Raw genomic sequence first — 55,331 nt, forward strand, 5'->3', positions numbered from 1 at the left:
TATGGACTCGCGGGGCAGGAGCTTTATCGGTCATCTGACAACACCTCCACATCATCGAGGGCTCTCTTGCGGACGGTCATCTTCTCCTGATCTGTCCGAACATCGTAGTGCTCGTACAGCACCTCAAGCGTCACATCCATCCGTTCGCTGACAATCTCCGGCGTCGTCCCGGTGTTGAGGAAATGCGTTATCGAGCCCCGACGGATCGCGTGCGGACCACACGACGACGGACAGCGACTCGGATACCCATCGTGACCGAGCGCGTCGCAGTCGTCGAGGTCCCGATCGTGGGGACAGCCACCGTACTGGCAGGGCTGGGTCGCCCGGTTGACCCAGACGTAGATCGTGTCTCCAGTCGGTCGACCCTGCTCCGAGGTGAACAGCGGTCGGCGGCCGTGGTCGTCGATGACGTCCTTCCGATCGGGATTTTCGACGTAATCCGCGATCACCTGGAAGACCTCAGGACCGAGGTAGACCCAACGGTTCCCGCCGTCACCGTTCTTCAGGTTGGTTCCGGTGTCCGGACGGTTCTCGACGACGATCGCGTTGTCGTCAGGACGGAGGTCGTCGACATCGATCGACCGAGCTGCGGATCGGCGCATCCCGGTGACCCAGAGGAGGAGCATCAGCGCGTGATCCCGGCTCGCGTAGTGGTATCGCTCGAGCGAAGCGATGATCGACTGAGCACGTTCGGCCGAGAGGTGATCATCACGGGACTCGGCACCGTCAGGGAGATCGGGCGAATGGACCTTCTCGCGGAGCCCGTCCTCGACTGCCTCCATATCGGCCCACCACTCGAGCGCAGCTCGAACCGTACTCAACTGTTTTTGTAGCGTGATCGGGGCGATATCTCCCTGCCGCCACGCGACGAAATCCGCGAGGTCACGACCGTCGAGGTCGTTCAGATTCTCGATCTCTCGCTCGTCGCACCAGTCGAGAAAGTGGTTCAACCGGGTTCGGGCGTTGTTGAGCGTCGACGGCCGAACCGACGGCTCCCGGTATCTGAGGAACCGCTCGACACCTTCGTGCGGTTCGAGCGGTTGGAGGTCGTCACTCATAGGTACCCCTCCGGGGCCTCGAGGATGGGGTGGTCCGGGTGCGCCTCGGAGAAGTGATCGAGGTAGCCGGCCACTTGGCGGGCGTACCAAGTGAACCCGTCCGGTGGGTCCGGGTCGATCGAAGCATCGCAGACCGGGCAGGTGGTGAGATCGTCGTGCTGGTCGTCGTCTTCATCTTCCCACATCGCGAGCTGCTGAGCGATCCGGCTCGCGTGCCCGGAGCCGTCAGTCATCGCGCACCCCCGTCGAGATCCTCGTCGTAGGGTCCGGTCGGTGTGACGAGCTGGACCTGGTGACGAATCAGAAGCGCGTCGGTCTTCTTATCGCGCAGTCTGTAGAACGCACCGTCGACATCGTTTCGGCGAGCGCAGAGCTGACACCAGAAATGGTGATTCGTCGGTTCCCACGTCCGATGACCGAGAGGGCAGACGTACCGCCAGCGATCGCGCTCGTTCTCGATGCGAACGAGTTCCTTTGAGGGCATCATCTCACGCCGAAGACCCGGTATATAAAAGGACGAATCCTTGTGCGGGGAGTGTAAGTGAAACTGAAGCGACTGCGGTTCGCTGGTTGCCGCGCGATCAAGTCCGTCGTGGAGGGATTCAATACCCCCGACCGTGTGTGCTAACATGGCTTTCGTGCCTAGATCACGGAAGCCCGTGCGAACCCGAGGGCCTATCTCGGGGTTCGCTTTTGGCTGAGATGTCGTTTCAGACCCGTAACTTCCGTTGAGTCTATTCTATTCGGGCTAGTATTTAGTTATTACTCAACAATCAATTATTGAGTGGGTCTTAACCTCGAACTCCTGATAATTATAGGCGTGGTCATAGTACGGGAATGTATGGCCGGACGACCAGAGGACACGACAGATAAGGAAATCATTGAATTTTTCAGGAATTCAGGGGATCTCGTGTTCTCGACAGGGGAAATCGCCGAAGCACTCTCTTACAGTCAACCAGGGATGTTCAAGCGGTTGACTAAGCTCGAAGAGGAGGGCAAAGTCGAATCGAAGAAACTGGGTGGGACAAAAGCGTGGTGGCTTGTAGAACGCGGAAAAAATGAATAAGCCAGCTCGATCTATGTTTAAATACTAACGGCTAATAATTATCATTCGAAATCATGTCTGAGCAAGAAGACGTTCAAACTGTAGCCGAGATAGAGAATATGATTGAGAACATGATCATGGATCTCTTACTTGATCGGGGAGGATATGATATTGGGAGAGATCTCAAGGATAGAACTATTGTTGAGACAATATCTTATCTTCAAGTAGCCAAAATGAGTGTGGAATTAAAAGATGAAATTGAGGAATTAGAGGAAATGTCCTCAAATGAGATGGAGAACATAATTGAGAATGCGTCTTCAGAAGCAGGTGTTGATGAACAGACATTTCGAGAAGGAATAGACACAGAAGGAATTAGTAATATCCACAGAAGAGTGAATATAATTTCAAGTCTTTCTGGAAATATGGTTTCGTTTGTCATGTTTTCTCAATTATTAATCGAGCAATTTTCAATTGAGATATTAGAAGAACAGATAATTACTGAAGATTTTCAGGGAACAAATGGAACAGAAGATCTTCTGTCAAGAAGACTCACACAGAAAGAAAGAGAAGAGTTGATGATGAGGACTGGGATTATTGACACCGGAACCAAAGGAAATATGGAAAAGATCAGGAGAATAAGAAATAATCTCGCTCATAGTATGAACGACTCCGTTGTTTTAAATGGAATTAATGATTATGAGGATAACATAAATTTAATCATGGATATAACTTCTGAACTTCAAGAGCACCGCTTGAGTGAAAATTCGAGCGAACTTATAATTAAACCCGACAGCTAGTATCTGCGCGACCCCCCACAAGGAGGGGTCGCGCAGGCGGCAATGTGGCATGGAAACCACCACAAGAGAAGGGTGGGTCGATGGGCGGGTCCAACCAAGGGAGTAGTGCGCTGGATCAGGTGACCAGCTAACCAAAGTAACGAACGCAGCCTACAGCAACATTCTCACTCGGCCGGACCACGATATTGTACGTACTGTATCAGGATTAGATTCAATTCTATTCAAAGTACTCAATAGACACCCATTTTAAGAGATCCCGAGAATTTCACGGATCGGACCATATCTCTTGCGAACAATATCCACTAGCGAGAGGAGAGAAGAGATACTGAACACCGCAAGAAAAGCGAATCCACAAATGAGCAGTATATCACTTACCGGTGTGATACTCTGAGAATCCGATACGTTGGCCGACCAACCGTCTAAGAGTCCAAAAATTAGAGAAGTAACAGCAATTAGTAGACCAACCATTGCGGCGGTGACTGTATTCATAATTTGATATTTGTCTGAAACACGACCTAGTTCTGAATAATTGTCAAGCAATGTAGTGCGCCTAGCGATACGATAGGCAATTACAGTTGTCATCATAGATCCAAGCCAGAATAAAACACCAGTAACTGTGTATGGCGAACTAAGAATATATACGATTATATTTGCTCCAGATTGTCGAAACACAAGCGACAATATTGTTAAATAAACAACGATAAGAAAAAGGGATGTTCTAAATAGAGACAGAGAGTCGTCGGCGATCGCTCCTAGCGGTTCAGTATCAACCGGATCTCCATCCGAATTTTCATCAGACATAATATGATTAAATTCATCTCCTTTGATATATTCTGGGGTGATGTGGCTTTTAGATTTATATGACTAAGAGTTGCTATTTTTGAGAAGATCAAGGAGGCCCTCCCATTCGATGTCTTTACTGAATAAATCCGGCTCGAGGTTCCAATCCCACGGGGCCGCGTCGTTCGGGTCGGGCTCGACCGCTGCCGGTTCGAGGTTTTCGACGGTCCCGCCGAACAGTTGATCCGTCGGCTTGTCAGCGTCAGCCGGCCAGTCGGCGAAGAAATCCACTTCCTTCTTAGAGTGTTTGAAGTACGCCGTCGTGAACAGTCTTTTCAGCTCCGGATGGCAGTCCTTCCCCGTGTGGAAGACCGTTCCGAAGACGTCGACGTTGACCTTTGCCATCCGCTTCGCGAGCGGGGAGAACTGCGCCGCGACCTCGTAGGACTTCGTTCGAGCATCGAAGTGCGTCGAGCCCTCGTCGATAAAGACGAACTTCGGCCGGTCACGATGCTCGATACACGCCACGGCGAGGTCGTGCGCGCTCGTGACCACGAGATCCGTCCGGGCCCACGTCCGCGAGTTCGAGATCACTAGGAGATCGTCGACGGTCGCGGAACGGAGCTCGGCCAGTAGTGCCATGAGGTTCGTCTTCCCCGTGTTCGGGTTCCCCGCGCCGCCGATGAACGCCGTCGCGTCGTTGTTCGTCATCAGATCGTCGAGCCGGAGTGGGAGTCGAAGCGCGGAGGCATCGAGATCCTGCTCGGTGATCCCGACCAGATGCGAGAGGAGTTGCGAGTTGCCCGAGTGAATCGCTCGCGACGCCTGTCGGGACTGCTGAGTCCGATCGACGAGTGACAGGAGTTCAGACCCGCCGTCGATATCGGGCTCGAGGTCGTCGAGGAATACCGATGCGGGTATGTCGTCCGGGTCGAGCACGCCAGCACCGGAAGCGAGGTCGCGATCCGTGTCGATGTTTCCGGACAGTTGTTCGGCGAGCTTCGCCGCCGTCAGCATCGCTTCGTCCACGTCGGTCATGCCGACACCTCAGCAGTTTCGGTGTGGCCGTTCCGCTCGGTCGCCGGTTCCGGTTCGGAGAAGTCGAATCCCGATTTGTGTTCGAGATTGTCGATATCGAGATCGTCGACGAGATCCTCGAGGTCGGCGTCGGCGTCGTCGACGAGACCGAACTCCTCGAGTTCCTGGTCGATGGCGCGGCCGATCCCGTCGCCCGAGTCGGGCAGCGAGCCGTCCTCGAACACCTCGATCACGCGCTCGACCGTGTTCCGGGTCGCCCGCCGGACGACCGTGAACGCGGAGGTCTCGAGGATGAATCCTCGTTGCGCGTCGGTTTGGAGCTGGCCGCGGCACTCGTGGACGGCACGAAGTGCGCGAGCGAGGTCGCGATCGTCGAGCGTTCCGCGCCACGTCCCGACTACGGTCATGTCCTCGAGGTCGACCTGTTTCCCGACGTAGAGGTTTGGTGAGAGTTGCGTCAGCTCGTACGTCGTGTTGATGAAATCGTCATCGTCGAGCACCTGGAGTTCGCGGAAGTCCTCGAGCGGCAGCCGGAAGATGCCACCCTCGAGCACGCGGGCGTCGAGGTCGATCAGGTAGACCCACGACGGATTGTAGAGCCACGACGTGACCTTTTGCCCGACGAAGAAGCCGAGCGGTGACAGAGCGAGCGCGGCCAGCACGAAGACGTACCAGAAGCGCGGGAGCGTCACGTCGAACCCGAAGTAGACGACGACCGCAGCGATCAGGAACGACCCGGCGACGAGTTCGGGGACGTAGCCGCGTAGGAACGCGACGATCTTCCGATGGCGAGGCTCCTCGGGCCGGGTTTGGGGTTCGTGTCTCATGCTAACCTCTCGGGTTCTTCAGTTCGTCCGTAGACGACCTTCGCGACGATCCAGACCGTGACGACGGCGACACCGAATCCGCCGCCGAGTCCGGCGGCTTGTGCGTCTGACGCGGTGTAGGGGCCGGCGACTATCGTCGAGGAAGTTTTGACTTCCTTCTGATAGAGCACCTGTCCGGCGGCGATGGTGACGCCCTCGCTGCCGCCGTCGACGGTGACGCGGAACCGGATAGTGTTCCGACCGGCGTCGAGCGAGATACGTCGCTGATTCAGGACGCCCGAGCCTTTGCGGAACGCCTCGGTGACGACGATGGTTTGCGGGCCTTCGGTGTACACGTCGATCACCACGTCCGAGCCGTTGAGGTCGGCGTCGCAGATGGCTGTGTACTCGTTGATCGTCTCAGTACAGCCGGGCGCGATCTCCGTCGAGTTGTTCACAGCAGTCGTGTTGTCCTGTGCCGCAGCGGGAGCGACGGCTATCGAGCCGACGGCTACGAGCGCGAGCAGGACGAAAAATGTGGACCGCATGGTTCAGTTGTTCAGGAGTCCGAAGGCCCCGAGTCCAGCCGCACCGAGCGCGATGGCCTTCTCGGTCGTACTGAACGCCGACCACGAGAGACCACCGCCGCCGCCGGTGGCCGTGTCGTGGACGTTTTCGGTGGCCTCCTTGTTTGCCTCGTAATTCTCCTTGAACGTCTGTTCGACTTCCTCGGGAGTTGTGTCCGAGGTCGCGAGCGACCGATCCTTGAACGAGACAGCATCGGCACCCTCAGCAGAGATGATCGTGAACTCATCAGTGAGTTCGACGATCTCCGCGCCGGGGCCGGTCGACGTGTCGCCGTCGTTGGTCGTGTTGGTAGTGTTTGTTGTGTTACCCGAGACGGAGTCGACACCATCGGGCAGATTGACAGCGGCGAAGATAGAGCCGGGCAGGTTCTCCGCGAAGTGAGTCTGACCGACGACAAGCGTGTTGCCTTGGTGAGCCGTCCACGACAGACGACCGACGAACTCCTGTGAACCGCCGTCCTTAGTCGGGAGTTCGATCGTCACGACCTGTTCACTCAGTGGGTATCCCATGCCGCGGAGCGCCATCGCCGCCTCTTGATAGTCTTTCGCGCTCGAGGCCGTGTCCGTCAGGTGTTTCGGACCCATCATCTGATCCAGTTGAATATCACCGTCTTGGGCGGCGGAGAAGTACGTCGAGACAATCGACGATACCTCAGACATCATGTTTGTGTGCTGAGTATCGAGATCACTCAGTAGGTTGGCCCACCGGTTCGATTTGAGCATGAAGACGACAGGATCGCCTTCAGGGACAGTTACGTCACCTTCAGTTACAGAGGAGTAGTCAGCAGGGTCCGGCTTGGCGACAACTACCGCGGAGTCTTGGCCGGTGTCGAAGGGAGTGATATTCGGCGTATGATCGGAAGGAGTCACAGTAGGGACCGTAATCAAACTACCGTCGTACAGTTCGTGATCCACATCCGTGGCAGGCATGGTTGCAGACCGAGTCCAGTCGACACTACTCATCTCGTTGGTGTCGACGTTGTAGGTGATGGCACGCTCGTGGTCGTAGGCCCAGTTGCCTGTTTCCTCAGTAAACAGCGTGGTGACCGTATACGCACGGTGATACCGAACCATGTAGGATTGAAGAATCGACTTTTCAACAGTAGCGTAGGCGTCGTTTATGGCAGCCTCAGCAGCGGCGGTCGCATCCGACTCGGTCCCGCCGTCGACGCCCTGTTCATAAACCCGAAAGATGGCTTCCTCGCGAGCCTTGTTGTCGACGAGTTGGATGTCGCGATCGAGGGAGTTGATGGTCTGCTCGAGCATCAGGTTGTCCTCACGAGCGCGAGTGTACTCGTCGACATGAGTTTGCCACTCGAGCGAGTCAGCTACCTCAGATTCGTCAGGGCCACCGATAGTAGCACCATAGGCAACAGTACCGACGGCCCCGATAACAACACCCGCAGCGATAGCAGTTGTCACAGCGAGCGCGTCGGCTTCGCCAACCGGCGAGCCGAGATATTTCGTGCCGACGCCCGCGGTGGCGGTCGCACCGAGACCTTTCAGGAAGGTACGGCGGCTCCGGCTATTGCCATGCTGCCGAGCAGGACCATCAGGACCCACATCGCCAGCAGTAGTAGTGCTCCTCGAGGCGTCACCGCTAATCGTTGTGTCATGTTTTGAACTCATAATGTTGAGTACGGAGGTTGTTTACCGGACGGCAACGCCCCACGCCGCGACCGTGATGAGGAACGCGGCGATAGGGCCGAAGTTGCTCGTCGTGTTCACGAGGTCCGCGATCTGCGGGACGTACTGATAGCCCGCGATCAGGAGCGGACCCGCGGCGATCATGACCTGCTCCCACTGCTCGTAGTGAGCGAAGGACTTGGTTTCAGACGAGGCGAACGCGACGACGTACGCACCGAGCGAGACGAACGTCGCGTGTTGAGCCGTCAGCGTGTACGACAGCCACGTCAGGCTGATCTCCGAGATACCGCCGAACTGATAGAGTCCGGCACCGACGAAGGCGACGGACAGCAGCGCGGGGATGGTGTTCAGCTGGGCGTAGTCGGACACCATGTCGCCCATCGAGTTCGAGTACGACGACGCCATCAGCTACCACCCGGGAACGCGACCGTCGTCGGGTTGTACTCGTGCGTCGAGCCGTCCTCGCGTTCGAGGGTTACCTCGTCGGTCTTCATCGCGACCCAGATCGGTTCTCCGACTTCGATCCGGTCCTGCGCAGCTGCGCGCTTGACCTCATCTTTCGCGAAGTACCGAACGACCCCACGATTCTCGTCCTTGATCTTCAGACGGTACCACGGGCCGTACTCTCCTTCTCCTTCGGTGAAGTCGAGGACGAGTCCCTCGAGCACGTCACCGGGACCGAGTTCCACGGTCGGCACGTCGCTGTCGGGATCGTTGCTTTCGAACCGTTCGTAACCGTCCGGCGGAGTTGGGTTTTCAGTCGACATCTCCAACTGTTAGTCGATAGGTAAATAGCATATAAACACGAGTAGCGCGGGGTGAAAGTATACGTACAGCACGCTGATCAGAGATTTTAGTTTTCATTTAATTTTCTCGTCTCATACAGGGTCGAGGTTCGTCTCTCGGCATCTCTGGATTGTTGACATGGTAATCGTTAACGATGAGAAGCCGATCGACGACCTCCGGCTCGGTGATTCCGTCGTTGACGAATCCACTCGCGATCGTACTCGGCTTGTGACTGGCGACGTTCGTCCGCGCGTCGCGGAAGATCTCGCCCGTCACGAGGTCGTTCCCAAGCCGAGTGTTCTCGATGATGTGATCGACGGGCAGCTCGAGCGGTACCATGTCGACACCGCCACCGCCCGGCTGGTGTTCGTTCCCATCGCGGTCAACGATAGCCGTCAGCTCGTAACCGAACTGCGGCTCACGCCAGCGACGATCGACCGACTCGGTACTGGGCCGGTCGGAACCATTCAGGATGTCTCCGACGAACTCTCGATAGGACGGATCGATATTCAGGTGCGCAAGAAGCGATGGAAGCGACACGTTCGAGCCGTGAACGTCGAGGTACGCGTCGACCTTCTCACGAATCAGAGCCTTTCGCGGTGATTCTCCATACGAGCAGGCACGCGTCGCACTCGGCCAGCGTTCGGCCAGCGTTCGCTTCGTGTCGCGTTCCGGCGGCGGTCTCGCGACGTTCGTCGCCCATCGAAGATCGTCCTCGAGGACGACCTCCGTCGACGGCGGTCCATCGAGCCGATCCTGGTCGATCGTCCACGGGGAGCCACAACAGGAGCAGACGACATCCGCGCCGTGGCCGTCGTCCCACCGGACGCGCTCACCGTGCGCGTCAGTCTGTCCGGATTCCTCGTTTTCGGCACGTTGTTCGCACCGATCGGCGCGAATCGCTTGGTTCACGGTTTGGGAGCGAGAGGTCCGTCGACGAGCAGCTGACCAGTAAACGGCACCCCACGCGATGTACTCGATCGGCTTCTCGAGCAGGTCCTCGGTGTAGCCGCCCATGTAGGCGGCGAGGTACGAGCCGAGATTTCCGACGTTCGCGTTCATCGAGATACAGCCGTCGTCTTCCAGCAGGTAATCGTCGATAGATTCGTAGTCGTGTGCCGACCAGCCGGCCGGCTCGCACACCTCGAGGTGTTTGTCGATCACCCGCTCGAACTCCGAGCCGACGGGACGGAGATCGTCGAAGTCGCCGCCGTCGAAGTAGACGCCGACGTGAACGTGCGTGTAACAGGCGTTTAGGCCGGCATCCTTCTCGGGGTCCGCAGCTGCGCCCATACCGTGCGGTTCTGCCTGGAGCCAGTAGCCCCACTGCTCGGGCTCGAGGTCGAGGTGATACTCCATCACGTTCCGGAGCGTGTCGCGGACGCCGCCGTAGCTGAAAGAGTCGTGAATCGCATCCATCTGCTCGACGGGTGGGAGACGATCCCCGTCAGGGACCGACGAGGCAGTCAGCGTGAGCATGGCGGTCACCGGATCGCTCCACGCGGGGACGGCTTCGCCGCCGGACGGACGTTTGCCGCCGGACATCTGTCGCTGGAGCGCACGGGCACGTGCGTACTGCTTCTTGCTGTACTCCTTCCCCCACGCGTCGACGAGCGGCACGTCGAACTCGTCGCCGGATTCTCGGTCGGTGAAGCGAGCGAGCATCCCGTCGTACTCGTAATGCGCCCGGAGGAACGCGTGAACCGCGTCGATCCACGTTCCGGCGGAGCGAGAGCGGAGTGATTCGACGGCGAATGAGTCTTCCATCGGCCGATCGGGGTCGACGAATTCGGTTTCCCATTCAGCTTCCGTGACGATCCGGCGGAGTTTCCGCCCGTGTGTCTCGGAGAGCGGTTGATCGGCGAGGTGTGGGTACTCGGTTGCGAACTCACTCACACGTTCGACGACGGGATCGGCGTCATCGTCTAATCCGGTGAGAGACGCCGTTACAGAGTTAGTCTCCTTGGAAGGCCAAGACGCACCAGCTTCGTCGGGCGCGCTCATCGTCCACCTCCAGGTGTGCGCGACCGCGACCGCGCCGCGACCGTACCGCCGCTCGTTTGGCGACCTTCGGTCGCCTGTGCGCGGTCGGCACCGTTCGGTCCGGGTACGCCGGACCTCACGGACCGCAAGGTTGCCGACCGCTTGGAGAGACTGCCGGGGGTCGTATCGACGAGGCGAGCGAGATCGTGCCGGAGCCGTGGGGAGGTGGACCGGCGCGCAGCTGGCCGGCTCACTTCTCGAGCGGGTCGACGAGTTCGTTCGGACGGCGCGAACAGTCAAGGTCGTGACCATACTCGACGCCGCTCGTCGAGTTGCGCGTACACCGCCGACCACAGACGGGACACCAGAACTCACCCGGACCGTCCGCGGTCAGATGTGTTTGCGCATTCCGCTGGTGACCGAGACTCACCGCAGATCACCCCGATTTCCCTCGATGAAATCAGCAGACAGCGAGGACCCGGAAATACGGTTGATGTGAACTCTCCGTTCCGGAGTGAGTTCGTTCCGTACTCCGAGTAATGTATTTTGGAGAGATAGAGCCCGTGCTGTCGAATTTGGCGACCTTCGAGAAAATAACCGCCAGTTATGGACTCGCGGGGATTTGAACCCCGGGCCTCTTCCTTGCGAAGGAAGCGATCTGCCGCTGATCTACGAGCCCGCATCCGAAACCAATCCCCGTTCGTACTTGTACCTTACTTTTCTGTGATCCGCGCGCGAGGGGTTCACACCCGCGAGCCGGCGCGTCGCGGTCGGCGGATCGCCGCGACCGCCGCGACCGACGCCCTTAGGTGAGAGCCGCCCGGAGTTCGACACGAAACGGGGGGACCGCGCCGCGCGATCCCGCACTCCGTAACGATTTTGAGATCCGTCGCATATTCGTTATGCTTTTGCGTGCGGAGGTTCTCGATCGGGGTATGTCAGAAGCGACGGCGGCGACCGCCGACCCGGCGGCGATGGCGGCGTTGAAACACGTCGCGCTCGCGGGCGGGCTGACGGAGACGAAGGTGTCATGTGCGGCGCTCGGCGACCGCCTCGACGCGTCGACGCAGACCGCCTCCAGACGCCTCCAGACGCTCGAGTCCGCGGGGCTGCTCGAACGCGACGTGGTCGGCGACGGCCAGTGGGTCCGGGTGACCGACGCGGGCGAGGCCGCGCTGCGCGGCGAGTACGCCGACTACCGCCGGCTCTTCGAGAGCGACGTCGAGCTCGTCCTTCGGGGGTCGGTCACCGGCGGGATGGGCGAGGGCCGTCACTACATCACCCTGCCGGGGTACGCGGAGCAGTTCGCTTCCCGCCTGGGGTACGAGCCGTTTCCGGGCACGCTCAACCTCGAACTCGACGAGGAGAGCGTCCGCCGGCGTGGCGAGATCGCGGGGATCGACGCCGTCCCGATCGACGCCTGGGAGGACGAGGACCGCACCTACGGCGCGGCCGCGTGCTACGCCGTCACGCTCGTCGCCGACGGCGGCCGCTACGAGGACGCCCACGCGATCGTCCCCGACCGCACCCACCACGACGACGACAAGCTCGAGGTGATCGCCCCCGACGAGCTCCGGACGGAACTCGACCTCGCGGACGGCGACGCGGTCGAGGTCCGCGTCGAGGCGACCTCGCGGGCGGACGCACGCGGCGGGGCGGACGAGCCGGACGAGGGAGCGGAACCCGACGAGCCGCTCGGGGAGGTGGCCTGATGCGCGCCGACGCCGAGGGGCCCGAGACGGATCCCGACCCGGCCGACGCGCCGGCCGCAGCGGCGGCCGGGGACGCGGACGTGGACGCCGATGCGGACGCGACCGCGTCGGTCGACCGCGCGCTGGCGGCGTTCCGCGCCGGCGACCCGGTCTGTGTCCACGACTTCGCGGACCGCGAGGGAGAGACGGACATCGTCTACCCCGCCGGCGCGGTCGACGCCGCGGCCGTGGCGCACATGCGCAACGACGCCGGCGGCCTGATCTGCGTCGCCGTCGACGACGCGGTCGCGGACGCCTTCGGGCTGCCGTTCCTCGCGGACGCGCTCGACCACCCCGCGGTGAACGACGACCCCGCCTACGACGACCGCTCCTCCTTCTCGCTGCCGGTCAACCACCGCGAGACGTTCACGGGGATCACGGACGCGGACCGCGCGCTGACGATCACGGAGGTCGCGAACGCGGCCGCGGCGGCCGCCGCCGACCCGCGAGAATACACCCCCGAGGACTTCGCCGCCTCGTTCCGCGCGCCCGGCCACGTCCACGTCCTACGCGGCGCGGTCGACGGGCTCGCAGCGCGCGTGGGCCACACCGAACTCGGCCTGGCGCTCGCGGCGGCCGTCGACGCCCCGCCCGCCGCCGTGGTGTGCGAGATGCTCGACGACGAAACGGGCGACGCGCTCGCGCCCGAGGACGCCGCCGCCTACGCGGAGCGACGCGGGATCCCCTACGTCGAGGGCGCGGCCCTCGTCGAGGCGCTCCGGTAGACTGCGCCGACGATCGGGGGTGGTGGCGCGCCCGGGAGCGGGCCGAAGGCCCGCGACCGGACCGCGAGGGAGGCGGCGGGCTGGAGCGGCTCGCCCGCGACGGCCCGTCCGCCGAGGTTGGGGAGGCGTGAGGTGCGGGGCGGTCGCGGTCGGGCGGGACTCAAAGGGGCACCGCCGAGGACGACGGCGGCCGACGCAAGGACCGCGGGGAGCGAGTGAAACGACCGACTGAGGACCACAGCGAGGGTCTCGTGAGCGAAGCGAACGAGACCTCGGAAGTCGCAGCGTCGAGTGAAACGAGACGACCGACTTCCGGTGCCCCCGAGTCCTCGGCGGTGGGGCTTTGGGAGTGTTCTCCGCGCCAGCAACGATCTCGCATCGAACGCCCAGGGGCGTTGATGTCGTCCTCCCGTGACGCCCACTCACATCGCTCGCGAAAACGTAGATCCGGCGGAGCGGGACGGGTATGTCATAATTTTAAGCCCGGACGTATCGAGGTCGGTAGTATGGGATTCGACGAGATGGACGTCGACACGATCTGGAAGAACGGGGAGTTCCTCGACTGGGAGGACGCGACCACCCACGTCCTCACGCACGCGCTCCACTACGGGACCGGCGTGTTCGAGGGGCTCCGGAGCTACGAGACCGAGCAGGGCACCGCGGTCTTCCGGCTCGAGGAGCACCTCGACCGGCTGTTCGACTCCGCGAAGATGTACGACATGGAGATCGACCACTCCCGCGAGGAGATCACGGAGGCGATCCTCGAACTCCTCGACCGACAGGACCTCACCGCCTGTTACATCCGGCCGATCGCCTACTACGGCTACGACTCGCTCGGCGTCTCGCCGGGCGACTGCCCGACCGACCTCGTGCTCGCCGCCTGGCCGTGGGGGACGTACCTCGGCGAGGAGGCCTTAGAGGAGGGCGTCGACGTGATGGTCTCCTCCTGGCGGAAACACGCCTCCTCGCAGGTCCCCACGAACGTGAAGACCACCGGCCTCTACGTCAACTCGATGCTCGCGGGCGAGGAGGCCCGCCGGAACGGCTACGTCGAGGCGATCGTCTTGAACAAGGAGGGGAACGTCGCGGAGGGTCCCGGCGAGAACGTCTTCATGGTGAACGACGGCGAGGTGTACACCACCGGCCAAGCCCAGTCGATCCTCGAGGGGATCACCCGCGACACCGTGATCACCCTGGCCGAGGAGCGCGGCTATACCGTCCACGACGAGGCCGTCATCTCGCGGGGCCAGCTGTACACCGCCGACGAGCTGTTCTTCACCGGCTCGGCCGCCGAGGTGACGCCGATCCGCTCGGTCGACGACACGGAGATCGGGAACGGCAGCCGCGGCCCGGTGACCGAGGAGCTTCAGGAGGCGTTCTTCGAGGTGATCGAGCGCCGGACCGACGACCACGACGAGTGGTTCACGTACCTCTAGGTCGGCTCGCGAGCCGGTAGTCAACGCGAGCCGTCCGTGGACTGGTCCTCGCGACCGCCCGACGCTCCCCCGGTATTCGACTCCTCGCCGCTCGCGTCGGACGTGGCCTCGGCGGCTCGTCCCGGATGGGCGACGCCGGGACGGTGGTCCTCCGGCCGGTCGTCGGCGGGCGGTCGCTCCTCCTCGACGGGGATCTGGTGGGCGGACTCGCCGAAGCCCGCGGAGAGGATCCGCGTCATGCCCTCCTCGACGCTCTCGCCGGTGTCCTCGACCCGATCGGGCGAGACCTCGATGACGAAGCCGGTGGTGATGTTCGGGGCGGTGGGCATGAAGAGAACGATCTTTCCGTCGCGGGTCTTCTTGCCCGTCCGAAACGCGGTCATCCGGATGCCGGCCCACGTCTCGATGTACACCGGGTTCTGGAGCTCTTCGGTGCCTGAGATGGCGGTCTCGGCCGCCAGTTTCGAGGCGTTGTACACCACGCGCAGCGCGGGGATCCTGTTTATGGTGTCGTCGATTTTCGCCTCCGCGATCCGGCCGAGCGTCGTCCGCATGAAGTAGCCGACCGCGAGCACGAGCGTCGAGAGGACCGCGATCGCGATGACGACCCGCGAGACCGGCTCCAGCGGAGCGGGGATCCAGTTCGGCTGGAGCGCGTCGATGAGCGGGATCGACGCGATGTGGAGGTAGATCCACCGGATGACGAGGAGCAGAACGAGGAGGGGGGCTAACACGATGAGCCCGCTGGCGAAGTCGCGTTTCCACGTGGACATCTATCGTTTCGCTATGCGACGGGGACCCTTAAGAGGGCTTCTCCTGTCGGTCGAGCGATCGGTCACGGGGCTTGCCCCGGCCGTCGATCGAGCCGACCCTCCGCGGTCGCCCGGCTCACCTCCCGACGACCGCCCGCAGCGCGAACGTCAGGTTCTCCTTGCGTTCGCGCACGCGACGATAGAAGTACGAGAGCCACTTGTCCCCGTAGGGGGCGTACTGGTTCACGTCGACGCCCTGCCGTGCGAGGTCGCGCTGGGCGTCCTCGCGGACGCCCATCAGCATCTGGATCTCGTAGTCGGTGCCGTGTTCGGTCCCGAGCCGGTTGGCGAGCGAGATCATCTCCGGGTCGTGGCTACCGACGGCGACCCCCCGATCCCGACGCTCGAAGAGGAACTCGACGTCGCCGCGGTACGCCTCGTCGACGTCGGCCTTGTCGGTGTAGGCGATCGCGTCCGGCTCGTCGTACGCCCCCTTCACCAGCCGGACGACGCCGGGGACGTCGACGAGGCGCTCGAGGTCCTCGCGGGTGCGCTTGAGGTTCGACTGGACGCACTGGCCGACGCTCCAGGGGTAGTCGGCCGCGATCGACTCGAAGGCGTCGAGGGTGGCGTCCGTGGTGTCGGCGTCCTCCATGTCACACCAGACGAACGCGTCGCGCTCGTGGGCGTGCGCGACCAGGTCGCGGTACTGCTCCTCGAAGAGGTCTGCGGAGACGTCGAGGCCGATCTGCGAGGGCTTCACGGAGATACACGCGTCGAGGTCCGTGGCCGCCAGGTCGTCGAGGAGCCGGCGGTACGCGTCCGCGTCCGCTCGGGCGTCCGCGGGGTCGTCGTAGTGTTCCCCGAGCAGGTTCAGGATGACGGCGATGCCCTCCTCGTTGCGGGCCCGCGCGTGGTCGAGCGCCTCGGGAACGCTCTCGCCGGCGACGAACCGGCGCGCGATCGGGGGGATCATACCCGGAGGTGGGCGTGGCCCGACTTGAGCGTTGTCACCCGTCGATCCGAGCGGTCGTCCGGGGTCGATCGCCCGCCCGGCTCGTCGGATCCGCGGTTTATATCACCCGGACGGGCGTGGAGCCGGCATGGTCGGTTCCCTCGTCGCGACCGCGTTCTGGTCGATGGTGCCAGCGTACGTGCCGAACAACGCCGCGGTGCTGGCCGGCGGCGGTCGCCCCATCGACGGCGGCCGCGAGTGGCGGGGCGCGCGCCTGCTCGGCGACGGGAAGACCTGGCGGGGGACCGCCGTGGGCACGGCCGTCGGCGTGCTCGTCGCGCTCGGGCTCAACGCCGTCGTCGACCCCGCGAGCGCGGCGCTCGGCGTCGACCTCCCGACGTTCGAGCTCCCCGCGGCGCTCGCGCTCGCGTTCGGCGCGATGGCCGGCGACGTCGGCGCGTCCTTCCTGAAGCGGCGCTCCGGCCGCGAGCGGGGGGCCTCGTTTCCCGGACTCGACCAGCTCGACTTCGTCGTCGGCGCGCTGCTTGCCGTCTTCCTCGTCGCGCCCGACTGGGCGGCGGCCGTCTTCACGCTTCCCGTCATCGCCGTCGTGGCGGTGATGACTCCCGTCCTCCACGTTGCGACGAACGTCGCGGCCTACGCGCTCGGGCTGAAGAACGAGCCCTGGTGAGCGGGCTTGAGCGAGAACGGAGACGATCCGAGCGGGGAGAGCGCGTCCCGGCTCGCTATCGGCTCCGGTCGGCCGAGAGGTCGACGATCACCTGATCGCCGACCGCGGCGACGGCGTCGCCGGGGATCCGGAGCGGCCCGTCGTCGCGGTCGACCGCGTCGCGTTCCGTCGGGTCGGCGGAGGGCGTCCCGCGATCGATCGCGTCAGGGTCGATCGCGTCCGGATCGGGATCGACGAGGAGCGTCTCGAAGTCTCCGGACCGCGGGTCGATGGTGAGGTTGTGGACGGTACCGAGCTTCCTGCCGTCTGCGCTGAGCACCGGCTTCTCGGGGAGGGCGCTCGCGAGGACCGTGGACATGTCACCGGTACGTGGGCGGGAACGCGACAAAAAAGTACGGGGTCGTCGGACCGCGGAGGCCGTCCGTGACCGATCGATCGGACCCGTGCGGATCGAGGATCGGATCCGGAATCACGGAAAGATTCTTATGCTACCATGGCATACCTTATCACGCAATGTCTAGCGCACCCAGCACGAACGACGACGTGTTCGACGAGTTCCTGTCCGACCGGGGCCACGAGACGGAGATCGTACGCTGGGAGCGATCGTATAACAAGCTTCAGTGCCCCGAGTGTGGTGCGCTCCACCCGGAGGGAACCGCCAGTTGCTCCGTCTGCGACTGGCGGCCGACCTGACGCCGACGACACCGATCGACCGGTTAGCTGTTTTCTTTCCGCCCGATACGGGCGGCAGTATTATGTGTAACGATTAGCTAGTGGGGCGTATGCCGACCTGCCAGAACTGCGGTTCGTTCGTCACGACCGATTACGTCCGGGTGTTCACGCCGAACGACGTGGACCGCCCCCGCGTCTGTCCGGGCTGTGAGGACCTGGTCCGTGACGGTGCCGACGTGCGAGAAGCGCGCGCGACCCGAAGCAACTGACTCCTCCGACCGACGCCGCCGATCGACCCTCCGCCGACGACCCCCGCCGTTCGCCCGGACCCGCCCTCCGCCCCGTGCCCGTCCTCGGCGGTCCCGTCCCCGACCCTGCCGGTCCCCGCGTCCGTCCGCGACGGCTCCGTCCCGATCCCGGCGGTCCCGCGTTCGTGCCCGTCGAGGGCGTAGGCGGCCCGAACGCCCCGTCATCGAGCCACGGCGTTTAAGGAGAGTCGCGATCAGTAGTCGGTAATGAACGACCCCACCGTAACGCGACTGTTCGGCGGCCCCGGCAGCGGGAAGACCACGGCCCTCCTCGATCGGGTCGAGGAGATCCTCGAGGACGACGCGGCCGACGTCCGCGACGTGCTCGTCGTCTCCTACACCCGTGCGGCCGCGGCGGAGATCCGCGAGCGGCTGGCGGAGCGCCTCGACGTCTCCCCGCGGACCCTCCAGGGGAACGTCTGTACGATGCACGCGAAGGCCTACGAGCTGCTCGACCTCTCGCGGGGTGACGTGGTCGGCGACGACGACAAGGAGGCGTTCTGCGAGGAGTACGGCATCGAGTTCGAGGACCAACACGGCGGGGCCGGCCGCCGGACCGCGCGCTCGACGACCATCGGTAACAAGATCATCGCCACCTCCCAGTGGCTCCAGCGCACCGAACGCGACGTGGCCGACTGGTACGACGTGCCCTTCCAGTGGAACGTCGAGGAGGTGCGTCTCCCGCCCGAGGAGGACCCCAACGCCCAGCAGGGGAACAAGTACACGCCGACGTGGCCCTCCGCCGACGACCGGATCGACATTCCCGAGACGATCCGCGCGTGGCGGGCGTACAAGGGCGAACACGGGCTCGTCGGCTTCGCCGACATGCTCGAGCGCGTGGCCCAGCGCTCGCTCGTGCCGAGCGTCGACTACCTGGTCATCGACGAGTTCCAGGACATCACGACGCTCCAGTACGGCGTCTTCGAGGAGTGGAAACCCCACATGAAGAAGGTGCTGATCGCCGGCGACGACGACCAAGTCGTCTACGCGTGGCAGGGCGCGGACCCCGACCTCCTCTTGGAGACCGACGTCGACGAGGACGTGATCCTCCCGAACTCCTACCGGCTCCCCTCGGAGATCCTCAACGTCGTCAACGCGGAGATCCGCCACATCGACAAGCGCCAGGAGAAGGACCTCCACCCCCGCAAGGAGGGCGGCACCGTCGAGGCGATCGAGTCGCCGTCGATGCTCGAGCTCGTCCGGAACGTCCGCTACACCGTCGAGGACGACGAGGGCAGCGTGATGTGTCTGTTCCGCGCGCGCTACCAGATGTTCGATTTCATCGACGAGTTCATCGATCACGGGATCCCCTTCACGATGCTGACGGACGGGCGGATGTGGACCGACCGCGTCCAGGACTACGTCTCCGCGATCGAGAAGCTCGACGACGACGAGCCGATCACGCTGCTCGAGGCTCGCCGGCTGGCGGACATGCTCCAGGAGTCGGCGTTCGGCACGCACGACCGCGAGGAGTTCTACGACTTCATCGACGACCGCGAGGAGGCCGCCGACGCCGAGGACATCTCGCTCATCGAGGTGCCGACCGACGAGGTCCGCGACCGGATCCCGTTCATGCCCGACGCGGCGAGCGCCGACGACATGGTCCGAAAGGTGACGAGCTTCCAGCGGAAGTCGATGGGCGCGTACTTCGGCGGCGACTACGCGGGGATGGACCCGACTCGCGTCCGCGTCGGCACCATCCACTCCGCGAAGGGCCGCGAGGCCGACCACGTGTTCGTCGCGACCGACCTGACGGAGAAGGTGGTCGAGCAGATGGCCGCCTCCATCGACGACCCCACCGACGTCGACGGCGTCGAGGAGTTCACGAAGACCACGAGCCCCGTGCCGGTGCTCACGGACAACGAGCGGCGGGTGTTCTACGTCGGGATGTCCCGCGCCCGCGAGCGGCTCGTGGTCATGGAGAGCCTCATCGGCGGCGCGCCGACGCTCCCGATCAGCGTGCTGTTGTTCAACGAGCTCCGCGACGAGCCGCCACAGGAGCTCATCGAGGAGGTCCAAGACGAGGTGGCGGTCCCGGAACCCGAGCCGTGAGCGGCGGGGACGCGGACGCCGAGCTCCGGCCGCCCCGGACCGACCTCTCCCCCGTCGTCGAGGCGGTCGAGACGGCGGGTGCGGCCGGGTTCGTCGCGGTCGGCGACGGCCGCGACGACGACCTGCGATACCTGGCGCGCGCGTCCGGGCCGGACCGGACGTACGGCGTCGTGGTGACTCCCGGATCCGCGTCGTCGTCGCCGCGAGCCGTCCTCCTCGCGCCCGCGGAGGCCGCGGGCCGGGTCGAACGGGCGTTCGTCGATGCCGCCCGGATCGATTCGGCGGGCGACGGATCGGCCCGGACCGAGTCGATCCGGACCGAGTCGATCCGGACCGAGCCGGCTCGGGACGACCCCGCCGCCTTCCACGACGGGGTCGTCCGCGCGGTTCGGACCGGACGCGCCGGCGACCCGGTCGGCGTCCGCGCCGCGGCGGTCCTCGACGGGAACGGTCGGGGCGACGACGAACGCGGCGACGACGGAGTCGACGACCGCCCCGTCCTCGTCCCGCGCGCGATCCCCCACGACGCGGCCGTCTACCTCGAGCGGGCGGGCTACGACCCCGCGTCGACGCCGGTCGTGAGCGACGCGCGGGCGGTCAAGGACCCGGCCGAGGTGGAGCGGATCCGGCGGGTACAGCGCGCCGCCGCGGCCGGAATGGCGCGCGCGGAGACGGTCCTCGCACGGACCGAGCCGGCCGAGGGGTCGTCGCGGGCGGGCCACGCCGATGCCGACTCGGAGGCGCGGCCGGTTCTGCGCTGGAAGGGCGGCCCGCTCACGACCGAGCGGCTCCGGCGGGCCGTGAACGCGACGCTCGCCGAACGGGGCGTAAGCGACGCGGGACACACCGCCGTCGCCGCGGGGAGGGCCGCCGCGGATCGGGACGGGGGAAGCGGGTCGACCGCCGATCCCGGCCGCGACGCCGCGATCCGGGCGGGCGAGACGGTCGTCGTCGACCTCTCACCGCGCGGGCCGGACGGGTACCACGGCGCGCTCGCGCGGACGTTCGTCGTCGACGGCGACGGCGGCTGGGCGCGCCGGGCGTACGTCGCGGTCGAGGCGGCCCGCGAGGCCGCGCTCGCGGAGGTGGAGCCGGGAGCCCCCGCGGCGACCGTCCACGGGGAGGCCGCCGCCGAACTGGCCGCGTACGGCTTCGACCCGAACGCGTCACCGGGCGAGGCCGGGTACACCCACGACACGGGCCGCGGGATCGGGCTGTCCCGGCGGGAGCCGCCGGCGCTGCCGGGCGGGGAGACGCTCCGTCCCGGACACGTGCTCGCGGTCGAACCCGGCGTGTACGACCCCGCGATCGGTGGCGTCCGCCTCGGCGATCCCCTCGTGGTCCGCGAGGAGGGGTACGAACTCCTCGCGCCGTACCCGTTCGGAACGACCCCCGCCGAGCGGGAGGAGTTCGCCGCGAACCGGTAGCGATCGGCCGATGGCTACGATGGTCGTTTGAGTCATCGGGGGTGACTTTTAACTCCCGTTCGATCGTCGAGACACATGCCGACGCAGCCCTCCACGGCCGACGAGGCCGGATCGATCGGACGAATCGCGAGAAAATTGTTCCCCGCGGCGGGCACGGTCCTGGTGGCCGCGCTCGCGGTCGTCGGGGTCGCGCTGGCCGGAAGCGCGCTCGTCGGGACGGCCGCCGCGGACGGCACGGCCGACCTCGACGCCTCGCTCGTCACGGTGGCCGAGGGCGACACCGCCGCGATCGGGGTCGAGACCGACGGCGTCGACGAGGTCGAGGTCGCGATCGGCGACGAGTCCGAGAGCGGATACGCGCTCCGCGCGACCGTGACGCCCGACGACGACGGGACCACGAGGCTCGTCCTCGACCACGCGGAGACGGGCGGGGGCGGAACGCCCCTGACCGCCGAGGGCGACGCCTCGGTCTCGATCGACGGCGAGACCGACCTCGACGAGCCGATCGCGCCCGGCTCCTACGACGTGTCGGTGACCGCCGAGGGCGACGAGCCCGCTGACGTCGGGAGCCTGATCGTCGAGCCCGCGTCGACGGAGGACGGGTCCGGAGACGGGAACGGCGGCGCGTCCGACGACGAGTCGGACGGGTCGGACGAGGCGGCCAACTCGACCGTCACCGAGTCGGACGTCGAGGCGGCCGACGTGGTCGTCGAGCCGGCCGAGACGGACGTGACCGTGCCGGTCGACCTCGCGGACGGCGAGACCGTGACGCTCCGGATGCGGTCGGCCGGGGGCGCCAGCCCCGCCTACATCAAGACCGAGGAGGCGACGGTCGAGGACGGGGAGGCCACCGTGAGATTCGATCTCGGCGAGGCGAGCCACGGCGACCGCGCGACGCTGACGGTCACCGGCAACGACGCGCTCGACGGCGAGAGCGAGCAGGACGTCCTCGTCGTCGACGAGTCGATCGGCGTCGAGGAGGACGACGGGAGCGGCGCGGGTGACGGGTCCGGAAGCGACGACGGAAGCGAGAGCGCCGACGACGGCTCCGGCGGCGGGTTCGACACCAGCGTTCCGGGCTTCGGGCTCGTCGCGGCCGCGCTCGCGCTCCTCGGGACCGCGCTCGTCTCGCGCCGGCGCGAGTGAGCGTCGGAGCGCGTCGACGCTAGCGAAGCGCGCCGACGAAAGCGGAGCGGTCGACGAACGTGAACGGGACGCGTCGACCGGGGCGGGTTCGCCGAACCGGTCACTTCTCGGCGACGTCGCCGTCGGCTCCCGACTCCGCGTCGTCGCCGCGGAGCCGTCGCGGGAGGAGCCCGCGGAGGAGTCCCCGGAGGATCCGACCGGGGTCGAGGAAGTACTGCGGCAGCGCGACCATCGCGACGGCGACGACGAGCAGCCCGGCACCGAGGGCGGTCTCGCCGGCGAGGAGACGGACGAGCGCGTAGTTCGCGAGCGGCAGCGCGAACACGAGCGACGCCGCCAGCCCGATCATGTCGAACAGCCCGAGGCTCATGTGGCCCCCTATCCTCTCGCCCCGGATAAACGGCTCTGTTGACATGCTCCGTCGGAACGCGCGTTCCGCGGATCCGCCGGATCGATCGCTCACGCGACGGCATCAAAAGTACCATACCGTCTCCCGACCCGGTGTACGGTATCGGGTGACCCCAGTGACGAAGAAACGCGAATACCGCGACGACTACCAGGACAAGACCCTGTACATCCCCGGCCCGACGGAGGTCCGCGAGGACGTCATCGAGGCGATGGCCCAGCCGATGTTCGGCCACCGCATGGACCGGATGACGGACCTCTACACCACCATCGTCGAGGACACGAAGGCGTTCCTCGGCACCGACAACGAGGTCGTGATCTTGACCGCCTCCGGCACCGAGTTCTGGGAGGCGTCGACGCTCAACCTCGTCGACGAGAACATCCTCGTGCCGACCTGCGGGAGCTTCAGCGAGCGCCACGCCAACGTCGCAGAGCGGCTCGGCAAGGACGTCGACCGGCTGGAGTACGAGTGGGGCGAGGCGATCAAGCCCGAGGACGTCCGCGAGCACCTCGAGTCCTCGGGGAAGGAGTATGACGTGGTCGCGACCGTGATGAACGAGTCCTCGACCGGCGTCCGCAATCCGATCGAGGAGATCGGCGACGTGGTCGCGGAGTACCCGGACACCTACTTCGTCGTCGACGCGGTCTCCGCGCTCGGCGGCGACCACGTCGACATCGACGAACACGGCATCGACGTCATCTTCGCGTCGACCCAGAAGGCGTTCGCGATGCCGCCGGGGCTCGCGGTCTGTGTCGTCAGCGACGACGCCTACGAGCGCGAGGTCGAGAAGGGCGACTCCTCGTGGTACGGCGGCTTCCGCCGCACCATCGACTACTACGAACGGAAGGGCCAGACCCACTCGACGCCCGCCATCCCCGTCATGCTGGCCTACCACAGGCAGATGAAACACATGCTCGAGGAGGGCCACGAGGCGCGCAGCGAGCGCCACCGCGAGATGATGGAGTACGTCCACGAGTGGGCGAACGAGCACTTCGCGATGTTCCCCGAGGCGGGGTACGAGTCACAGACCGTCGCCTGTATCGAGAACACGCGGGGGATCGACGTGGCCGGGACCATCGAGGCGGTGAGCGAGGAGTACGACATGGTCTTCTCGAACGGGTACGGCTCGCGGCTCGGCGAGGAGACGTTCCGCATCGGCCACATGGGCGAACACACCGTCGAGAGCGTGAGAGAACTCACCGACGCCATCGAGGACGTCGCGGGGCTGTAGCGGTCGTTCTCCGGGGGGTGCGGGTCGGGGCGGGGTCGACCGACCCCGCGACAAGATACTTGAGTCGTCCCGCGGTTCCTCCGGCCATGGACCGCGATTCCCTCCGCGCGGCGCTCGATCGCTGGACCGACGCGGGCGTGATAGACGAAGAGACTGCGGCGCGGATCCGGGAGTTCGAGCGGACGGACGATGCCTCCGAGGCCGTCGACGACAGCGCCGCGTCGGCCGACGGCGACGACGGGCTCCTCGCGGAGAACCGGGTCGTCGTCGCGCTGGCGCTGATGGGCGGCGTCCTCGTCGCGGTCGGCGTCGGCGCGTACCTCTACGAGCGCTGGGCGTCGATCCCGGTCGTCGCGCGGGTCGCGATCCTCGTCGGCGTGCCCGTCCTCGCCGCCGCCGGCGGGGCGCGCCTCCGGGAGGACTCCCCCCGGACCGCCCACGGGCTGTGGCTGCTCGCGGCGCTCTTCGCCGGCGTGACCCTCTTTCGACTCGCCGAGTTGACGCCGGGGCTCGAGGTCGCGACCCTACAGGCCTGGCTCTTGGCGGCGTGGACCGGCGTCGCGGTCGCGATCGCGGCCGGACTCGACTCGCGACCGATCGGGGGCGCGGGGGCGATCCTCGGCGCGGCGACCGTCGCGTCGGCGACCGATCCGGCGGAGTTCGTGCTCCTGTTCGGGGCGTACGGCGGAGTCGTCTACGTCGTCGGACTCACTACCGATGAGAGCCCCGCGCTCCCGCGGTTCGCGGCGACGCTCCGCTGGCTCGGCGGCGCGTTCGCGGTCGCCGCGCTCGTCCCGATCGTCGCGGTCGGATCGCCGCCGGAGGGGCTCTCCGCCGGAACGGCCCTGCTCGTCGCGGCGAGCGTCGTCGCCGCCGTGGTCGCGCTCGGCCGCGCCGGCGACGACCGGCTCGCGCGATACGCGAGCGTCCCCGCGGTCGCGGCCCCCGTCGCGACCGCGGGCGCGTGGACCCTCGCCGGACGCGTCGGCGACTTCGCGGGGTCGCTGGTCGCGCTCGGCTGCCTGCTCGGCGTCGTGTTGGCGCTCGTCGTCGGGGCGGTGGGGCTCCGGGAGGCCGCCCCGGCGAACGTGGCGGCGCTCGGGTTCGTCCTCGGCGTGCTCGCCTTCCTCGCCGGCCCGGTCGGGGACGCGGTCTCCGGCTCGCTGGCGCTCGTCGTCGCGGGAGCGGTCCTGCTCGCCGCGGGGCTCGGCGCGGAGCGCGGCCGTCGGGCGGTGCTCGCGCGGATCGGGTAGCGGGGGACGCGGGGCGAACCGCGAGCGGGAGGGGAGAGACGAATCGCGGGCGAGGCGGGAGACCGGGATCAGACCGCCCCGGCGAGGGCGTCGATCCCGGTCTCCCACAGCGAGCGGCCGAGAACGACGCTCGCGACGAAGTCGAGCGCGAAGAAGCCGAACACCGCCGCGCCCGCGAAGTGCGCCTTGCGGAGGTCGAACCGGTGGGCAAAGCGGTGGAAGAAGTACGCGTTCACGAGGCTCACGGGGATGATCGCGAGCATCTCGCCGGTCCAGATCGCGGTCGGGTACGCGCCGTACTGGGTGGCGAGCGAGATGGTGACGAGCTGGGTCTTGTCGCCGAACTCCCCGAACGCCATCATCGCGAATATCGGGAGGAAGCCCCCGAACCGGTTCGGCACCCGCCAGCCCAACAGGGGAACCCGAACGTCGAGTTCGCCCCCGTCGGTCATCGAGCCGGTGGTCATCTCCGGGTCCGCGTCGTCGGGGTCGGGGGCGCTCCGGACGAGCAGGTACGCGAAGAAGACGAACAGCACCGCCGTCAGCGCGTCCAGATAGATCCCCGGCAGCGCCGCGGTGATCGCCTGACCGAACCGGATCTCGAGGGCCGTCCAGCCGGCGAACGACGCCGCGGCCGCGCTCACGACGACGGCCGGACGGTACCGCGTCGAGAGCCCGGCGATGAGTAGCTGAACCTTCTCGCCGGGGAGGACCGCGAGCTGCGCGCCGGCGGCGATGAACAGGACGGTCAGCCACGTTGTCTCGGTCATCGAGGATCGACTCGTGGACGCGCCGCCGGTGAACGACGCGTCGACGGCGAACGTTTAGAGACGGCTAAACCAAGTGTTTTGCGCATACGGAAAACCGTCACAACCAGAGCAGCTGGGCGTGTCGCGTGCCGTCGAACTCCATGACCGCGCTCTCGTCGACGAGTCCGGCCTCGACCGCGACGCCGACCGCCTCCCGACCGACCAGGTTCCCGACCTGCGCGCGGTGGAGCGCGGAGACGACCGTCTCGGGGTCGGCCTCGACGGCGTCGTCACCGCCGTAGAACTCCTCGCTCACCGAGAGGCTTGCGCGGCCGTTGTCGTAGGTCTCGCCGAGACAGTCGACGTCACAGACCGAGACGAGCGTCCCCTCGGGCGTCTCCCGCTCGCGAAGCAGCATCTAGAAGCCCTCTGGACCCTCTCCCTGGAGCTCGCGCTCCGGTTCGCCCGCGCCGGGATCCCCGCCGCGGCCGCCCCGATCGCCCGGACCGGGCCGGCCGCCGCCCGTTCCGCCCTGACCGGCCTGCTCTTCGACCATCCGCTCTTCGGCCTCCCGGCGGATCTCCTCGGCGCGGTCGGCGACCTCGTCGGCCTGCTCGTGTTCGCCCGCCTCCTCCAGCGCGCGGGCCTTCTCCTCTAACACGCCCGCGTCACGGTAGCCGAGGCGGATCGCGTTGTCGAAGCAGTTGACTGCGTCCTCGGCGAGGCCGCGCTCGACGAGAAGGAACCCGCGGTTGTACCACGCCTGCGCGAACCGCGGGTCGATCTCGACGGCGCGCTCGGCGTGTTCGAGCGCCTGCTCGCTTCGGCCGGACTCCCAGAGCGCGTACGCGAGGTTCGTCTCGGCGCTCGCGGCGTGCTCGGAGTCGTCGTCGATGCGCAACGCCTCCTGGTACGCGCCGATCGCCTCGTCGTACTCCTCGAGCTCCGCGTGGGCCGCTCCCTTGTTCACCCACGCCTCCTGAGCCTCCAGCGAGTCTTCGTCCGCGAACCGGGCCGCGCGCTCGAACGTCTCCGTCGCCTCCTCGAAGCGGTTGATCCCCATGTAGGAGAGCCCGACGTCGATCAACCGCTCGACGTCGACTGCGTCGCTCTCGACGTTGCGTCGGTCGAGCACGTCGGTGAGAACCCGCGAGTCGACCGGGTCGACGGTGGTCGGGTCGGCGTCCAACTCCTCGGGGTCGAGGGTGAACTCCTCGTAGTCGGCGTCGACGCCCTGGCCCGCGGAGAACTCGTGGCGGTCCGCGTCGCGCTCGTCGGTCATATACCCGGATCTGTCGGTCACGGCGGGTAAGCGTTACGTCGACGGCCGAGCCCGGAGTGTGTTCCACGATACCATGAACCAGAGTTAAATTCGCGTTACGTTCACCCGGAACTTTATGTACCTTACTCGTGAGACGTTACCCGGTAATGTCTACCAACAAGCTCTCCACGGCCATCACCCCGCGACGACAGGTCGCGGCCGTCGTGTTGGCCGCCGCGTTGCTCGGCGTCGTGGTCGCGCCGAACGTGTACGCGGCGACCAACGAGACGACGGACACGGTGGCCGTCGTCGAAGTCGAAGGCCCCGTCAACTCGGCCCTCGCGGACGACGTCGAAAGCGAACTCGCAGCGATCCGCGGCAACGACTCCGTCGGTGCCGTCGTATTAAAGATCGACACGCCCGGCGGTGCGCCGGTCGCGTCCGAACGCATGTACAAGGCGGTCCAGCGCACGAGCCAGCAGATGCCGGTGATCGCGAGCGTCCAGTCGATGAGCGCCTCCGGCGGCTACTACGCGATGGCCCCGGCCGACGACATCTACGTGTTGCCGACCTCGCAGGTCGGCAGCATCGGACTGAACGCCCCCGCCCCCCAGACGAGCTCGCCCGTCTCGGGCCCGAGCGGCCCCGACAAGGCCGGCGGAAACGAGATCCAGGGATGGGCCGAACAGCAGACCCTCGCCGACACCTTCGTCAACGCGATGATGGCCGAGCGCGGCGACGAGTTCCAGATGCCGCGCGAACAGGTCGCACAGGCCGATGTCTACCTCGGCACCGAGGCCGTCCAGAACGGCTTCGCCGACGAGATCGGCTCGCTCAACGAGGCGATCCACGAGGCCGCGACCCGCGCGGATCTCGGCGACTACCGGGTCGACACGCGCGAGACCGGCTTCGACACCGGCCTCCCGATCCTGCTCCGCACCGACTCGCAGGTCGTCGCGGTGTACGCGAACGACCCCGGCTACGCCGACGTCGAGCCGATGCCCTCCACGTACATCCACCTCGAAGCCGTCCCGCACGTCGACACGGTGGAGCGGTTCACGCGGAGCGACCTCGGCGTCGACGAGGGAACCGATCGAAACACCAGCGCGATCGGCCCCGCCGCGGACGACACCGCGGCCTCCCTGAACGGGGGTGTCTCCGCGTGAGCCGAGCCGTCACCCTCGCGGTCGCGTTCCTCGTGACGTTCGCGACGATCGCCGGCGGCTCGGCGCTCGCCGGCTACGTCACCGCCGACGGCGCGGCTCCCGCGCCGGAGATCGAGAACGATCACTTCCAGTCGACGGACGTGATCAAAGACGACGACCCTGGCGAGGCGAACGTGGCGATGGACAGCGACGCGGAACCGCAGACGATCGTCATCGATCCCGGCGTCCAGGCGGCCGGCGGCGGCGTCGCGACCAACCCGCTGTCGCTCATCGGGCTGGCCGGCGGCGGCGTCGCCGACCGCGACATCCGGCCGCTGGCGAACGCCCTCATCGAGAACGGCCACGACGTCCGGGTGTACACGCCCGAGGCGGGCGCGTCGCAGATGCCGAACCGGCCGGGAGCGTCCGGTCCCACCCCGCTCGGCGAGGACCTCGCCGAGGCGGACGCGTTCGTCACCTTCCGAAGCGACTACGAGGAGGAGGAACTCGAGGACATCGAAACGTTCGTCGAGGCGGACGGTCGGATGGTGCTCGCGACCGAACCGGACGCCGAGTTCGACCAGCCGGGGCCGACGTCGCTCGACGCCACGCTCGGGACCACCACCGAGCCCGGCTACGTGTACAACATGGTCGAGAACGACCTGAACTACCAGCGGGTGTACGCGGAGCCGACCGGCGACTCCGCGCTGACCGCGGGGGTCGACCGCGCGATGTTCTCGACGGTAACGCCCGTCGGGACGGCGGCCGATGGCGGCGACGAGTTCCGTCCGATCGACGGCAGCGAGCTGTCGACGACGCGGGCGGCGACCGACGCGCCGCTTCTCGTCCGCGACGGCGGCGTCGTCGCGGTCGGCGACGCCGACTTCCTCTCGCCGGAGAACGCTCAGCGCGCCGACAACGACGTGCTGATCGGGAACCTGGCGGACTTCCTCGTGGAGAACGATCGGGACCCGGAGACGCAGCCGCCCGAGACCCCGCCCGAGGAGCCGACCCAGCCCACGGAGCCGACTCAGCCGCCGACCGAGCCGACGGAACCGACGCAACCGCCGACGAACGAGACGAGCGCGACGGCCTGAGGCTGTCGCCGTCCCGGCTCGCCGTCGAACCGCGTCCGACGCCGATTTTTCCGACCCGTCCGACCGACTCCCGGTAGTCGCCGACGCGTCGGTCGCGCGGCCGTCGACCTCCGCGGTCGATCGCCGGAAGGTATGACCCTCCGGCGACCGGATCGCGCACGTATCCATGCCATCGTCGTCGACCTCGTCCGTCCGGGCGTTCGTCGCCGTCGAACTGCCCGACGACCTCGCGGAGCCGATCGCCGACCTCCAGTCGGCGTTCGCGGAGGCGGCGGGGGTCCGGCCGGTCGATCCGAGCCAAGCGCACCTCACGCTGACGTTCCTCGGCGACGTCGCCGCCGCCGACCTCGAGGCGGTGCGCGCCGCCGGCGAGCGCGCGGTCGACCGCGCCGGCGTCGGCCCGTTCGACTGCGCGGTCGAGGGGCTCGGCGTCTTCCCCTCGCTCGAGTACGTCTCCGTCGTCTGGGCGGGGATCGGGGAGGGGACGGAGGCGCTGACCCGCCTCCACGGGGCGCTGGAGGCGGAGACGACCGCGCTCGGGTTCGACCCGGAGGGACACGAGTTCACGCCGCACGTCACCCTCGCGCGGATGGACGACGGCCGGGGGAAAGCGCGGGTCCGGGAGGTCGTCCGCGAGCGCGACCCCGAGTTCGGGAGGTTCACGGTCGAGTCGGTGGCCCTGATCGAGTCGACGCTGACGGAGGACGGGCCGATCTACGAGCCGATCGCGACGTTCGATCTCGAGCCCGAGTGACCCCGCGTCGACCCGCGGCGGCCCGCTTCCATCTGTCGGCTCACTCTGTCGCGGACCCGGCGTCGACGCCCTCGCCGGGAGCCGCGACCGGGTGTTCGACGCGGACCCGCGTCACGCGCGTCGGGGTCGCGTCGGTGACGACGAGGGCGACCTCGCCGACCGCGACGCGGTCGCCCTCCTCGGGGAGTCGGCCGACCCGCTCCGTGATCAGCCCGGCGACCGTCTCGAACTCGCCGTCGGTCGGCAGCGAGAGCCCGAGCGCGTCGTTGAGGTACGCCACGGTGGTCCAGCCGCGCGCGACCGCAACGCCCGGCTCGAGGACGTCGACGTGGTCGGTCTCGCCGCGCCCGATCAGCTCGCCCACCACTTCCTCGAGGACGTCCTCGAGGGTCGCGAGCCCGACGACCGCGCCGAACTCGTCGACGACCACGACCATCCGCGCGCCGGTCTCGCGCATCTCCGCGAACAGCTCGTCGACCGGCTTCGTCTCGGGGACGAACGTCGGCTCCGCGAGGACGCTCGCGAGCCCCTCTCTCGCCTCGTCTGCGCGGATCGCGTCGCGGACGTCGACGATCCCCACCACGTCGTCACGGTTCTCGCCGTAGACGGGCAACCGCGTGACGTGCGCCGCCGTGGCCATCGAGACGACCTCGGAGGGCGTCGCCGTGTCGGGGACGGCGACCATGTCGGTTCGGGGGACCATCACGGCGGTGACGCGGGTCGCGCCCAGATCCAGAACGCCGCGGATCATCGCGCTCTCGTCGGGGTCGAGCGCGCCGGTCTCCTCGCCCGAGAGCACGAGCGTCTGGATCTCCTCGCGGCTCAGGTACGACTCGATGGCCGTGTCGCCGCCGACGACGCGGGTGACGAGTCCGCTCGCGGCCTCGAAGACGTAGAGGATCGGCCGGAGGAGCCGCTGGAGGGCGACGACCGGGCGGGCGACCCGGAGCGCGTGTCGCTCGGCGTTCGCGACCGCGTACGATTTCGGCGCGATCTCGCCGAAGACGATGACGAAAAAGGAGGTGAAGACGGTGGATCCGGTCGCGGCCTGTCCGGCCGGAAGGTACTGGACGAGCACCGCGGTCGCGACGGAGGCGGCCGCGATGTTCGCGACGTTGTTGCTCACGAGCGCGGTGACGAGGAAGCGGTGCGGGTTCTCCCGGAGCGACGCGAGCGCCGCGCTTCCGGGGATCCCGTCGGCGACGAGCGCGTCGACCCGGTGTTTCGCGACCGAGAACACGGCGAGTTCCGAACTCGAGAAGAAGGCGCTGATCCCGGTCAGTGCGAGGATCGCGGCGGCCCCGAGAAACGAGAGCGTGAGGTCCATACGTCCACATGCGCGTCGACCCGAAAGGGTGTATCGGCGACGGCCGGTGTGACCACGAGGCATCGCCGCCCCCGACGACGCGGCCGGCGGTTCGCGGCGGTACGCACGGACGAGGTGTTTCCACCCGAAACGGAGGGGTTGTGTGTCCACGATCGCGGATCGAAAGTGACACGCCGGGGAGAGTTCGGGAGCGGAAAAACGGCGCGATGAAGAAAGCGTTAACACCGCGCCGAGGGTCGGTACGGACATGAAGGTACTCGTCACGGACCCGATCGCCGACCCTGGCCTCGAGCGGCTCCGGGAGGCCGGCCACGAGGTGGAGACCGACTACGACGTCGAGGGCGAGGCGCTCTTGGACGCCGTGAGCGACGCGAACGCGCTCATCGTTCGCTCGGGGACGGACGTCTCCCGCGAGGTGTTCGAGGCGGCCTCCGAGCTCGTCATCGTCGGCCGCGCCGGCATCGGCGTGGACAACATCGACATCGACGCCGCGACCGACCACGGCGTCGTCGTCGCCAACGCCCCGGAGGGGAACGTCCGGGCCGCCGCCGAGCACACGGTCGCGATGACGTTCGCGGTCGCGCGCTCGATCCCGCAGGCGCACGGTCGACTGAAGGACGGCGAGTGGGCGAAAGGCGAGTTCCTCGGCACGGAGCTCAACAACAAGACGCTCGGCATCGTCGGGCTCGGTCGCGTCGGCCAGGAGGTCGCGAAGCGGCTCGACTCGCTGGGGATGGAGCTCGTCGTCTACGACCCGTACATCTCCGAGGAGCGCGCGGCGCAGTTCGGCGCGGACCTCGTCGACGACCTCCACGAGACGCTCGCGCGCGCAGACGTGGCGACGGTCCACACCCCGCTCCTCCCCGAGACCGAGGGCATGATCGGCGAGGACGAGCTCGCCCAGCTCGAGGGCGGCTACCTGATCAACTGCGCCCGCGGCGGCATCGTCGACGAGGACGCGCTCGCCGAGGCGGTCGACGACGGCGTCGTCGCGGGGGCCGCGCTCGACTCCTTCGCCGAGGAGCCGCTGCCCGACGACTCGCCGCTTCTCGACGTGGAGGACGTCGTCGTCACGCCGCACCTCGGCGCGTCGACGGAGGCCGCCCAGGAGAACGTCGCCGTCGACACCGCCGAGGCCGTGATAGCGGCGTTCAACGGCGAACCGGTGCTCACCGCGCTCAACGCGCCCTCGGTCGACGAGACCGCGTTCCCGCGGATCGAGCCGTACATCGCCGTCGCGGAGACCGCCGGCAAGGTCGCCGCCCAGCTGCTCGACGGCCGGATCACGGGCGTCGAGGTGACTTACGAGGGCGACATCGCCGCCGAGGACGTCGAGCTCGTCACGGCGTCGGCGCTGAAGGGCGTCTTCGAGCCGCTCGAGTGGCAGGTGAACGCGGTCAACGCCCCGCGACTCGCCGAGGAGCGCGGCATCGAGGTGACCGAGTCGAAGACCCGCCAGACCGAGGACTTCCAGAGCATCGTTCGGGTGTCCGTCCACAACGGCGACGACTCCATCGCCGTGGAGGGGACCCTGTTCGCGGGCGAGGACCCGCGGATCGTCCGCATCGACGGCTTCCGCGTCGACGCCGTCCCGTACGGCCACATGCTCGTCGCGCGCAACACCGACGAGCCGGGCGTCATCGGCCTCATCGGGACCGTCCTCGGCGACCACGAGGTCAACATCGCGGGGATGTTCAACGGCCGCGAGACGCAGGGCGGACAGGCGCTGACGGTGTACAACCTCGATCACCCGATCCCGGAGGAGGCGAGAGAGACCCTGCTCGCCGACGACCGGATCGTCGAGGTGACCGAGATCACCCTCGACGGATCCGAGGAGCGGAAGGCGGAGTAGCCGGCGGTCGGCGGAAGGCGGAGTGGCCGGCGGTCGACCGAGACGCGCCCCGCGACCGCGCGGTCGATCCCCGTATCCGTTCGATCCCCGTAGCGATCCGTGGTATCAACGCGCATGCGGGCAGTTCTCACGGCGCGTCGCGAAAACTTTAGACGCGGGAGCGGCGTACCCAGTTCCAATGAGTCGCGGCCCCGAACTGATAATCACGGAGAAGGACAACGCCGCCAGACGGATCGCCGAGATCCTGAGCGGCGGCTCCGCGACGGCGGAGCGAAAGAACGACGTCAACGTGTACAAGTGGGGCGGCAAGCGATGTATCGGGCTCTCGGGCCACGTCGTCGGCGTCGACTTCCCGCCGGAGTACAGCGACTGGCGCGACGTCGAGCCCGTCGAGCTGATCGACGCGCCGGTCCACAAGACGCCGACCCAGGAGGGGATCGTGAGCGCGCTCCGGACGCTCGCGCGAAACGCCTCCCGCGTGACGATCGCCACCGACTACGACCGCGAGGGCGAGCTGATCGGCAAGGAGGCGTACGAGCTGGTTCGCGAGGTGAACGAGGACGCCCCGATCGACCGGGTGCGGTTCTCCTCGATCACCGAACGCGAGGTGAAAGACGCCTTCGCGGACCCCGACGACCTCGACTTCGACCTCGCGGCCGCCGGCGAGGCCCGCCAGGTGATCGACCTCACGTGGGGGGCGGCGCTCACCCGCTTTCTCTCCCTGTCCGCCCGCCAACTGGGCAACGACTTCATCTCGGTCGGGCGGGTCCAGGGACCGACGCTCAAGCTGATCGTCGACCGCGAGCGGGAGATCCGCGCGTTCGACCCGGAGGAGTACTGGGAGCTGTTCGGCGACCTCTCGAAGGCGGGCGGCGACCCCTTCGAGGCGCAGTACTTCTTCCGGAACGACGCGGGCAACGAGGCCGAGCGGGTCTGGAACGAGTCGGTCGCCGACACGCTGACCGAGGCGCTCGCGGCCGCGGAGGACGCCGTCGTCGACGACGTGCGCCGCCGCACGCGGACCGACGAGCCGCCGACCCCGTTCAACACGACCGCGTACATCCGCGCGGCGGGGTCGCTCGGCTACTCCGCCCAGCGCGCGATGTCGATCGCCGAGGAGCTGTACACCGCCGGCTACGTCACCTACCCGCGGACAGACAACACGGTGTACCCCGAGGACCTCGACCCTCGAGAGCTGCTCGAGGCGCTCGAGGCGTCCGCGACCTTCGGCGAGGACGCCGCCTCCCTGCTCGAACGCGAGGACGGAGAGATCGAGCCCACCGAGGGCGACGAGGAGACCACCGACCACCCGCCGATCCACCCGACCGGCGACCTGCCGGGCGCGTCGGACCTCGACGACGACGAGCGCGAGGTGTACGAGCTCATCGTCCGCCGCTTCCTGGCCACCTGCGCGCCGGCCGCCGAGTGGGAACGGTTGCGCGTCGTCGCGCTCGCGAACGGCGAGGCGACCGCGATCGCGAGCGGGGCCGACCCGGTCGCCGCGCTCCGGGATCCCGAGGACGCCGAGGGCACCCCCGAACTCGCCGCCGACGGCGGGCTCCGCCTGAAGGCGAACGGGAAGCGCCTGCTCGAGGCCGGCTACCACGAGGTGTACCCCTACCGCTCCAGCGACGAGCGGATCGTCCCGGACGTCGAGGTCGGCGAGACGCTCGCGCTCTCGGGCCGGCGGACGGAGGCCAAGGAGACCCAGCCCCCCCGCCGGTACGGCCAGTCGCGGCTGATAGAGGAGATGGAGAAACGCGGCGTGGGGACGAAGGCGACCAGACACCGCACCCTCGAGAAGCTGTACGACCGCGGCTACGTCGAGAGCGACCCGCCGCGGCCGACCCGGCTCGCCGAATCCGTCGTCGAGGCCGCGGAGGGGTTCGCCGAACACGTCGTGAGCGAGGAGATGACCGCCCAGCTCGAGCGCGACATGCAGGCGATCGCCGCGGGCGAGAAGGGGTACGACGAGGTGACCGCCGCCTCCCGCGAGCTGCTCGAACGCGTCTTCGAGGACCTCACCGAGTCGCGCGAGGCGATCGGCGACCAGCTCCAGGAGTCGCTGAAGGCGGACAAGACGCTCGGTCCGTGTCCGGAGTGCGGCTCCGACCTCCTCGTCCGGCAGTCACGGGCGGGCTCGTACTTCGTCGGCTGTGACGGCTATCCCGACTGCGAGTACACCCTCCCGCTTCCCTCCACCGGAAAGCCGCTCATCCTCGAGGAGACCTGTGCGGACCACGACCTCCACCACGTGAAGATGCTCGCCGGCCGGAAGACGTTCGTCCACGGCTGTCCGCGGTGTAAGGCCGACGAGGCCGACGAGGCCGAGGACGAAGTGATCGGGGCGTGTCCGGACTGCGGTCGGGAACACGGGGGAGAGTTGGCCATCAAGCGGCTCCGCTCGGGCTCCCGACTGGTCGGCTGTACGCGCTACCCCGACTGCGACTACTCGCTGCCGCTGCCCCGCCGCGGCGAGATCGAGGTGACCGACGAGCGGTGTGAGGAGCACGACCTCCCGCACCTCCGGGTCCACTCGGGCGACGAGCCGTGGGAGCTCGGCTGTCCGATCTGTAACTACCGGGAGTTCCGTGCGCGCGAGGAGGGCTCCGAGCTCCAGACCGTCGAGGGTATCGGCGAGAAGACCGCCGAGAAGCTCGAGGACGCGGGAATAGAGGGGATCGGCGAGCTCAAATCGGCCGATCCGGACGATCTCGCCGGCGACGTCGACGGCGTGGGGGCGGACACCGTCCGCGACTGGCAGGCGAAGGCGGACTGAGGGCGCGAAGGACGGAACGGGCGGAGCCGCCGGCTCTCCCGTCGACGGCACCGCTCGGGAGAACACGCAATCATATACGTTCGGGCGTACTCCCGTCGGTATTCATGGCTCGCGAGGACGACGTCGCGCTCGCCCGGTCGCTCGTCGGGGCGATCCCGGAGGCGGCGCTCGCGTGTGACCCCGAGAGCCTCGCGATACGCGCCGTCAACGACGCGGCGACGATGCTCCTCTCGCGGGAGCCGTCGGCGCTGACGCTGTCGGGGCTGTCGGACCTCGCCGTGTCGGGCGCGACGATCGCGGGCGAACCGGTCGCGGACGCGTTCTCGGGACTCGCCGCCGGCGAGGGGTCGGTCGCCGCGGAGGTCGACGTCGCGGTCGACGGCGACACGCGGCGGATCCGCCTCCGCGCACACGCGACGGCGCTCGCGGGACGGGAGTGGCTGATCGCGGTCGCGACCGACGTGACGGCGCGGGTCCGCGCCGAGCGGGGGAACCGCTCGCGCGCTCGAACCCTCGACGCCGTCGCGTCGACGCTCCCGATGGCGCTGTTTCGGTGTGACACGCAGGGGACGATCGATCGATGGAACGAACGAGCGAGCGCGGACGTCGGCTACGACGCGGGCGACCTCGGCGGTCGCGAGTTCGCCGACCTGTTCGACGACGACGGGTCGGCCGTCTCGGACGGCCTGACGCGGGTCTATCGGGACGGGACCGTCGTCGAGCGCGAGGCGACGCTCCTGACGCGCTCCGGCGAGGAGGTTCCCTATCGGCTGACGATGGGACCGGTAACCGACGACGGGGAGGTCGTCGGGGCCGTCGTACTCGGCGAGGACCGCACGGACGAGTCGGTCCGCGAGGAGCGGCTCGCGGTGTTGACCCGCGTGCTCAGACACAACTTCCGGAACGACCTCAACGTCGTGACCGGCTTCTCCGAGCAGGCTCGAAACGCGGTCGACGACCCCGAGGTGACTGCACAGCTCGATCGCGTGGTCGAGACGGCCGGGCGGCTGCTCCGTCTCGGCGAGAGCGCCCGGAAGGTCGAGCGGCTGCTCGCCGAGCAGCCGAAACCGGAGCCGCTCCCGCTGTCGCGAGTCGTGTCGGCCGCGCTCGAGTCGCTTCCCGTAGCGTTCCGCGAGTCGGCCGAGATCGACGTCGACGTTCCCCCCGGAATCACCGTCACCGGCGTCGATCGGCTTCCGGACGCGCTCGGCGAGCTCCTCGACAACGCGATCCGCCACGGCGACGCCGACCGGCCGAGCGTGCGCGTCTCGGCGGCGGAGCTCCCGAGCGAGTCGTGGGTCTCGCTCGTCGTCGCCGACGACGGGCCCGGAATCCCGCCGGCCGAACGCGCCGTGCTCACCGGCGAGGAGACGCAGCTGAAACACACGAGCGGCCTCGGGCTGTGGTACGTCCACTGGGTCGTCACCGCGGGCGGCGGCCGTCTCGACATCACCGAGAGCACGGGCGGCGGGAGCCGGATCGAGCTCGGCCTCCGGGTGCCCGACGGGGAGTGAGCGGAGCGCGGCCCGCTCCCCGGCTCACTCTCGGTATCCGATCTCGTCGCCGACCTCGACCCCGTCCGCCGCCCCCGCGGGCAGCTCGACGACGGTGTCGGCCTCGCCGCGGGCGAGCCCGACGAGCGGCGCGAGCCGCTTCACCCTCGTGACCTCCCCGTCGACGATCCAGACGGCGTCTATCGCGAACGGAACGAAGAGCATGTGGAGCCACCGAGTATCGACCTCCTCGAAGGGGAACACGAGCGCGTAGTCGTCGGGGATCGACCGGCGGAACATCAGCCCGCGCGCCTGCGCGAGCCGCGAGCGCGCCACGTCGACGTCGCGCGCGAGCGTCCGCAGCTCGCGGGTCGCGGGCGAACCTCGGTCGGGTCGGTGAACGAGTCGCACGTCGGGCACGTCGGCGGCAGTGAATAAATAGCCCGGTGGGTCGAACGGGGCGGCGGCCGGACGGAGCGACTACGCCGACTCGATCAGAAGCGGGTCCCCGTCGGGAACCGCCATGTCGTAGAGTGCGTCGTTCTCGTAGACGGCGGCGCGCTCCCGCCGGCTGAGGACGTACCCGTCGCGCTCGGCTTCGACCTCGCGTTTCACCTCGCCGTGCGGGTCGAGGATCTCGGCGACGACCTCGCCGGCCTCGACGAACTGACCCTCCGTCGCCCGATAGCGGACGATGCCCGCGACGTCGGCGTGCGGGCCGTCGAACCGCCGGAGCTGGCCGTCGTGATCGAACGCGAGCTCGGGGTGCCGGTCGGCGGCCTCCTCGACCATCTCGAGCGCGTGGAGGACGTTCCACGTGCCGTCGACGGCGGCCGCGGCGACGTCGCGCTCGACGACGAGCCGACCGCCGAGCTCCGGGGTGAACGCGGGGATCCCGTCGGCGACGGCCGCCCCGGTGAGCGAGTGCTGAAGGTCGCGGGTCGCGGTCTCGCCCGGCGGATACTGGTTGACGACGGGCAGCCCGAAGGCATCGGTGAGCTCGACGAGCCGGTCGCGGAGCACCGCCGCGTCCGACACGCTCCGGTCTTCACCGTAGGGAACCCGCGGCCGGATCGTGTACGGATGCGTCGCCACCCACGACGTATGTAACGAGAGGATCGCGTCGGCGGTCTCTCGCATGTCCCCGTAGATCCGCTCGCAGACGACCTGTTGGACGCGGGGCGGGGCCTCCGCGTCGGCGTCCTCGCGGCCGAAGTAGCGGTTCGGGTCGTCCCCGTGGTAGTAGGCGGTTCGCGAGTTGGTCCGGAACCCCGCGGGGTTCATGATCGGCAGACAGACCACCGCGCCCGCGAGGTCGGCGACGTCGACCCGGTCGGCGACGGCGTGGGTCACCGCCATCCCGGTGGGCTCGTCGCCGTGGATCGTTCCCGTCACCCACACGACCGGGCCGGGGTCGGCCCCGTTGAGGACCGTCACCGGGAGCTCCTCGGAACCGCCGGTCGGCAGCCCCGTGACGGCCCGGTGGCCAGTCGCCCGTTCGCCGGGAGCGGCCTCGGCCGTGCCGACCTTCATCGGTTCCCTCCGCGGTATCGCCGTGTGCCGTCTCGAGAGGTCATCACGTCGGAGGAAGCGGCCGCGGCGACATGAGTGTACGTGCTCCGGCGAGCGGGCGGGGACACGGCGTCCCGGAAGCGGGCGGGGACGCGAACTCGGCGGGCGGACGGGGCGTCACCGGGTCCACTCGCCCTCGTACAGCGTGGTTCCGTCGTGAGCAACCGTCGTCCGGACGCGGCACTCGTCCTCCGCGATCCGGTTCGTCGCCTCGACGACGAACTCGCCGAGGTCGTTCTCGACGGTCAGCCGATGCTCGTTCCGCGCCGCGATCGACGCCGGGGCGTCGGCGTCGACCGTCGCCTCGTGCGTCGACGCGGAACGGAACGTGCCGTGGGGGAGGTCGACGCGCTTCTCGCTCGACTTGACGGCGCGGACCCGTCCCGCGACGTGGGCTCGGGAGGTCTCCCATTCGGTCGAGCCGGTCGCGCGCTCGGCGTGTGCGGGGATCGATCCCTCGTCCGGGCCCGCCATCCGGACCGCGTCCGCGAACGTCGGATCGACCGTGTCGTGACGGCGACCGGGGAACCGCAGCCGCGACGGAGCCGCCGGACTCGATCGAACGGTGAGGGGGGCAGTCGTCACGTCGCTCGATCGGGAGAGGGAAGCCACCTCGGGGAAGCAGGCGCTTCCGACCGCGACCCGGATCCGATGGCCGGCCTCGAAGAGGTGCGAGGTCGGCTCCAGCGCGACCGCGACCGCCACCTCCTCGCCCGTCGGAAGCGGGTCTCGTGAGTCGAGTCCGTCACGGAAGTCCCCGCGAACCGCGCCGCGCGTGACCGTCCGTCCCCGACCGCGGGGATCGACGTCGACCAGTCGGACGACGATCGTCGGGTCCGGGACCGGAGACTCGACCCGCAGCGAGACCTCGCCGGATCCCGTGAGTTCCACGGGCCGCGCGAGCGGCTCGCCGTCGAACGTCAGCGTCCGCGCGTCGTCGTCGTTCGTGATCGGCGGGGCGATCGCGGCACCGTACGGGTCGACCGAGGCGAGCCCCACCGTGGGGTCCGGCTCGCAGACGAAGGCGGCCGGCTCCGCGAACGCGGCTTCAGCCGGGTCGATCCCCTCGGTGGCGTCGCTGGCGCGACCCGCCCCGTCGCTCTCGGGGCTCGATCCGTCGCCCGCGGGAGCGGCGAGCCCGTTCGGCGCGAGATCGAACGCGACGCGGTCGCCGGACCCTCCGAGCGTCGGCCACGCGTCGAGCCCGCGCCAGCGACCCGCCGTCGTCCCGCCCCCGTCGCGTTCGGTCCAGATCCGGTAGCTCGGGTGATCGAGCGCGCCCGTCGGCTCCCCGCGGAGGAACCGATCGAACCAGTCGGCCACCTGCCGACGGAAGTCGATCGCGGACTCGCGGCCGCGGTGTGGCATCCGATGTCGCCACGGTCCGAGGAGGACCCGCGTGGGCGCGTCGATCCGGTCGACGTACCGGAGCGTGTCGGTGGTGTACGGATCACGCCAGCCGTCGACCGCGAGGACCGGCACGTCGATCCGCTCGACCGGGATCGTCTTGTCCGCCCAGTACGTCCCGTCGGGACCGGCGTCGAGGAACTGGAAAAGCCACGGGTCGCGGTCGTCGAGCCGGTCGAGTCGCGCCAGCCACGCGTCGAGCGAGGCCGGGTCGCCGGCCGGGTCCGAGGGCGGCTTCGCGTCGAGCGCCTGCATCAGGGTGAGCCAATCCATCCCGATGGTGAGGAACTCGAAGAGCCCCCCGTAGGTGTACGCGTTCCTGACCCCTTCGAACGGCGTGTGGATCGGGACGATCGCCTCGAGCGCGTCCGGCCGCTGTGCGGCGGCGTCGAGCGCGGTGATCCCGCCGTAGGACTTCCCGAACATCCCGACGCGGCCGGTCGTCCACGGTCGGTCTGCCAGCCAGTCGACGATCGCGGCGGGTTCACGGCCTTCGCGGCGAGTGAACGGCTCCTCGATGAACCCCGTCGACCCGCCGGTTCCGACCATGTCGGCGACGACGACCTCGTAGCCGCGGGCGGCGAGGTACCGGTTGAGCGGGTCGTACGCGCCGTAGGTGATGCTGTCCTGTTGGGGATACGGCACGTACGTCAGGAGCGCCGGTGAGGGGCCGGGGTCGTCGACCGGCTCGTAGCGGGTCGCGGCGACCGTCTCGTCGCCGATCGGGATCCGGATCCCCTCGTGGCGGGCGATCTCCCCGGTCACTCCAGCTCGTCAGCCCAGGGCCACGGCCGCTCCTCGCCCCACGGCCAGGAGTCCGTCGCCTTCATGCCGACGTCGTGGCCCTCCTCTATCGTCTCCTCTCTCACCGACTCGGGGTCGCGTCCCTCGATCTCGCGGTCGGCCTCGGCCAGCTTCGCGACGCCGGCCGCACACAGCACCGTCAGCTCGCGGAGGTCGCGGACGTCGAGCTTGTCGAGGGTGTCGCCGTGGGTGTGGCCCCACCCGCGCCCGCTGTCCTCCGCGGTCGATCGCCCCTGGCCGCCGGCGACGCCGCGCTGGACGAACGGCCAGTGGTCGCTGTGCGGACGCAGCCCGTCCTCGACGACGATCGGCACGTCGAACTCCGCTTCCACTTCCTCGAACGCCTCGCCGAGCCCCGACGCGCCGTGCGGGTAGATCTCGAGGTTCCGCGAGTAGCCCGCGCCGTCGACGTTGAGCACGCACTTCACCCGGTCGAGGTCGTGGGTGTGCGACCAGTAGTACGAGCCGTAGAGGCCGGTCTCCTCGGCCCCGAAGACGACGAGCCGCACCCGCGTCTCGAGGTCGTCCTCGATCGACGCGAGCACGCGGCCGACGCCGACGACGAGCGCCGAGCCGAAGCCGTTGTCGTTCGCGCCGACCCCCACGTCGTGCGCGTCGACGTGGGCGGTGTACAACACCTCCTCGTCGGTGTCGGGACCGACGACCGCCTCGACGTTCGCGGAGGTCGCCGGCTCGTTTCGCGCCTCGACGGAGAGCGTCGCCTCGATGCCGCCCTCGCCCTCCACCTCGTCGCAGTGGCGCGCGAGCTGGCTGCCGAGCTCCTTGCTCAGCCCGACGGCCGGGATCGGTCCCGGCCCGTTCGTGTGACCGATGTCTCCGGTCGGCGGCAGCGACCCCTCGATGTGGTTGTAAAAGAGGAACCCCTCCGCGCCCGACTCGGCCGCGTAGTCGTACTTCTCGCTGCGGTGGACCCACCGGCCGTAGTCGTCGGGGGTGAGACTCGAGGCCATCGCGATACAGCCCGAGAGGTCGACGTCCTCGAAGTCCTCGGGGAGGCCGTACCCCATGTCGACGATCTCGCCGGTGACATCTCCCGAGGGCGTCCCCGGCAGTTCGACGAGCTCGTGGCTCCCGCCGAAGCTCGTCGTTCGGCCGTCGTGATCGACGGTCAGGGAGGCCTCCCCGCGCCACCAGCCGGGGATCGGGAACTCCGTGGTCGAGACCTCCGAGAGGCCCGCCTCCTCGAAGGCGTCGGCGACGAGCGACGCCCCCGCGGCCTCGCCCTCGTGACCCGGCATCCGATCGCCGAGATCGGAGAGGTCGGCGAGCAGCTCCCAGGCGGTCGAATCCGTGTACGCGTCACCGACGGTCTCGGACGGCAAAGTCGTCATACACTCGCACACTGGCGCTTCCGCTATATGATTATGTGGGGACGCCGGGGGGATTGCCGGGAGATCCCGGTCGAACGGCGATCCGGGCGCGTCGGCGCGGCCGTCGGCGTCGGACCGACCCAGGAAGTTATGTCCGTCGGGCCGAAGCGAGCGTATGGAACCCTTCCTCGCCGCCATCCTGGTCGGACTCCCGCTCGCGTGGCTCGCCGCGTTCGCGGCGTACGCGTACGTCGACGCACCGAAACGCGGGATGGACCCGCGGAAGTGGGCCGCGGTCTCGTTTGTCGTTCCGTTTTTCGGCTTCCTCGCGTACCTCTTCGAGCGCGACGAACGCGACTACGACCCCGAGGAGGACCCGTACGCGCGGGGTGCGACCTTCGCGGTCCACGAGTCCAGACGCGGCGAGGAACTGATCGATCCCGGCGGAACGGGAGCCGACGACGGGAACGGCGCGGACGGCGGGGACCGGGCGCCCGACGGAAGCGAGAACGGCGACGGCGACGAGTGGAACGACCCGCCGGGCGTCGACCTCTGAGGACGGCCCGCGTCGACCGGACGATCGATCAGAGCAGGTCCAACAGGGCGGTTCGGCGGCGCTGAAGATCGAAGGCCGCGCGGTCGGCGTCGAGCCGGTCGAGGAAGACGAAGACGTCCGCCCCGTTCCGCTCTGCGCGCTCGACGAGCGCCTCGATCGACGGGCGGGACAGCGCGAACGACTCCAGGTGACCGCAAAGCAGCGCCAGCGCGATCCCGGCGTCGCCGTCGGGAAACGCCGGATCGACGGCGTCGAGGTCGGGCGGACCCTCCGGGATCGTCTCGACTCCGGCGTCGGCCGCGGGGACGGTCCCGAGACATCGCGTACAGATCGCGGTCTCGTCGGCGGGCGCGTGGTCGCGAAGCGCCGGGGGAACGACGAACGCGACGACGGGCGCGGAACAGCGTGGACAGGTCATGCCGGTGGTCGGGACGAACGCGTGTCGGTGGTCGGGATGAAAGAGAGCGAGAGGGGGAGGGGAAATCGACGCGGTGGGTCGATCAGTCGGCCGCTTCGGGCTCCTCGACCGCGCCGGCGGCGGCCGCCGCCTCGACTTCGGCCTCCTCTTTCGCCTCCTCCTCCTCCTTTTTCGCCTTGATCTTCTTGAGCCGGAAGATCTCCTCGCGCTCCTGTTCTTCGAGCTTCTGTTCGATGTACTCCTGGTTCTCGTACAGTTGGGGAAGCAGGGTGAACTCGAGGGCGTTGACGCGGCGTTTCGTCGTCTCGATCTCCTCGAGCATCTTCTTCATCGCCGTCTCGACCTCGGCGGCGAGGATGACCGACTCGAGCAGTTCCTCGTAGGCGTCGGCGGCCTCGTCGATGCGCGCGGAGGAGCCGAGCAGGCCGTACCCCCGCTCGTCGAGACTCTTTTTGACCTTCGAGGACTCGATCTGCGGGACGACGACGCCCATGATGTTCTTCGACTGGGTGGTTATCTCGGGATGCTCTTTCAGCGCCGCGGCCGCGCCGCGGACCGCGACGTCGCCCTCCATGGCGCGGGCCATGTCGATCTTGCGCTGGGCGGTCTCGTAGTCGTCCGCCATGTCCGACCGGACGTCCTGAGCCTGATCGAGAATGTCCATGAACTCCATGATGAGACCGTCACGCTTCTGTTCGAGCGTGTCGTGGCCGCGCTCGGAGAGCTCGATCCGGTCTTCGATCGCCATCAGGTTCTTCCGGGTCGGTTTGACGTCCTTTGCCATCTTGTGGAACGGTTGCGGACGGAGCCTGTTAACTGTTTATTGTTCGCCGACGACGCGGCCGCGGAACGCCGCGCGTTCCGCCGTCTCCCGTCGATCAGCCGCGTCAGTCGACGCCGACGTCGGGGTCGCTCTCGGGCGCTCCCGTCGCGGCGTCGACGGCCGTCCGCCCGGCGATCGCCCGCCCGGCAAACCGAACCGTCACCAGTCGGTAGAGAACGAGTCCCTGGACGACGAAGAGGTTCGTCACGAGGAAGAACGTCGCCTCCTCGATCGGGAGTCCGGCGACGGCCATCCCGGTCGTGTACCGCTCCGAGAGCACCCAGATCCCGTACTCGATGGCTATCCGGTCGGCGACACAGAGGTACAGCGTCGGGACGAGCGTCCCGAGCAGGACGGCGCGCCGCCGCGCCCACAGCTGCGGGGCCCCGACGAGCCACTGGAGCGCCAACACCGGCGCGGCCCACGCGAGGACCGCACCCAGATAGAACCCCTCGCCGGATCCGAGCAGCCACCAGCCGAGGACGCCGATCCCGACCGCGAGACCGACCGCCACGACCCGCCATGCGACCGGACGTGCGGTCCGGGGCCACTCGGCCCGACCGTGGAAGTGCGCGAGCCACAGCGCCGTGAGCCACGGCTGGACGACGATGAACAGGTACTCCTCGACCGGCGCGTGCCAGAGGTGAAACAGCGTCCGGCCGTCGCCGTACCACCACACGCCCCTGGCGATGAGGTAGTTGTCCCACGGGGTCGTGTACGCGAGCGCGACGACCGTGATCACCACCACCCCCGCCCAGTAGTGTCGCCAGCCGTGAAGGCGTTCGGCCGTCGTTCCGACGGCAGACGACCGGCTCACGAAGCCGGTCGCGATCAGGAACAGCACGGCCGGAACCAGGAACGCGAGGTGGAACTGTAGGTAGGTGAACGGGATCATCGTGGGGTCGTCGTTGCGGGGGGCGTGGCGGGTCGGTCGGCCACGGCCCCTCGGGATCGGTGGCTCTCTCGAGCGGTTCGGGCGCCGTCAGTCCGCGGGGTTCGCCGCCGCCGAGCCGGCTGCGTCGAGGACCTCACGGCTCGACAGCAGGATGAGCCCGAACCCGACCTTCGCGACCAAGTCGAGCACCATGAAGCCCGCCGTCTCGATGTTCAGCGAGACGATCTGGAGCCCCTCGGTGCCGAGGATCCACCAGACCGGATAGATCAGCCAGACGACGACGATCAGCGTCCGCAGGGTGCTGAACGTCGACGCGGCGTCGCCGGACAGCTCGCTCGCCTTCTCGTCGAGCGAGCCGTACAGCATGTACAACAACACGAGCAGGAAGCCGGTCGAGACGCCCCACCAGACGAGGCGCGTTCCGCCCGCGGAGAGCACTGCCGCGCTGGTCGACAGCGTCGCGACCGCGCCGGTACCGATCATCAACACGTCCAGCCCGACCAGCGACGCGAGCTGGTTACGGTTGGCTCCGGCGAGCAGGCCGAGGTCGAGGAGCAAAAGCGGCGTCGTGAAGAGCCAGTCCGTGTACCGCGCCCAGTAGATGGGCAGCTCCTCGCCGCCGAGGTTCACCGTCGTCAACCCGAACCCGAGCGCCATCGCGAGATAGTTGACGAACGCGATCGCGGTGATGAATATCGTGACGATGTAGAACTCCTGACGCCGCCTATCGGTTTCTCCCCAACCTCTGGCGATGAAGTACACCATCCCCAGGAACATGCCTAACGTCCCGATCCACAGCCACAGCGCTTCGCCTCCGGGTGTTGCCGTCATGATCCAATTGTATATATGATTTAATGAATACTAAGCAGCGTACACAACCAGTTTGGTAACCGAGCCCCCAGTGATCTTCGACCGGTCACCGGTCGAAGATCGCCGTCGCGATCTTCCGGTACGCCGCCCGCAGGTGCTGGTGGAACGTGGACCGGCCGATGCCCATCGAGTCGGCGAGCTCCTCGCCCGTCGTCTTGTGCGGCCACTCGAAGTATCCGCTCGTGTACGCGCGGAGCAGCGCGGCCCGCTGGCGGTCGGTCAGCCGCGACTCGATCTCGGCGACGAACTCGCGGCGGGTCTCGTGGCGTCGCTCCCGCCGGCGGTAGCTGCGGAGATCCGCGTTCTCGAACCGATCGAGCGCGTCGTTCGCGAGCGATCGGGCGAGCGTCTCCCGCCCGACCTCGACCGTCGCGATCGCGACGCCTCCCTCGACGCTCCAGCCGCAGAGCTCGCCGCTGTACTCCCTGAGCAGTTCTTCGAGCGGCGACTCACCGACCGACAGCTCGACGACCGGCGTCTCGGTCGCCGCCGCGAACACCGCGTGTACCGTGACGCCCGCGTCCCTCCCGGCCGCGCGGATCGTCTCGGCGTCGACGCCGTCGGCGTCGTCGAGTTCGAACAGGAACGACCGCTCCTCGCGGTCGCCGACGGTCCCGGCGTATCGGAGCGAACAGGAGAGCGCTTCCCCGAACGCGGCCAGCGGGTGGTCGCCGATCTCGAGCCGGAACTCGACGACCTCGTCGCCCCGGAGCGTCCGCTGGCTCTCCAGCGCGTTGATCCCGATCGCGATCGTCCGTCCGAGCGCCGCCAACACGTCGCGCTCGTAGTCCCGGAACTCCTCGGTCTGGACGTAGACGGCGACGACTCCGTAGGTCGCCTCGCCGAAGTGGAGCGGCACGCCGGCGACGGCGGCCGCCTCGTCCGGCCCCTCCGCCTCGAGCGACGCGAGACGGACGGCTCGGCCGTCCACCGCCTCCGCGACGACGCGGTCGACCGTCCGGTCGCCGGGGTCATCGACCGCCACCGCCCGGTCCTCGACGTCCGGCTCCGTCGTTCCCCCCGCGGCCTCCGGCAGGACCGTCTCGGTCGCGGGGTCGTACCCCCCGATCCACGTGCCGACGTACGTGTTCGCGAGGCTCTCGACGACCGCCTCCCGGAGCTCCGCCCGCGACGACGCGCGGGTCACGGCCTCGGTGACGTCGGCGACGACGCCGTCGAGCCGCTCGAGCAGGCGCTCCTGGGCGAGCCGCTCGCGTTCGATCCGCGCCGCCCGGTCCGCGGCCGCCCGCTCGGCGTGCTTCCGGGGGGTGACGTCCTGTTGAAAGCCGACGTAGTAGGCTACCTCGCCGGTTTCGTCCCGCAGCGGCGCGAGCGTCACCGCGTTCCAGAACAGGTCGCCGCCGCGTCGGTAGTTCCGCAGCTCCACCGTCGTGGCCGTTCCCTCCTCGATGGCGGCGCGCATCCGTTCCACCGGCGCGTCGCGCGTCTCCTCCCCCTGGAGGAACCGACAGTTCCGGCCGACCGCGTACGACGGCGGATACCCGGTGATCCGCTCGAAGGCGGCGTTCGCGTAGATCAGCGGCATGTCGGGCCGCGTCGCGTCCGCGACCGTGATCCCGACCGGAGCCTCGTCCATCACCCGCGTCTTCAACGCCTCGTCGACGGTCTCGGCGCTCGCCGACATCGTCCGGGCGGCCTCGCGTGTCACTCGTTCGGGCTTCGTGTCGCCGCCCGAGTGCTCCGACCGTGTCATGTGGCTGCATGGCATCGAACGACCAAAACGTGGGGGGTCGGACGCCGCGGGTTCGCGGTCGACGGTGCGGTCGATGTTCAGCCGACGGTTCGGCAGACGGCGCGACCGCTCGCGGCCGCACCGACGACGAAAAGGGACCGAAGGTTAGTCCGCGGCTTCGACGACTTCGCGCTCGGAGTCGTCCTCGCGGTAGTACTCCTCGATGTACTCCTCGTCGACGCGGTTGAGCTCCTCCTTCGGCAGCATCGAGAGGAGGTCCCAGCCGATCTCGAGGGTCTCCTCGAGATCGCGGTTCGTGTCGAAGCCCTGGTCGACGAACTCCGTCTCGAAGGCGTCCGCGAAGTCGAGGTACTTGTTGTCGCGCTCGGAGAGCGCCTCACGACCGACGATGTTCACGAGGTCGCGGAGGTCCTCACCCTCCGCGTACGCCGCGTACATCTGGTCGGAGACGCCGCCGTGGTCCGCGCGGGTGAGCCCCTCGCCGATGCCGTCGTCCATCAGCCGCGAGAGGCTGGGAAGCACGTTCACCGGCGGCTCGAGCCCCTGACTGTTGAGGTCGGGGTCGACGTAGATCTGCCCCTCCGTGATGTACCCGGTCAGGTCCGGGATCGGGTGGGTGTCGTCGTCGCCGGGCATCGTGAGGATCGGGATCTGCGTCACCGAGCCCTCCCGACCCTCGATCCGACCCGCGCGCTCGTACAGCTGCGCCAGGTCGGTGTACATGTAGCCGGGGTAGCCGCGTCGTCCCGGAACCTCCTCGCGGGCCGCCCCGATCTCGCGGAGCGCCTCGCAGTAGTTGGTCATGTCCGTCAGGATGACGAGGACGTGGTAGTCCTTCTCGAAGGCGAGGTACTCGGCCGTCGTCAAGACCATCCGCGGGGTGACCGTCCGCTCGACGGCGGGGTCGTCCGCGAGGTTCATGAAGACGACGGAGCGCTCTAACGCGCCGGTGCGCTCGAAGTCCTCCATGAACTCGTTGGCCTCCTCGGCGGTGATCCCCATCGCGCCGAAGATGACGGCGAACTCCGAGCCCTCCTCCTCGTCGCCGCCCTCCTCCTCTTCGGGCACGCTGGCCTGCCGGGCGATCTGCATCGCCAGCTCGCTGTGCGGCTGGCCCGAACTCGAGAAGATCGGGAGCTTCTGTCCCCGAACCAGGGTGTTCATGCCGTCGATGGCGGAGACGCCCGTCTCGATGAACTCCTCGGGATACTCTCTGGAGTACGGGTTGATCGCCGCGCCGACGATGTCCTGTCGCTCCTCCGGGACGATCTCCGGGCCGTCGTCGATCGGGCGGCCGGAGCCGTCGAGCACCCGGCCGAGGAGGTCCTCGGTGACGGGCATCTTCATCGTCTCGCCTAAGAATCGGACGGACGCGTTCTGGTCGATGCCGGAGGTGCCCTCGAACACCTGGATGGCGACGACGCCCTCCGAGGATTCGAGCACCTGACCGCGCAGCGTCTCCCCCTGTGCCGTCTCGATCTCGACGATCTCGTCGTAGCCGATCGCCTCGTCGACCTCGGCGTAGACGAGGGGGCCGCTGATCTCGGTGATGGTTTGATACTCTTTCATGATCAGTAGAGGCTCCGAAGCTCCTCGGTGATGTCCGCTTTCAGCTCCTCGACGTACTCCTCGTAGTCCTCCTGGACGCCGATCCGGTTGATCCGCGGGACGGACTCGACGTCGATTATCTCCTCGACGGGGACGCCCGCCTCCAGCGCGTCGAACGCCTCGTCGTTGAACGTCTCGATCGTCGTCAACATGAGGTACGTCTTTTCGGGCGGACAGTAGGTGTCCACCGGGTGGAACGCGTTCTGCTGGAGGTACGCCTCGCGCAGGTAGCGGGCGACCTCGAGCGTGAGCTGCTGGTCGTCGGGAAGCGCGTCCTTGCCAACCAGCTGAACGATCTCTTGAAGCTCCGTCTCCTCGTCGAGCACGTCGACGGCCCACTGCCGCTTCTCGGGCCAGTCCTCGGAGACGTTCTCCTGGAACCAGGGGTCGAGCTGGTTCTTGTACAGCGAGTACGACTCGTTCCAGTTGATCGAGGGGAAGTGCCGCCGTTCGGCGAGATCCGCGTCGAGCGCCCAGAACGTCTTCACGATGCGCAGCGTGTTCTGGGTGACCGGCTCGGAGAAGTCGCCGCCGGGGGGGCTCACCGCGCCGATCGCGGAGACGGAGCCCTCCGTCCCGTTGACGTTCTCGAAGTAGCCGGCGCGCTCGTAGAACTGCGCGAGCCGGGCGGCGAGGTACGCCGGGTACCCCTCCTCGCCGGGCATCTCCTCCAGTCGCGAGGAGATCTCGCGCATCGCCTCCGCCCACCGCGAGGTGGAGTCGGCCATGAGCGCCACGTCGTACCCCATGTCGCGGTAGTACTCCGCGATCGTGATCCCGGTGTAGATACAGGATTCACGCGCCGCGACGGGCATGTTCGACGTGTTCGCGATGAGCGAGGTGCGGGCCATCAGCGGGTTGCCGTTGGCCGGGTCCTCCAACTCGGGGAAGTCCTCGATGACCTCCGTCATCTCGTTGCCGCGCTCGCCGCAGCCGACGTAGACGATGATGTCCGCGTCGGCGTACTTCGCGAGCTGGTGTTGGGTGACCGTCTTCCCCGAGCCGAACGGGCCGGGGATGGCGGCCGTCCCGCCCTTCGCGATGGGGAACAGGCCGTCGAGGATGCGCTGGCCGGACACGAGCGGCGTCCGGGGCGTCTTCTTGTTCGCGGAGGGACGGGGCTCGCGCACCGGCCACTCCTGGTGCATCGAGACCTCGGTCCCGTTCGAGAGCTCGGCCACCGCCTCGGTCACGTCGAAGGAACCGGGCTCGATGGCGACGACCTCCGCGGTCTCGTCCTCCTCGAGCGCGTCCGGCGGCACCATCACCTTGTGGTCGATGGTGACCGTCTCCTCGACGATCCCGACGACGTCGCCGCGGCCGACCTCGTCGCCGACCTCGACGGTCGGTTCGAACTCCCACTCCTTCTCGAGGTCGATGCCGGGCGCGTCGACCCCGCGGTCGAGGTAGGGGCTTCCCATCTTGCCCTCCAACACGTCCAGGGGACGCTGGACGCCGTCGTAGATGGCGTCCAGCATTCCCGGACCGAGGTCGACCGACAGCGGCTCGCCCGTGTTCTCGACGGGCTCGCCGGGGCCGACTCCGGAGGTCTCCTCGTACACCTGAACCGTCGTGATGTTGCCCTCGATCTCGATCACTTCCCCCATGAGGCCTTCGTCGCCGACGTAGACGACGTCGTTCATGCGGGCGTCGAGGTCGCGGGCGCTCACGACCGGACCGCTCACGCTCTGGATGACACCGTCGCCGGTGGTCTCCGTGGATTCTGCTTTGCTCATGTTAGTCGTCCTCCTCCATCAGGTCGATGCCGATGGCTCGTTTGATCTGGTCGCGGAGCCCGCCGCTGCCGGCGCCGCCCGCGCCGAGCGTCACGAGTACGGGCTCGATGCTTCCCTCGACCCGCTCGCGAGTCCCCCGCGAGAGGTGATCGAGGTCCGCGTCGTGCATCACGATGATGCCGGTCGTCTCGTCCTCGAGCGTCCGTTCGACGGCGTCGTCGAGCCGCTCGTCCTTCTCGTCGTCCGGGACGTTCTCGAACTTGCGGACGCCGGCGAGCCGGAACCCCGTGGTGAACTCCGGACTGCCGACGACGGCGATCTCCTGGCTCATGTTATCACCAGCTCCGATTCGATCTCGTCGGCCGACAGGCCGGCCTCCTTTCCGCGGGCGATGGCGCGGATGTTCTCCACCTCGCGCTCCTTCGCGAGGATGTATGATATCACCGGCGTCACCGACACCGGGTGGATCGTGCCAAGCCGGTCGCCGTACGCCAACAGCGCGGTGTCGGTCGCGTGCTCGAACGCGATGAGGCTGTCCGCCTCCTCGAGTTCGCGCAGCGCCGGACCGAGCTCGTCGGCGTACCCGCTCTCCGCGATGTACTCGACGAGCTCGTCGACGTTGCGGGCGAGTCGGGCGAGCGTGTCGCGGGTGAACAGCTCGCCGCCCTCGATGAAGTACTCCGCGGGGTCGATCTCCGCGCCCGACCGCGCGAGCCGGAGCGCGTTCGTCGCGTTCCGGAAGTCGACCTCCGCTTTGAGGAACGCCTCGTACTGCCGGGTCGGCTCGCCGCCGGGCAGGTTGCCGAGGAGGCGCTCGTAGAAGGCGCGGTCGACCGCGTTCTCGAGGGGAACGAGGACGTCCGTCTCCTCGTACTCCGCGTACGCCTCCCGCAGGGTGTCGCCGTAGATCGTGTCCTCGAGGACCTCGACGACGGCGTCGATCGAGTCGGCCTCGAGCAGCCGCCGGATCCGCCGGTCGTCGAACTCGCCGGCGCGGATGAGGTCGGACTCGATGGCCTCCTGGCTCGCGTCGGTGTAGACGCCGCGGATGACGGTCTTCACGTTCCACGCGTCGAACTTCCGGAGGTACCGGGCGATCAGGTCGTACAGCGCGCCCTCGCTCCAGTCGAGGATCCCCTCGAACTGCTTCGCGAGGTTCGCGTTCAACGCGTACTCGATGAGGTCGACGCCGCCGTGGCGGCTCCCCAGGGCGTTGATCTCGGCCTCGTAGCCCGACTCCTCCATGAACCGGGCGATCTCGGCGGGCGTCATCCGGACCAACTTGCGGTACTCCTCGTCCCCGTAGAGCTGGCCGCGGCGGGCGCGAACCCGCGCGACGACGAACTCCGGGTTCGAGCTGCCGGCGGCGCTCATTGGTCGAACAGTCGCTCCGAGACGTGTTTCAACTCGTCGTCCCAGACCGTCTCCAGGACCGAGTCGAACGTGTTGTTCACGCGGACGCGGGAGGTGTCGCTCTCGGCGACCACGCCGCCGAGACAGTCGACCTCGCCGTCGACCTGCGCGTTCCGATCCGCGACGAGCTCCTCGAGGAGGTCGACGTCCTCGGGGCGGGTGTAGACGGCGACGTCCGCGTCGTCGTCGAACTCCGCGAGACTGGCGTCGAGGGCCGCCTCGGTCAGCTCGCGCCGGCGGTCCTCCTCGAGGCCGGCGATCGCCGCCTCGACGCCGTCGTACACGTCCTGGAGGACGTCACGACGCGCGCCGAGCCGCTCCTGTTTGGCCTCGAGCTTGGCCGAGGAGAGCGTCTGCTCGCGCTCCTGGTCGATCTGTCGGTCGACCTCGGCGAGCCGCTCCTCGCGGATGCGCTCGGCGTCGGCCTCCGCCTCGGCGATTATCTCCTCCGCCTCGGCGTCGGCTTCCTCGCGGATCTCCTCCGCACGCGCGCGGGCTTCGTCTCGAACGTCCTCAACGACGGTTTCCAAACTCATTGGTGTGAAAGGGGGTGCCGCTTAGACGATGAAGACGACGACGAGCGCGAGAATGACGATCGTCTCGGGAAGGACCGTCAGGATGAGCCCGTTGACGAAGAGGTCGTCGTCCTCGGCCATCGCGCCGACGGCAGCCGAACCGATGCCCCGCTCCGCGTATCCCGCACCGAGGGCGGCGAGCCCGACGGCGAGCGCGGCCGCGGCGCTGGGGTCAGTGAGCGTTCCTCCGGTGGACAGTACGGCGTTCCCGAGTGCGTTGGTAGCTTCAAGCATTGGTAGTAGTTCCGGTTGCTCGTCTCCGAACAGTTGCTAGTTGCCGCCACAGTGGACATAAAGCTTCCCAAAACGACCGACGAGAACCACCGTGAGGAGTCTCAGAAGGGCGGTACAATACGCTCTAGGGAACGAGGCGAGCGGGGGAAGTCGGCGTCGAGAGCGAAACGCTCCGACCCCGAGGGTCGGACTACTCCTCGGTGTACTGACGGTCGTACCCGAACGGCGAGTAGGCGTCGCCGCCGCCCTCGTAGAACTTCCCGAAGAACTCGACGTACTCGAGACGCACCGCCTGGATGCCGGCGGAGGTGACGCCGAGAAGCAGGACGACGACGTGGCCGATGACCGCCACGACGACGCCGCCCACCAAAGCGAGGATCCCGACGGCGCTCGGCTCGAACGCGGTCGTGAGCCCGGCGAAGACGAGCTCGTACTCGCCGCCGTTCGCGACGGAGTGCTCCTGGATGTACGCGAGGTACTCCGGCGTGAAGATGAAGTGGAAGCTCCCGTCACCGCCGTCGCCGATGTACGCGCCGAACGCGAGCAGGTTGACCGCGAGCGCCATCCCGCCCTTCGCGAGCAGCACCGCCATGATCCGGGCGTACGAGATGACGTTCACGATGGGCGAGAGCACCTCGGCGAGCTCCGCCGGTTCGCCGATCGCGAGCAGGACGGCGCCGAGCGCCGCGGCTAGGAGGCCGGCGTAGCCGACGACGACCGGGAAGCCGGCGAACGAGACGGCACCGAGGGTGAGGATCGAGACCGACTCGAACAGGAAGTCGGGCTTCGGTCCCGGCAGGTGCTGGCTGAAGATCCAGACCCACGCGCCGTTGAGGAGCAGCAGCCACGAGCCGCCCTCGTACAGCGCGTGTTTCAGGTCGTGCTGCTGGTAGTTGCTCACGAACGAGAGGACGTACCCCACGTTCAGGTGGACCAGCCCGAACAGCACGCTGACGACGAGGAACGACAGCGCCCAGTTCAGGTCGGCCGGGGAGAGCCCCTTCCCGGCGACCGGCCAGTGGACGCCGAGCAGCTGGTAGGCGTGGTAGCCGAAGACGTCGATCCCGAAGTAGATCCCGAACAGGATCGTGAACAGCCCGGCCCAGATGGCGACCGCGCCCAGTTCGCGGAACGTCCCCTCGTAGTTCGAGTACAGGAAGTAGCCGATCGCGGCGTACAACACCCCGTACCCCACGTCTCCGATCATGAACCCGAACATGAGCGGGAAGGTGAGGAAGACGAGAAGCGTCGGGTCGAACTCGGAGTACTTCGGCCGGCCGAACCCCTGAACGAGCAGCTCGAACGGGCCGGCAGCGTCCCCGTTGTCCTGGACGACCGGCGGGTCGTCGCTCCCGTGGGCCGCGTGGCCGCCGTCGGCGACCGCCTCGCGGTCGGCGTCTTCGTCGGTACGGTCGGCGGCGGAGCCGTCGTCGCCGGCGCTCGCCGCGGAGTCGGCGCCCGAGACCGCGGAAACGCCGCCGACGGCCCCGCCGTCGGCGACCGCCTCGGTGTGGTGGTCGCCGTCGGGGGTAAAGGAGGCGCGCTCCAGCTCCTCGACCTCGGCGTGGTCGCCGACGGCGTCGGCG

At 67.8% G+C, this 55,331-nt stretch carries 55 protein-coding genes and 1 tRNA gene (1 of these 56 running past the window's edge); 20 read left to right on the forward strand and 36 right to left on the reverse strand.

Translation table 11 applies throughout. From position 1 onward, the window contains the following. Window positions 1-23: 23 nt before the first annotated feature. Genes NO889_RS11425 through NO889_RS11435 form a run of 3 tightly spaced genes read right to left on the reverse strand, consistent with a single transcriptional unit; the run spans window position 24 to window position 1,542 of the window. The gene (locus NO889_RS11425; RefSeq protein ID WP_256412379.1) at window positions 24-1,058 is read right to left on the reverse strand and encodes a tyrosine-type recombinase/integrase; all 1,035 of its coding nucleotides are present in this window, start codon (window positions 1,056-1,058) and stop codon (window positions 24-26) included. Beyond that, window positions 1,055-1,291, reverse strand: a complete 237-nt coding sequence (locus NO889_RS11430) for a YbdD/YjiX family protein (RefSeq protein ID WP_256412380.1) — start codon at window positions 1,289-1,291, stop codon at window positions 1,055-1,057. Before NO889_RS11430 ends, NO889_RS11425 begins: the two co-directional genes overlap by 4 nt. Beyond that, a complete protein-coding gene (locus NO889_RS11435; RefSeq protein ID WP_256412381.1) occupies window positions 1,288-1,542 on the reverse strand; it encodes a hypothetical protein in 255 nt (84 codons plus the stop codon). Before NO889_RS11435 ends, NO889_RS11430 begins: the two co-directional genes overlap by 4 nt. Window positions 1,543-1,899: 357 nt before the next feature. On the opposite strand from NO889_RS11435, the gene NO889_RS11440 reads away from it, so the two are divergent. Beyond that, entirely contained in the window at window positions 1,900-2,124 is a 225-nt protein-coding gene (locus NO889_RS11440) for a hypothetical protein (RefSeq protein WP_256412382.1), read from the forward strand. Between the two features lie 53 nt (window positions 2,125-2,177). Beyond that, window positions 2,178-2,900, forward strand: coding sequence for a hypothetical protein (locus NO889_RS11445; RefSeq protein ID WP_256412383.1), 723 nt, complete (start codon window positions 2,178-2,180; stop codon window positions 2,898-2,900). 246 nt (window positions 2,901-3,146) lie between these two features. Here NO889_RS11445 and NO889_RS11450 read toward each other — a convergent pair whose 3' ends face one another. From NO889_RS11450 to NO889_RS11490, 9 genes are all read right to left on the reverse strand, one after another. Further along, entirely contained in the window at window positions 3,147-3,701 is a 555-nt protein-coding gene (locus NO889_RS11450) for a hypothetical protein (protein ID WP_256412384.1), read from the reverse strand. A 63-nt stretch (window positions 3,702-3,764) separates the two neighbouring features. Then, window positions 3,765-4,718 carry a hypothetical protein gene (locus NO889_RS11455; RefSeq protein WP_256412385.1) on the reverse strand — a complete coding sequence of 318 codons (954 nt, stop codon included), beginning with the start codon at window positions 4,716-4,718 and terminating at the stop codon, window positions 3,765-3,767. Beyond that, window positions 4,715-5,545: a DUF8125 domain-containing protein gene (locus NO889_RS11460; protein ID WP_256412386.1), complete on the reverse strand. Its 831-nt coding sequence runs from the start codon at window positions 5,543-5,545 to the stop codon at window positions 4,715-4,717. The genes NO889_RS11455 and NO889_RS11460 overlap by 4 nt, the downstream gene beginning before the upstream one ends. Next, the gene (locus tag NO889_RS11465; protein WP_256412387.1) at window positions 5,542-6,072 is read right to left on the reverse strand and encodes a DUF8063 family protein; all 531 of its coding nucleotides are present in this window, start codon (window positions 6,070-6,072) and stop codon (window positions 5,542-5,544) included. Before NO889_RS11465 ends, NO889_RS11460 begins: the two co-directional genes overlap by 4 nt. Before the next feature lie 3 nt (window positions 6,073-6,075). Then, window positions 6,076-7,533 (reverse strand): Env/VP5 family phage fusion protein, encoded by a 1,458-nt coding sequence (locus NO889_RS11470; RefSeq protein ID WP_256412388.1) that lies wholly within the window; start codon window positions 7,531-7,533, stop codon window positions 6,076-6,078. Window positions 7,534-7,761: 228 nt separating this feature from the next. Continuing rightward, a complete protein-coding gene (locus NO889_RS11475) occupies window positions 7,762-8,163 on the reverse strand; it encodes a DUF8023 family protein (RefSeq protein WP_256412389.1) in 402 nt (133 codons plus the stop codon). Then, window positions 8,163-8,525 carry a hypothetical protein gene (locus tag NO889_RS11480; protein ID WP_256412390.1) on the reverse strand — a complete coding sequence of 121 codons (363 nt, stop codon included), beginning with the start codon at window positions 8,523-8,525 and terminating at the stop codon, window positions 8,163-8,165. The genes NO889_RS11475 and NO889_RS11480 overlap by 1 nt, the downstream gene beginning before the upstream one ends. A gap of 97 nt (window positions 8,526-8,622) precedes the next feature. Then, window positions 8,623-10,311, reverse strand: coding sequence for a hypothetical protein (locus NO889_RS11485; protein WP_256412391.1), 1,689 nt, complete (start codon window positions 10,309-10,311; stop codon window positions 8,623-8,625). Window positions 10,312-11,134: 823 nt separating this feature from the next. Beyond that, window positions 11,135-11,206 (reverse strand) — tRNA-Ala (locus NO889_RS11490). Window positions 11,207-11,462: 256 nt separating this feature from the next. Between NO889_RS11490 and NO889_RS11495 the strand changes: the two genes are divergently transcribed. The 3 genes from NO889_RS11495 (at window position 11,463) to NO889_RS11505 (ending at window position 14,439) form a co-directional block, all read left to right on the forward strand. Beyond that, entirely contained in the window at window positions 11,463-12,239 is a 777-nt protein-coding gene (locus NO889_RS11495) for a DUF120 domain-containing protein (protein WP_256412392.1), read from the forward strand. Next, window positions 12,239-13,003 (forward strand): 3,4-dihydroxy-2-butanone-4-phosphate synthase, encoded by a 765-nt coding sequence (gene ribB, locus NO889_RS11500; protein ID WP_256412393.1) that lies wholly within the window; start codon window positions 12,239-12,241, stop codon window positions 13,001-13,003. The genes NO889_RS11495 and ribB overlap by 1 nt, the downstream gene beginning before the upstream one ends. Window positions 13,004-13,509: 506 nt before the next feature. Further along, on the forward strand, window positions 13,510-14,439 hold the full coding sequence (locus NO889_RS11505; RefSeq protein WP_256412394.1) for a branched-chain amino acid transaminase: 930 nt from the start codon (window positions 13,510-13,512) through the stop codon (window positions 14,437-14,439). A gap of 20 nt (window positions 14,440-14,459) precedes the next feature. Here the strand turns inward: NO889_RS11505 and NO889_RS11510 are convergent, their stop codons facing one another. Together NO889_RS11510 and NO889_RS11515 are read right to left on the reverse strand one after the other, a co-directional pair. Further along, on the reverse strand, window positions 14,460-15,212 hold the full coding sequence (locus NO889_RS11510) for a DUF502 domain-containing protein (protein WP_256412395.1): 753 nt from the start codon (window positions 15,210-15,212) through the stop codon (window positions 14,460-14,462). Between the two features lie 115 nt (window positions 15,213-15,327). Beyond that, window positions 15,328-16,167, reverse strand: coding sequence for a proline dehydrogenase family protein (locus tag NO889_RS11515; RefSeq protein ID WP_256412396.1), 840 nt, complete (start codon window positions 16,165-16,167; stop codon window positions 15,328-15,330). Window positions 16,168-16,294: 127 nt separating this feature from the next. On the opposite strand from NO889_RS11515, the gene NO889_RS11520 reads away from it, so the two are divergent. Further along, window positions 16,295-16,837 (forward strand): CDP-2,3-bis-(O-geranylgeranyl)-sn-glycerol synthase, encoded by a 543-nt coding sequence (locus NO889_RS11520; RefSeq protein WP_256412397.1) that lies wholly within the window; start codon window positions 16,295-16,297, stop codon window positions 16,835-16,837. Between the two features lie 55 nt (window positions 16,838-16,892). Here NO889_RS11520 and NO889_RS11525 read toward each other — a convergent pair whose 3' ends face one another. Next, window positions 16,893-17,195 carry a PRC-barrel domain-containing protein gene (locus NO889_RS11525; protein WP_256412398.1) on the reverse strand — a complete coding sequence of 101 codons (303 nt, stop codon included), beginning with the start codon at window positions 17,193-17,195 and terminating at the stop codon, window positions 16,893-16,895. 155 nt (window positions 17,196-17,350) lie between these two features. On the opposite strand from NO889_RS11525, the gene NO889_RS11530 reads away from it, so the two are divergent. From NO889_RS11530 to NO889_RS11550, 5 genes are all read left to right on the forward strand, one after another. After that, on the forward strand, window positions 17,351-17,530 hold the full coding sequence (locus NO889_RS11530; protein WP_066412020.1) for an HVO_0416 family zinc finger protein: 180 nt from the start codon (window positions 17,351-17,353) through the stop codon (window positions 17,528-17,530). Window positions 17,531-17,619: 89 nt separating this feature from the next. Next, window positions 17,620-17,778 carry a DUF7563 family protein gene (locus tag NO889_RS11535; protein ID WP_188127902.1) on the forward strand — a complete coding sequence of 53 codons (159 nt, stop codon included), beginning with the start codon at window positions 17,620-17,622 and terminating at the stop codon, window positions 17,776-17,778. A gap of 246 nt (window positions 17,779-18,024) precedes the next feature. Beyond that, a complete protein-coding gene (locus NO889_RS11540) occupies window positions 18,025-19,869 on the forward strand; it encodes a UvrD-helicase domain-containing protein (protein WP_256412399.1) in 1,845 nt (614 codons plus the stop codon). After that, entirely contained in the window at window positions 19,866-21,296 is a 1,431-nt protein-coding gene (locus NO889_RS11545; RefSeq protein ID WP_256412400.1) for a M24 family metallopeptidase, read from the forward strand. Before NO889_RS11540 ends, NO889_RS11545 begins: the two co-directional genes overlap by 4 nt. Window positions 21,297-21,371: 75 nt before the next feature. Further along, a complete protein-coding gene (locus NO889_RS11550) occupies window positions 21,372-22,442 on the forward strand; it encodes a BGTF surface domain-containing protein (RefSeq protein ID WP_256412401.1) in 1,071 nt (356 codons plus the stop codon). Between the two features lie 100 nt (window positions 22,443-22,542). Here the strand turns inward: NO889_RS11550 and NO889_RS11555 are convergent, their stop codons facing one another. Beyond that, window positions 22,543-22,812: a DUF7533 family protein gene (locus tag NO889_RS11555; protein ID WP_256412402.1), complete on the reverse strand. Its 270-nt coding sequence runs from the start codon at window positions 22,810-22,812 to the stop codon at window positions 22,543-22,545. Between the two features lie 154 nt (window positions 22,813-22,966). On the opposite strand from NO889_RS11555, the gene NO889_RS11560 reads away from it, so the two are divergent. Both NO889_RS11560 and NO889_RS11565 read left to right on the forward strand, forming a co-directional pair. Next, complete coding sequence (locus NO889_RS11560) at window positions 22,967-24,079, forward strand: pyridoxal-phosphate-dependent aminotransferase family protein (RefSeq protein ID WP_256412403.1); 1,113 nt, start codon at window positions 22,967-22,969, stop codon at window positions 24,077-24,079. Between the two features lie 86 nt (window positions 24,080-24,165). Then, the gene (locus tag NO889_RS11565; RefSeq protein WP_256412404.1) at window positions 24,166-25,332 is read left to right on the forward strand and encodes a DUF2157 domain-containing protein; all 1,167 of its coding nucleotides are present in this window, start codon (window positions 24,166-24,168) and stop codon (window positions 25,330-25,332) included. A gap of 68 nt (window positions 25,333-25,400) precedes the next feature. Here the strand turns inward: NO889_RS11565 and NO889_RS11570 are convergent, their stop codons facing one another. The 3 genes from NO889_RS11570 to NO889_RS11580 form a co-directional block, all read right to left on the reverse strand. Next, entirely contained in the window at window positions 25,401-26,102 is a 702-nt protein-coding gene (locus NO889_RS11570) for a TMEM165/GDT1 family protein (protein ID WP_256412405.1), read from the reverse strand. 97 nt (window positions 26,103-26,199) lie between these two features. Beyond that, a complete protein-coding gene (locus tag NO889_RS11575; protein WP_256412406.1) occupies window positions 26,200-26,499 on the reverse strand; it encodes a DUF424 domain-containing protein in 300 nt (99 codons plus the stop codon). Beyond that, entirely contained in the window at window positions 26,500-27,363 is an 864-nt protein-coding gene (locus NO889_RS11580) for a tetratricopeptide repeat protein (RefSeq protein WP_256412407.1), read from the reverse strand. It lies immediately after the preceding gene. Window positions 27,364-27,509: 146 nt separating this feature from the next. Here NO889_RS11580 and NO889_RS11585 point away from each other — a divergent pair, with 146 nt between their 5' ends. From NO889_RS11585 to thpR, 3 genes are all read left to right on the forward strand, one after another. Continuing rightward, window positions 27,510-28,508, forward strand: coding sequence for a S49 family peptidase (locus NO889_RS11585; protein WP_256412408.1), 999 nt, complete (start codon window positions 27,510-27,512; stop codon window positions 28,506-28,508). After that, the gene (locus tag NO889_RS11590) at window positions 28,505-29,584 is read left to right on the forward strand and encodes a DUF4350 domain-containing protein (protein WP_256412409.1); all 1,080 of its coding nucleotides are present in this window, start codon (window positions 28,505-28,507) and stop codon (window positions 29,582-29,584) included. Before NO889_RS11585 ends, NO889_RS11590 begins: the two co-directional genes overlap by 4 nt. Window positions 29,585-29,750: 166 nt before the next feature. After that, a complete protein-coding gene (thpR, locus tag NO889_RS11595) occupies window positions 29,751-30,338 on the forward strand; it encodes an RNA 2',3'-cyclic phosphodiesterase (RefSeq protein WP_256412410.1) in 588 nt (195 codons plus the stop codon). Between the two features lie 40 nt (window positions 30,339-30,378). On the opposite strand, the gene NO889_RS11600 is transcribed toward thpR, so the two are convergent. After that, complete coding sequence (locus tag NO889_RS11600; protein ID WP_256412411.1) at window positions 30,379-31,665, reverse strand: hemolysin family protein; 1,287 nt, start codon at window positions 31,663-31,665, stop codon at window positions 30,379-30,381. Between the two features lie 247 nt (window positions 31,666-31,912). On the opposite strand from NO889_RS11600, the gene serA reads away from it, so the two are divergent. The 3 genes from serA (at window position 31,913) to NO889_RS11615 (ending at window position 37,810) form a co-directional block, all read left to right on the forward strand. Beyond that, on the forward strand, window positions 31,913-33,517 hold the full coding sequence (gene serA / locus NO889_RS11605; RefSeq protein ID WP_256412412.1) for a phosphoglycerate dehydrogenase: 1,605 nt from the start codon (window positions 31,913-31,915) through the stop codon (window positions 33,515-33,517). A 178-nt stretch (window positions 33,518-33,695) separates the two neighbouring features. Then, complete coding sequence (locus NO889_RS11610; RefSeq protein ID WP_256412413.1) at window positions 33,696-36,296, forward strand: DNA topoisomerase I; 2,601 nt, start codon at window positions 33,696-33,698, stop codon at window positions 36,294-36,296. Window positions 36,297-36,400: 104 nt separating this feature from the next. Continuing rightward, window positions 36,401-37,810, forward strand: coding sequence for a PAS domain-containing protein (locus tag NO889_RS11615; RefSeq protein ID WP_256412414.1), 1,410 nt, complete (start codon window positions 36,401-36,403; stop codon window positions 37,808-37,810). Between the two features lie 24 nt (window positions 37,811-37,834). Here NO889_RS11615 and NO889_RS11620 read toward each other — a convergent pair whose 3' ends face one another. The 4 genes from NO889_RS11620 to NO889_RS11635 all read right to left on the reverse strand — a co-directional run bounded on the left by NO889_RS11620 (window position 37,835) and on the right by NO889_RS11635 (window position 42,924). Then, the gene (locus NO889_RS11620; protein ID WP_379787673.1) at window positions 37,835-38,209 is read right to left on the reverse strand and encodes a DUF192 domain-containing protein; all 375 of its coding nucleotides are present in this window, start codon (window positions 38,207-38,209) and stop codon (window positions 37,835-37,837) included. A gap of 60 nt (window positions 38,210-38,269) precedes the next feature. Next, window positions 38,270-39,322, reverse strand: a complete 1,053-nt coding sequence (locus NO889_RS11625) for a succinylglutamate desuccinylase/aspartoacylase family protein (protein ID WP_256412416.1) — start codon at window positions 39,320-39,322, stop codon at window positions 38,270-38,272. Between the two features lie 156 nt (window positions 39,323-39,478). Continuing rightward, complete coding sequence (locus tag NO889_RS11630; RefSeq protein ID WP_256412417.1) at window positions 39,479-41,533, reverse strand: CocE/NonD family hydrolase; 2,055 nt, start codon at window positions 41,531-41,533, stop codon at window positions 39,479-39,481. Beyond that, window positions 41,530-42,924: a M28 family peptidase gene (locus NO889_RS11635; RefSeq protein WP_256412418.1), complete on the reverse strand. Its 1,395-nt coding sequence runs from the start codon at window positions 42,922-42,924 to the stop codon at window positions 41,530-41,532. Before NO889_RS11635 ends, NO889_RS11630 begins: the two co-directional genes overlap by 4 nt. Window positions 42,925-43,078: 154 nt before the next feature. Here NO889_RS11635 and NO889_RS11640 point away from each other — a divergent pair, with 154 nt between their 5' ends. Next, on the forward strand, window positions 43,079-43,459 hold the full coding sequence (locus tag NO889_RS11640) for a PLD nuclease N-terminal domain-containing protein (RefSeq protein ID WP_256412419.1): 381 nt from the start codon (window positions 43,079-43,081) through the stop codon (window positions 43,457-43,459). 28 nt (window positions 43,460-43,487) lie between these two features. On the opposite strand, the gene NO889_RS11645 is transcribed toward NO889_RS11640, so the two are convergent. From NO889_RS11645 to NO889_RS11700, 12 genes are all read right to left on the reverse strand, one after another. Then, on the reverse strand, window positions 43,488-43,877 hold the full coding sequence (locus NO889_RS11645; protein ID WP_256412420.1) for a DUF6276 family protein: 390 nt from the start codon (window positions 43,875-43,877) through the stop codon (window positions 43,488-43,490). 82 nt (window positions 43,878-43,959) lie between these two features. Then, the gene (locus NO889_RS11650) at window positions 43,960-44,661 is read right to left on the reverse strand and encodes a V-type ATP synthase subunit D (RefSeq protein WP_256412421.1); all 702 of its coding nucleotides are present in this window, start codon (window positions 44,659-44,661) and stop codon (window positions 43,960-43,962) included. 103 nt (window positions 44,662-44,764) lie between these two features. Continuing rightward, the gene (locus NO889_RS11655; protein ID WP_256412422.1) at window positions 44,765-45,595 is read right to left on the reverse strand and encodes a lycopene cyclase domain-containing protein; all 831 of its coding nucleotides are present in this window, start codon (window positions 45,593-45,595) and stop codon (window positions 44,765-44,767) included. An 87-nt stretch (window positions 45,596-45,682) separates the two neighbouring features. Further along, window positions 45,683-46,426, reverse strand: coding sequence for a bacteriorhodopsin (locus NO889_RS11660; RefSeq protein ID WP_256412423.1), 744 nt, complete (start codon window positions 46,424-46,426; stop codon window positions 45,683-45,685). An 85-nt stretch (window positions 46,427-46,511) separates the two neighbouring features. Beyond that, window positions 46,512-48,179, reverse strand: coding sequence for a helix-turn-helix domain-containing protein (locus tag NO889_RS11665; protein WP_256412424.1), 1,668 nt, complete (start codon window positions 48,177-48,179; stop codon window positions 46,512-46,514). A 144-nt stretch (window positions 48,180-48,323) separates the two neighbouring features. After that, on the reverse strand, window positions 48,324-49,748 hold the full coding sequence (locus NO889_RS11670) for a V-type ATP synthase subunit B (RefSeq protein WP_256412425.1): 1,425 nt from the start codon (window positions 49,746-49,748) through the stop codon (window positions 48,324-48,326). A 2-nt stretch (window positions 49,749-49,750) separates the two neighbouring features. After that, window positions 49,751-51,523: an ATP synthase subunit A gene (locus tag NO889_RS11675; protein WP_256412426.1), complete on the reverse strand. Its 1,773-nt coding sequence runs from the start codon at window positions 51,521-51,523 to the stop codon at window positions 49,751-49,753. A 1-nt stretch (window position 51,524) separates the two neighbouring features. Continuing rightward, window positions 51,525-51,854 (reverse strand): V-type ATP synthase subunit F, encoded by a 330-nt coding sequence (locus NO889_RS11680; protein ID WP_149784319.1) that lies wholly within the window; start codon window positions 51,852-51,854, stop codon window positions 51,525-51,527. Continuing rightward, window positions 51,851-52,897 (reverse strand): V-type ATP synthase subunit C, encoded by a 1,047-nt coding sequence (locus tag NO889_RS11685; protein WP_256412427.1) that lies wholly within the window; start codon window positions 52,895-52,897, stop codon window positions 51,851-51,853. The genes NO889_RS11680 and NO889_RS11685 overlap by 4 nt, the downstream gene beginning before the upstream one ends. Then, window positions 52,894-53,472, reverse strand: coding sequence for a V-type ATP synthase subunit E (locus NO889_RS11690; RefSeq protein WP_256412428.1), 579 nt, complete (start codon window positions 53,470-53,472; stop codon window positions 52,894-52,896). The genes NO889_RS11685 and NO889_RS11690 overlap by 4 nt, the downstream gene beginning before the upstream one ends. Window positions 53,473-53,493: 21 nt before the next feature. Then, window positions 53,494-53,745 (reverse strand): ATP synthase subunit K, encoded by a 252-nt coding sequence (locus NO889_RS11695; RefSeq protein ID WP_066412079.1) that lies wholly within the window; start codon window positions 53,743-53,745, stop codon window positions 53,494-53,496. Between the two features lie 190 nt (window positions 53,746-53,935). Further along, window positions 53,936-55,331, reverse strand: the 3' portion of a protein-coding gene (locus tag NO889_RS11700; RefSeq protein WP_256412511.1) for a V-type ATP synthase subunit I. 860 nt of this gene lie beyond the right edge of the window; the window shows 1,396 of its 2,256 coding nt (coding positions 861-2,256); the start codon falls outside the window, past its right edge — the gene reads right to left on this strand; its stop codon occupies window positions 53,936-53,938.

This window comes from Halorubrum rubrum (assembly GCF_024494685.1).
Taxonomy (GTDB): Archaea; Halobacteriota; Halobacteria; order Halobacteriales; family Haloferacaceae; genus Halorubrum; species Halorubrum rubrum.

Excerpts from the sequence above, each read along its gene's own strand:
- NO889_RS11425 (WP_256412379.1), bottom strand. The coding sequence starts at position 1,058 with ATGAGTGACGACCTCCAACCGCTCGAACCGCACGAAGGTGTCGAGCGG.
- NO889_RS11430 (WP_256412380.1), bottom strand. The coding sequence starts at position 1,291 with ATGACTGACGGCTCCGGGCACGCGAGCCGGATCGCTCAGCAGCTCGCG.
- NO889_RS11435 (WP_256412381.1), bottom strand. The coding sequence starts at position 1,542 with ATGCCCTCAAAGGAACTCGTTCGCATCGAGAACGAGCGCGATCGCTGG.
- NO889_RS11440 (WP_256412382.1), top strand. The coding sequence starts at position 1,900 with ATGGCCGGACGACCAGAGGACACGACAGATAAGGAAATCATTGAATTT.
- NO889_RS11445 (WP_256412383.1), top strand. The coding sequence starts at position 2,178 with ATGTCTGAGCAAGAAGACGTTCAAACTGTAGCCGAGATAGAGAATATG.
- NO889_RS11450 (WP_256412384.1), bottom strand. The coding sequence starts at position 3,701 with ATGTCTGATGAAAATTCGGATGGAGATCCGGTTGATACTGAACCGCTA.
- NO889_RS11455 (WP_256412385.1), bottom strand. The coding sequence starts at position 4,718 with ATGACCGACGTGGACGAAGCGATGCTGACGGCGGCGAAGCTCGCCGAA.
- NO889_RS11460 (WP_256412386.1), bottom strand. The coding sequence starts at position 5,545 with ATGAGACACGAACCCCAAACCCGGCCCGAGGAGCCTCGCCATCGGAAG.
- NO889_RS11465 (WP_256412387.1), bottom strand. The coding sequence starts at position 6,072 with ATGCGGTCCACATTTTTCGTCCTGCTCGCGCTCGTAGCCGTCGGCTCG.
- NO889_RS11475 (WP_256412389.1), bottom strand. The coding sequence starts at position 8,163 with ATGGCGTCGTCGTACTCGAACTCGATGGGCGACATGGTGTCCGACTAC.
- NO889_RS11480 (WP_256412390.1), bottom strand. The coding sequence starts at position 8,525 with ATGTCGACTGAAAACCCAACTCCGCCGGACGGTTACGAACGGTTCGAA.
- NO889_RS11485 (WP_256412391.1), bottom strand. The coding sequence starts at position 10,311 with ATGGAAGACTCATTCGCCGTCGAATCACTCCGCTCTCGCTCCGCCGGA.
- NO889_RS11495 (WP_256412392.1), top strand. The coding sequence starts at position 11,463 with ATGTCAGAAGCGACGGCGGCGACCGCCGACCCGGCGGCGATGGCGGCG.
- ribB (WP_256412393.1), top strand. The coding sequence starts at position 12,239 with ATGCGCGCCGACGCCGAGGGGCCCGAGACGGATCCCGACCCGGCCGAC.
- NO889_RS11505 (WP_256412394.1), top strand. The coding sequence starts at position 13,510 with ATGGGATTCGACGAGATGGACGTCGACACGATCTGGAAGAACGGGGAG.
- NO889_RS11510 (WP_256412395.1), bottom strand. The coding sequence starts at position 15,212 with ATGTCCACGTGGAAACGCGACTTCGCCAGCGGGCTCATCGTGTTAGCC.
- NO889_RS11515 (WP_256412396.1), bottom strand. The coding sequence starts at position 16,167 with ATGATCCCCCCGATCGCGCGCCGGTTCGTCGCCGGCGAGAGCGTTCCC.
- NO889_RS11520 (WP_256412397.1), top strand. The coding sequence starts at position 16,295 with ATGGTCGGTTCCCTCGTCGCGACCGCGTTCTGGTCGATGGTGCCAGCG.
- NO889_RS11525 (WP_256412398.1), bottom strand. The coding sequence starts at position 17,195 with ATGTCCACGGTCCTCGCGAGCGCCCTCCCCGAGAAGCCGGTGCTCAGC.
- NO889_RS11530 (WP_066412020.1), top strand. The coding sequence starts at position 17,351 with ATGTCTAGCGCACCCAGCACGAACGACGACGTGTTCGACGAGTTCCTG.
- NO889_RS11535 (WP_188127902.1), top strand. The coding sequence starts at position 17,620 with ATGCCGACCTGCCAGAACTGCGGTTCGTTCGTCACGACCGATTACGTC.
- NO889_RS11540 (WP_256412399.1), top strand. The coding sequence starts at position 18,025 with ATGAACGACCCCACCGTAACGCGACTGTTCGGCGGCCCCGGCAGCGGG.
- NO889_RS11550 (WP_256412401.1), top strand. The coding sequence starts at position 21,372 with ATGCCGACGCAGCCCTCCACGGCCGACGAGGCCGGATCGATCGGACGA.
- NO889_RS11555 (WP_256412402.1), bottom strand. The coding sequence starts at position 22,812 with ATGAGCCTCGGGCTGTTCGACATGATCGGGCTGGCGGCGTCGCTCGTG.
- NO889_RS11565 (WP_256412404.1), top strand. The coding sequence starts at position 24,166 with ATGGACCGCGATTCCCTCCGCGCGGCGCTCGATCGCTGGACCGACGCG.
- NO889_RS11570 (WP_256412405.1), bottom strand. The coding sequence starts at position 26,102 with ATGACCGAGACAACGTGGCTGACCGTCCTGTTCATCGCCGCCGGCGCG.
- NO889_RS11575 (WP_256412406.1), bottom strand. The coding sequence starts at position 26,499 with ATGCTGCTTCGCGAGCGGGAGACGCCCGAGGGGACGCTCGTCTCGGTC.
- NO889_RS11580 (WP_256412407.1), bottom strand. The coding sequence starts at position 27,363 with ATGACCGACGAGCGCGACGCGGACCGCCACGAGTTCTCCGCGGGCCAG.
- NO889_RS11585 (WP_256412408.1), top strand. The coding sequence starts at position 27,510 with ATGTCTACCAACAAGCTCTCCACGGCCATCACCCCGCGACGACAGGTC.
- thpR (WP_256412410.1), top strand. The coding sequence starts at position 29,751 with ATGCCATCGTCGTCGACCTCGTCCGTCCGGGCGTTCGTCGCCGTCGAA.
- NO889_RS11600 (WP_256412411.1), bottom strand. The coding sequence starts at position 31,665 with ATGGACCTCACGCTCTCGTTTCTCGGGGCCGCCGCGATCCTCGCACTG.
- serA (WP_256412412.1), top strand. The coding sequence starts at position 31,913 with ATGAAGGTACTCGTCACGGACCCGATCGCCGACCCTGGCCTCGAGCGG.
- NO889_RS11610 (WP_256412413.1), top strand. The coding sequence starts at position 33,696 with ATGAGTCGCGGCCCCGAACTGATAATCACGGAGAAGGACAACGCCGCC.
- NO889_RS11615 (WP_256412414.1), top strand. The coding sequence starts at position 36,401 with ATGGCTCGCGAGGACGACGTCGCGCTCGCCCGGTCGCTCGTCGGGGCG.
- NO889_RS11625 (WP_256412416.1), bottom strand. The coding sequence starts at position 39,322 with ATGAAGGTCGGCACGGCCGAGGCCGCTCCCGGCGAACGGGCGACTGGC.
- NO889_RS11635 (WP_256412418.1), bottom strand. The coding sequence starts at position 42,924 with ATGACGACTTTGCCGTCCGAGACCGTCGGTGACGCGTACACGGATTCG.
- NO889_RS11640 (WP_256412419.1), top strand. The coding sequence starts at position 43,079 with ATGGAACCCTTCCTCGCCGCCATCCTGGTCGGACTCCCGCTCGCGTGG.
- NO889_RS11645 (WP_256412420.1), bottom strand. The coding sequence starts at position 43,877 with ATGACCTGTCCACGCTGTTCCGCGCCCGTCGTCGCGTTCGTCGTTCCC.
- NO889_RS11650 (WP_256412421.1), bottom strand. The coding sequence starts at position 44,661 with ATGGCAAAGGACGTCAAACCGACCCGGAAGAACCTGATGGCGATCGAA.
- NO889_RS11655 (WP_256412422.1), bottom strand. The coding sequence starts at position 45,595 with ATGATCCCGTTCACCTACCTACAGTTCCACCTCGCGTTCCTGGTTCCG.
- NO889_RS11660 (WP_256412423.1), bottom strand. The coding sequence starts at position 46,426 with ATGACGGCAACACCCGGAGGCGAAGCGCTGTGGCTGTGGATCGGGACG.
- NO889_RS11665 (WP_256412424.1), bottom strand. The coding sequence starts at position 48,179 with ATGACACGGTCGGAGCACTCGGGCGGCGACACGAAGCCCGAACGAGTG.
- NO889_RS11670 (WP_256412425.1), bottom strand. The coding sequence starts at position 49,748 with ATGAAAGAGTATCAAACCATCACCGAGATCAGCGGCCCCCTCGTCTAC.
- NO889_RS11675 (WP_256412426.1), bottom strand. The coding sequence starts at position 51,523 with ATGAGCAAAGCAGAATCCACGGAGACCACCGGCGACGGTGTCATCCAG.
- NO889_RS11680 (WP_149784319.1), bottom strand. The coding sequence starts at position 51,854 with ATGAGCCAGGAGATCGCCGTCGTCGGCAGTCCGGAGTTCACCACGGGG.
- NO889_RS11685 (WP_256412427.1), bottom strand. The coding sequence starts at position 52,897 with ATGAGCGCCGCCGGCAGCTCGAACCCGGAGTTCGTCGTCGCGCGGGTT.
- NO889_RS11690 (WP_256412428.1), bottom strand. The coding sequence starts at position 53,472 with ATGAGTTTGGAAACCGTCGTTGAGGACGTTCGAGACGAAGCCCGCGCG.
- NO889_RS11695 (WP_066412079.1), bottom strand. The coding sequence starts at position 53,745 with ATGCTTGAAGCTACCAACGCACTCGGGAACGCCGTACTGTCCACCGGA.